This is a genomic window from Phenylobacterium zucineum HLK1 (assembly GCF_000017265.1).
Lineage (GTDB): Bacteria > Pseudomonadota > Alphaproteobacteria > Caulobacterales > Caulobacteraceae > Phenylobacterium > Phenylobacterium zucineum.
Map to the genome: position 1 here is coordinate 1334840 of NC_011144.1, position 56224 is coordinate 1391063.

Below are 56224 nucleotides of genomic sequence, written 5' to 3' on the forward strand. Positions count from 1 at the left end.
CGGACCGGGCGCTGGTGGTCGGGCTGTCGGCCATCGCCAACCACGACAACATCGGCGGGATCTTCCGCAACGCCGCGGCTTTCGGGGCGCACGCGGTGATCCTGGACGCCGCCTGTTGCGATCCGCTGTACCGCAAGGCGATCCGGGTCAGCGTGGGGGCGGCGTTGACCATGCCGTTCGCCCGCCTCGAAGCGGGGGAGGACCTCGTGGGCGCACTTGCGGGCGCCGGCCTGGAGGTGCTGGCGCTCAGTCCGGCCGGGGAGACGGACCTGGCCGACCTTGCGCCGCCTGCGCGCGTGGCGGCCCTGTTCGGGGCCGAAGGCCCCGGCCTGCCCGATGACGTGCTGGCGCGGACCCGGACCGTCCGCATTCCCATGGCCGGCGGCTTCGATTCGCTGAACGTCGCCACCACCAGCGGGATCGTCCTGCACCACCTGACCGCAAAGGGTGCGGCCTAAAGCCAAGTTTAACCTCGCGGTGCGATCCTAGACCGTCGCGGCGCATGTCTGCCGTGGGCGGGAGGAACATGAAGCGCAAGGCGCGGACCGTCGCGGGCAGACCGCCCGGCCTGGAGCAGTCCGGGCCGGTGTTCGATCGCGCGACCCGCCTCCTGCGCACGCTCTTCGGCGGCGACGTCGAGGCCCAGATCACCCTCGTCGAGGGCGAGGGGGAGGGCGTGTGGCACAGCCGCGGGGGCGGAACTCCCAGCGCCGCCCAGGCCGCCGGCGTGCGCGAATTGATGCGAACCGGCGCGCCCGTCTGGTCCGAGGACTGCCGCGAGGATCCGCGTTTCCTGGACGACGCCTCGGTGGTGGGGCCGCCCTACGTCCGCTTCTTCGCCGCCGCGCCGATCCGGCTCGAGGACGGCTCCACCCCCGGCGCGCTCTGGGTGGGCGGCCTGGAGCCGCGGCCGTACGACCGGGTGCTGGCGGCCCGCCTCCAGGACCTGGCCGACACCGTCGCCGACGAGTGGGCCCGGCTCCGGGAGACCGATGCCCGTCGCACCTACGAGAAGACGCTGAACGCCATCATTGAGGCGCTGCCGATCTCGTTGGTGCTGACCGACCGCGAGATGCGCGTGCTCTACGCCAGCCCGCCCTGGATCACCGGGCGGGGGCTGGCCGGCCGGCAGGTGACCGGCAAGACGCTCTACGAGCTGCGGCCGGACATGTTCGAGCAGTGGCGCGAGGGGCTGGAGGCGGCCGTCGCCGCCGGAACCGGCTACAAGCTCGACCGGCGCGCGCTGCCGGGGCCGGACGGCTCTGTCGAATGGGTGAAGTTCGAGGTCACGCCCTGGCGCGACACCGAAGGCCAGGTCGGCGGACTGATCCTGGCCTCGTACGACATCACCGAAATGGTCGAGGCGCTGGAGCGGACCGAACGCTCCGAGGAGCGGCTGCGGATCGCGATGCAGATCGCCGACCTGCACGTCTACGAACTGGACTATGTGCGGCGCGAGCTGACCAAGGTCGGCGCCGAGGACACGTTCTTCGACCGACCGCGAACGTACGCCGACCTCGCAGCCAACATCTGGAACGCGATCGATCCGCGGGATGTCGCGAAGGTCCAGGCTGCGTGGAAAGCGCATGTCCGGGACGGGGCGCCCTACTATCCCGAGTATCGGCTGCGGCGCGGCGACGGCAGGGAGGTCTGGGCGGCCGGCACGGCGCGCCTCACCACCGGCGAGGACGGCCGGCCCCTGCGCCTGGTGGGCGCCATGCAGAACGTCACGGTGCGAAAGGCCCAGGAGCGGGCGCTGGTCCGCGCCAAGGAGGAGGCCGAGGCCGCCAACCGCGCCAAGAGCGCCTTCCTGGCCACCATGAGCCACGAGATCCGCACGCCGCTGAACGGCGTGCTGGGCATGGCGCAGGCCATGGCCATGGACGAGCTGTCGCCCGCCCAGCGCGAGCGCCTCGACGTGATCCGCCAGTCGGGCGAGAGCCTGCTGGCCATCCTCAACGACGTGCTGGACCTGTCCAAGATCGAGGCCGGCAAGCTCGACCTGGAGGAAGCCGAGTTCGACGTCGAGGAGCTGGTTCGGACCGTCCACGCGACCTTCGCCGCCGTGGCGGAGGCGAAGGGGCTCGGCTTCGAGATCGCCGTCGCCCGCAACGCCCGCGGACTCTACCGGGGCGATCCGATCCGTGTGCGGCAGATCCTCTGGAACCTCGTCTCCAACGGCCTGAAGTTCACCGACCGCGGCGCGGTGGAGGTGCGGGTGCGGCGCGCGCAGGGCCTGCTGGCCTTCGAGGTGCGCGACACCGGCATCGGCATCGCGCCCGAACAGCTCGCCAACCTGTTCCGCAAGTTCGAGCAGGCCGACGCCTCGACCACGCGCCGGTTCGGCGGCACGGGCCTTGGCCTGGCCATCTGCCGCGAGCTGGCGGGCCTGATGGGGGGCGAGATCGCCGCCGAGAGCGCCCGCGGGCAGGGGGCGAGGTTCACCGTCAGCCTGCCGCTGGAGAAGGTCCGCCGCCGCGCCGTGAAGGCGAAGCGGGCGCCCGCCGAGCGCACCCCCGCCGAGCCGGACCGTCCCCTGCGCATCCTCGCCGCCGAGGACAACGCCATGAACCAGCTGGTGCTCAAGACCCTGCTGGCCCAGGTCGGCGTGGATCCGGTGATCGTGCCCGACGGGCGCGAGGCGGTGGCCGCCTGGGAGCAGGGCGACTGGGACGTGATCCTGATGGACGTGCAGATGCCGGTGATGGACGGCCCCACCGCCACGGCCATGATCCGCACGCGCGAGCTGTCGCTGGGGCGGCCCCGGACGCCGATCGTGGCGCTGACCGCCAACGCCATGGCCCACCAGGTGGCCGAGTACCTGGACGTCGGCATGGACGGCTACGTCGCCAAGCCGATCGAAGCCGCGCGCCTCTACGAGGCCCTGCAGGCGGCGCTGGAGCGGTCCGAGGCGGCGCGCTCGGCGGCCGCCTAGCGGCTCAGGCGGCCGCCATCTGGGGTTCGCCGAATTCGAAGGCCGAGATCACCACGTCCATGACGGTGTCGCGGAACACGGCGCGCGCAGGCTCGCCCTCCGCAGCGCCGGCGCAGACCATCAGCGGGATCAGGTGTTCCTCCTGCGGGTGCGCGAGGCGGCCGTTGGGCGCCTCGGCCCAGCGGGCCAGGCTGGCCGGATTCCCGGTCGCCTTCGCCAGCCAGGCGTCGAACTCGGCCGAGGCGGCGGTGTAGGCCGGCGAGAAGCCGCGCATGTTGTGCCAGCTCATCCCCGAGCCGAGGATCAGCACCCCCTCGTCGCGCAGGGGCGCCAGCGCCCGGCCGGCGGCCAGATGCTCCTCGGGATCCAGCCCTGCCTTCAGCGACAGCTGGACGACGGGGATATCGGCCTGCGGCGTCACGAGCTTGAGGGGCACGAACACGCCGTGATCCCAGCCGCGGGCCCGGTCTGCCGCCGAGGTGATGCCGGCTCCCGTCAGCAGCCCCCGCACCCGCTCGGCCAGCGCGGGCGAGCCGGGGGCGTCGAAGGTCAGCCGGTAGGTGTGCTCGGGAAAGCCGTAGTAGTCGAAGATCAGCCCGGGACGCTCGCCCGAGCCGACGGTGAAGACGGGCGCCTCCCAGTGCCCGGAGACGACCAGGATCGCCTTCGGTCGCTCGGGCAGGCCGGCGACCAGGCCGCGCAGGAAGGTCTCCGTGCGGGCCCAGGCGTCGGCGGGGCCGCGGGTCCACTCCATGAAGAAGCAGGGACCCGCGCCGTGCGGGATGAAGAGGGTGGGGAGGCGCATGGCGTGGCCCTAGGCGGCGGCCCGGGCGGCCGCCGGCTCGGCCAGGATCTTCTCGATCCAGGCGGCGAAGGCGGCGCCGAAGGTCTTGAGGAACTCGGCCGTGCCCTCGTTCACCAGCCGGCCGTTCTCGTCGAACAGCGAGAAGGCGTTGCCGATGTAGGCTTCGCTGCTGAGCAGCGGCACGTTCAGGAAGACCAGCGCCTGGCGCAGGTGGTGGTTGGCGCCGAAGCCGCCGATCGCGCCGGGGGAGACGCTGATCACGGCGCCGGGCTTGCCGTCCCAGGCGCTGGAGCCGTACGGGCGCGAGCCGACGTCGATGGCGTTCTTCAGGGCGCCCGGAACCGAGCGATTGTACTCGGGCGTGACGAACAGCACTGCGTCGTGGGCCCCGACCTCCTTGCGGAAGCGGGTCCAGGCGGCCGGCGGAGAGTCGGTCTCGATGTCCTGGTCGTAGTGCGGCAGGTCGCCGATCTCGATGAAGTCGAACGTCAGGCCCGGGGTCAGCTCGGCCAGCGCCTTGGCGACCTTGCGGCTGACGGAATCCTTGCGGAGCGAGCCGACGATCACGGCGACGGAGCGGGGTTGGGTCATGAATCTCTCCCGGTTGAATGGCGTCTCCGGAAGGTGGTGGTGGCCGGTCCTGTTGATAATCGCCCCGGTTTGGATGAGTGTTTTGCCAAAAGGGAAACAATCTCATGGACCGCCTGGACGAACTCGCCGCCTTCGTGGCCGTGGCCGACGCCCGCAGCTTCACCCAGGGCGCGCGCAAGCTGGGGGTCTCGAGCGCCCAGGTCTCCAAGCTCGTGGCCCGGCTGGAGAACCGGCTGGGCGCGCGGCTGCTGAACCGCACCACGCGGGACGTGTCGCTGACGGATACGGGCCAGGCCTATCTGGAGCGGGCCCGCGACCTGCTCGACGGCTTCGAGGCGCTGGAGACGTCGGTGAAGGACCAGAGCGGCCCCAGCGGGCGGCTGAAGGTCTCGGCGCCGGTCTCGTTCGGCCGCAACCAGCTGACTCCCGCGCTGCTGGACTTCGCCGCCGGCTGCAGCGCCGTCTCGCTGGACGTGGTGTTCAGCGACCGGATGGTGAACCTGGTGGAAGAGGGCTTCGACGTCGCCGTCCGGATCGGCCACCTGTCGGATTCCTCGCTGGTCGCGCGGCGGCTGGCGGCGGTGCGGCTGGTGACCTGCGCCTCGCCGGACTACCTGGCCCGCGCGGGGACGCCGACCACCCTGGCGGATCTCGCCAGGCACGAGGCGGTGCTCGACACCAACGCGCGGGATCCGACGGTCTGGCGTTTCGGCCCCCAGTCGGACACGCGGGACGTGCGGGTGCACGGACGCCTGTCGTTCAGCGGCGCGGAAGCCTGCGCCGCCGCGGGGGTGGCGGGGTTCGGCCTGATCCGCTCGCCGGCGTTCGCCGTCGCCGAGGACCTGCGCGCCGGCCGCCTCGTCCCGGTGCTGTGCAACTACGAGCCCGAGGTCATCCACGTGCACGCGGTCTATCCGCACGCGCGGCACCTGGCGGCCAAGGTGCGCGCGTTCGTGGACTTCCTGGCGGCGCGCTACGCGGGCGAACCGGAGTGGCACCAGGGCTGGGGCAGCGTGCACCCCACGCCCTGAACGGCCGGCTCAGGCGAAGGCGATCCAGCGGCCCGCTGCGGCGGTCATCACCCAGACCAGCAGGGCGGCGTAGGCCAGCCCCTTCGTCGCCGCCCCGGCCCCGCCGCTGCGGCCGGCGGTGACCACCTGGACGACCGCCGCGCCGAGGACCCAGGCGGCGAAGACCCAGGCGAAGGCCTTGTTGGCCGGGTCCAGCCGGGCGAAGTCGTCGGGCGGGATCACGAGGTGGGTCATCACCCACTGGACCGCGATCAGGGCGACGAGCCCCGTCAGGTAGAGGATCCGCGTCAGGCCGCGCGTGACGAACAGCACGACGAGCGCGGCGGCGGTGATCACGTGCCAGAGGCCGGGGTTGACCAGCTTGGAGACGCCGAACACCAGCAGGCCGAGGGCGAAGATCGCGAGCCCGGCCAGGGCCCAGAGGCGGCCGGCGCCGCCCAGCGCTCCGTCGCGGCGGGCCGCGGGCATCGCGACCCCGTAGGTGAGGACGATCGCCGCGGCCAGGCCCAGCATCTTCGCCGTGAAGGCCTCGGACGTGTAGAGCCGCTCGGCGTTGGAGGCGCCGATCAGCAGGCCCGTGACGATGACGCCCGCGACGCCCAGGTGCATCCAGGGGCGGACGTTGCGCTCGACCTCGGCCGGCGTCTCGTCGGTGAGCCCGTAGCCGATCAGCCGAAGGTTCAGGAGGATGCTGGCGCCGCCCAGCAGGGCGATGGAGAGGAGGTGCAGCACCTCCCACTGGGCGAAATAGGGCTTCACCCAGGCGCCGGGGAAGGTGTCGTCCAGCGTCGCCACCCAGGGGGCGATGGCCGGGAAGAAATCCTGCGGAGCCAGGCTCATTGCGGCATGTCCTCGAGGTCGATCGCGCCGCGGTCGGACGTGGCGCACTCCTGGGCGGCGTTGGCCCAGCGGGGCAGGGGCTTGCCGCACTCGTACCAGTCGTAGGCGATGAAGCGGCCGAAGGTGATGACGGCGACCCAGGCGAGGATCGAGACGGTCGCCGAGATCCGCGCCGGAGCCGGCGGCCTGGGCGCGGCGTCCCAGTCGTGCCGGTTCCGCTGCACGCGCCAGTGGAAGACGAGGATGTTGATCAGGGCGAGCGCCAGGAACACCAGCTTCAGGCGGAACCACAGATTGTGGTAGTAAACCAATGGCTTGGCGTAGAAGAGCGCCACGCCGGTCAGCACCATCAGCAGGAAGCCCGCCACCGTCAGCGGCAGCACTCGGTCGCTGATCACCGAGACCGGCGTCTTCTTGAACGCCACGCCCAGCAGCCGCAGGTCCACCAGGAAGATGGTGCCGGCGAACAGCATCAGCGCCAGGACGTGGGTGCCTTCCAGGAGGCCCCAGAAGTTGAGCGAGCCCGCGAGCGCCTCGCTCCAGGACAGGTCGTATTCGCCCGGGCCCTTGCCGAGCCGGGTCGCAAGCCAGACGAGGAAGTCCCGTAGCACCTTAGCCCCCCTAGAACATACCGGTCTTTCTAGAGGCCCGCGCGTCTCGTGTCGATTGCGGCGATGCTACGCCGGCGCAACATGGCCGACGGGCCGCCGGCTGGCGCCACGCTAAGCGCCGCCGCAGAGTCGCGGCAACCGCCGATTCAAAAGTGCGGAATGTTCAGGCCGCCGGGACGGCCGGCGCGATCTGGTCGCGCAGCATCTTGAGCGCGGTCTTCAGGGCCTGCAGGCGAACCTCGGCCCGGCCCACGTCGCCGAAGGCTTCTTTGCGGTGCGCGGTCGGGCTGCCGTGCCGCGCGCACGCGAAGTGCACGAGGCCGGCGGGCTGCCCTGGTCCGCCCTCGGCGAAGCCGGTGATCGAGACGGCGACGTCGGCCTTCGAGGCGGCGAGGGCGCCGTCGGCCATGGCCCTGGCCGCGCGCTCGGAGACCGCGCCGTCGTCCTCCAGCACCTTCAGCGGCACGCCCAGCATCTCGTGCTTGGCCTCGTGGGTGTAGACGACGAAGCCGCGCTCGAAGGCGTGGGAGAGGCCCGGCACGTCGGTCAGCAGCGAGGCCAGCAGCCCGCCGGTGCAGCTCTCGGCGGTGGCCAGCGTCAGCCGGCGATCGCACGCCTCGCGCAGGACGTCCTGGGCGAGGCGGTCGATCTCGGGAGGCAGGGCGGGTTCGAGCGCCTCGGCCATGTGCAGGTCGGCGTCCCGGTCAGTGCCTGGCGGCCGAACCGCCCATTTCGGCCATCAGCTCCTCCTTGCGGGCCTTGAGCTGTTCGCCGACGGCCTTCAGGTCCATGTCCGACTTGCGGCACTCGGGGAAGTACTCCTTCTCCTCCTCCTCGACGTGGTGCTCGATCATCTCCTTCAGCACCGTGACCTTGGCGTCGTACATCTCGTCGGAGGGCTTCATCTTCTTGAGCTGGGCCATCAGGTCCCTGGCCGAAGCGTGCTCGACGACGGCCTCATTGACCGTGTCCTGCTCGTCCACGTGCGGCCGCGACGCGGGATAGAAGATCTCCTCCTCGATCTGCATGTGGACGGCGAGCTCCATGTGGATCTGCTCGTAGATCGCCTGCTTCTTGGCGTCGTCCTCCTTGGCCTTCTCGTACTGGGCGAACAGCTTCTCGACGGCGCGGTGGTCCTGCATCAGCAGGCGGGTCGCCGGATCGCTCTTCGGCGCGGCGGTCTTCTTCGCCGTGCTCTTGCCAGCCGAGGCGGACTTCGACTTCGCGGCGGCGGATTTCGTCTTCTTGGCGGTGGACTGGCTCGCGGCGGCCATGACGGCTCTCCAGGCTGGGGGCAGGCGTTGTCGGTTGAACCCGCGCGAACGGCCCAGGTTCCTCGGAACGCGGCCTTGATTTTCCGTTCGCCGGCAGGTCGTTAGGGGCCATGAGCGGACCGGTGGTGACCATTGCGGGGGCGGGCGCCCTGGGTCTCGGCGCGGCCCTGGCCCTGGCGGACGCCGGATGCCGGGTGACCGTCTGCGATCCGGCGGCGCCGGCGGCCAACGCCTCGGGGGTGGCGGCGGGCATGATCGCCCCGGCCTTCGAGGCCGTGCTCGACCCGCAGGCGCGACCGCACTTCGAGCTCCTGCTGGCGGCGCGCGACCTGTGGCCGGCCCTGGCCGAGCGGGCCGGGGTGGAGCTGCGCCGCGACGGCGCCCTGGCCGCCGGGGACGAGGCCTGGCTCGAGGAGGTCGCGCGCGGCCTCGCGGCCCTGGGGTTCAGGGCGATGGAGCTGCCGGGCTCGGCGGCGCGGGCGATGGCGCCGGGCCTGTCGGAAGACCTGCCGCGCGCCCTGCTGACGCGCGAGGACTGGCGGATCGAGGCCGCCCAGGCCCTTGGCCGGTTGCGCGCCGCCGCCGAGGCCGCGGGCGTCGCCTTCCGCGCCGAAGCCGTCCGCGAACGCGGCGGCGCCGATGTGCTGATGGTGGCGACCGGGGCGGGCGAGGCGGATCTCGCGCCCGAGCTGTCCGTGCTCTCGCCGATCAAGGGGCACATCCTGCGCCTGGCGGCGCCCTGGGCGGCCGGCGCCGTGGTGCGTGGCCAGGGCGCCTATGCGGCGCCCGGCGCGGGGACGATGACCGTCGGGGCGACCATGGAGGCGGGCGTCGCCGACCCGGCGGTGGATCCGGCCAAGGGCGAGCCGCTTCGCGCCGTCGCGGCGCGGCTGTTCCCGGCGCTGGCCGAGGCGCCCTCCACGCTGGCGGCCGGAATCCGGGCGGCGACGCCCGACGGCCTGCCGATGGTGGGCTGGAGCGAGGCGCCCGGCGTGCTGCTGGCCGTGGGCGCGCGGCGCAACGGCTGGCTGCTCGCGCCGCTCGTGGCCCAGGTCGTCGCGGCCTGCGTGACGGGGCGCGATCCCGGCGCGTACGGTCCGCGCTTCGATCCGGCGCGCTTCAGGAAGCCGGGCCTTAGAGGGACGGCATGAACGGTTTCTGGCTCACGGACGAGCAGCAGGCGATCCGCGACGGGGTCCTGCGCCTGTGCGAACGCTTCGACGCCGAGTATTGGCGCCGCACAGACGAGACCGGCGAGTTCCCCGAGGCCTTCGTCGCGGCCATGGCCGAGGCAGGCTGGCTGGGCGCGGCCATGCCCGTCGAGCTGGGCGGCTCGGGCCTGGGCCTGACCGAGGCCGCCATCGCCATGCAGGCGGTGGCCGAGAGCGGAGCCGGCTTCTCCGGCGCCAGCGCGCTGCACCTGAACATCTTCGGCCCCATGCCGCTCGCGAAGTTCGGCACGGACGACCAGAAGCGCAAGCTGATCCCGCGCCTGATCGCGGGCCAGGACCGGATGTGCTTCGGCGTGACCGAACCCGACGCCGGGCTCGACACCACCCGCGTGGCGACCCGCGCAGTGCGGAGCAACGACGGCTACGTCATCTCGGGCCGGAAGATGTGGACGACCATGGCCCAGCGCGCGACCAAGATGCTGATCGTGGCGCGCACCACGCCGCGGGAAGAGGTGAAGAAGCCGCACGAGGGCCTCAGCCTGTTCTACGTCGACTTCGACCGCGAGCGGATCCACGCCCGGCCGATCCCGAAGATGGGCCGCAAGGCGATCGAGTCGAACGCCGTCTTCATCGACGACCTTCACGTGCCCGCGGAGGCCCTGGTGGGCGAGGAGGGGCAGGGCTTTCGCTACCTGCTGGAGGGGCTGAACCCGGAGCGGGTGCTGATCGCCGCCGAGGCTGTGGGGCTGGGCCGGGCGGCGCTGAGGAAGGCCGCGGCCTATGCGAAGGAACGGGTCGTGTTCGGCCGGCCGATCGGCCAGAACCAGGGGGTCGCCCATCCGCTGGCCAGGTCCTGGGCCGAGCTGGAGGCTGCCAACCTGATGGCCTTCAAGGCCGCCGCGCTCTACGACGCCGGCCGCGAGTGCGGGGCCGAGGCGAACGCGGCCAAGTACCTGGCGGGCGAAGCCGGCTTCAACGCCTGCGAGGCGGCGGTGCTGGCGCACGGCGGCATGGGCTACGCCAGGGAGTACGACGTCGAGCGCTACTTCCGCGAGGCGATGATCCCGCGCATCGCCCCCGTCAGCCGCGAGATGATCTTCAACTACATCGCCGAGCGCGTGCTGGGCCTGCCGAAGAGCTACTGAAGGCCTACCCCAGCCGGAAGCGGATCGGGATGCGCACCTCGCCGCCCTCGACCGGCCGGCCGTCCACGGTCTTGGGGACCATGCGGAAGTAGCGGGACAGCTTCACGGCGGCGGCGCCGAAGCCCTCGCCGGCTGGCGTCTCCGAGACGACGCGGCAGCCGGTCAGCGATCCCCTGGCGGTCACGCTGCAGCCGATGGTGGCCGAGCCCTCCACGTCGCGCCGCAGGGCGCGGTCGGGATAGTGGCGGGCCAGTTCCTCCGCGCCCGGCTGGGTCAGCCAGGTCGGATTGCGGATGACCGGGTCGGCGGGCGGAGGCGCCGGCGGCGGATCCACCTTCAGCTCGGCGACCGGGCCGATCGGCGGGGGGCGGATCTCGTCGGGCGGATCGACGGGCAGGGGGGCGATCGGGACGTCGACGGGGTTCGCCGGCTTGTGCGGCGTGATCGCCTTCGGCGGGTCCTCCTGCAGCTTGGGCGGGGGCTTCTTCGGCAGGATCTCGAGGCCGCCCTGGAGGACGGGCGGCTCGTAGAGCCTCACCTCGGGCGGGGCGAACTGGGCGATGGCGAGGTAGGCGGCGACGCCGGCGTGGGCCGCCAGAGAGGCGGCGACGACCACCGCCCTGGTCGGCGAGAGCCGCCGACCCTTCCAGGGCGCCGGGACGGGGACGGAGAGATGGATGGCCATGACGCGCCTCCTGGTCTACATGCGTAAGATATTACATGTGTGATCTTCCGGCTTACAGTTGTCAACCGGCGGCTGCGCGGAACATGGTTAGCGGCGCGTTAACCATGGCGGGCGCACTGCTGGACCCATGGCCGTCCAGGGGATTCGCGGGATCGTCGAGGCTGCGATCGATCGCGCCTCCAAGGCGACCGGCGTCGATTTCAGCTTCCTGATGAAGACCGCCCATCGGGAGAGCGGCTTCAACCCGACCGCGCGGGCGTCCACCTCGTCGGCGGCGGGACTGTTCCAGTTCGTGGAGCAGACGTGGCTGCAGACCCTGAAGACCCACGGCTCGAAGTACGGCTACGCCCGCTACGCCGAGCTGATCTCCCAGGGGGCGGACGGCCGCTACAGGGTGGAGGGCAAGGAGGCCCGCCGGGCGGTCATGGACCTGCGGCTCGACCCGCACGCGGCCTCGCTGATGGCGGGCGAGCTGGCCTCGGACCACGCCTCGTACCTGAAGGGCCGGACCGGCCGCACGCCGACGGCGGGCGAGCTCTACGCCGCCCATTTCCTCGGGCCGCAGGGTTCGGCCAAGCTGATCGAGGCTGTGCAGGCGCGGCCCGGCGCCTCGGCGGCGGCCCTGTTCCCCGACGCCGCCCGGGCCAACAAGTCGATCTTTTACCGCGAAGGCCGTCCTGCCACGGTTTCGGAGGTCTATGCGAACCTCACCCGCACCGCCGGCGACCACCAGGCGGTCGGCGGCGCCCGCAGCCCCGACGAGGACGGCGGCTTCATCCAGTACGCCTCGGCCCGCCGGCTCTCGCGGCAGCGTGACGAGGAGGCGCTGATCGCCCTGATCCTCAAGGGCTCGCAGCCCTCGGACCAGCTGGGCGTCGGCAGCCGGCTGACCGGCTCGCTGTTCACCTCCGAGATGCTGAAGATGCTGTCGGACAGCCGCGAGGGTTAGCGCCCGAGGCTAGCCGGCGCCGCGGGAGCGCCCATATCAGCGATACGCGGGGCCGGGCGGCTCCCTCCAGGGCCGCACGACAATGACCCCCTTCTACAACCTGCTCGGCAACAACCTCGTCGCGAACGTCGTGAACTTCACGGTGTGGTTCGCGCTGACGTTCTGGGTCTACCTCGAGACCCGCTCGGTGTTCGCCACCGGCATGATCGCGGGCATCTACCTGGTGCTCACGGCGGCCTCCGGCATCTGGTTCGGCAGCCTCGTCGACCATCACCGCAAGAAGCTGGTGATGCTGGGCTCCAGCGTCGTCTCGATGGTCCTCTACGGCCTGTCGCTGGCGCTGCACGAGGCGGCGCCCGAGGGCAGCCTGCGCGACGTCTCGGGCGCGAGCCTGTGGCTGTTCATCTGGCTGGTGATGCTGGGCGTGATCGCCGGCAACATCCGCAGCATCGCCCTGCCCACCCTGGTGACCGCGCTGATCCCGGAGGACCGGCGCGATCGGGCCAACGGCCTCGTCGGCATGGTCACCGGCGTGGGCTTCCTGACCACCTCCGTGATCAGCGGCTTCCTCGTGGCCTGGGGCGGGATGCGCTACACGCTCGTGCTGGCGCTCGTCTTCACGGCGGCGGTCTTCCTGCACCTGGTGTTCGTGCGGGTCGACGAGCCGGCGCCCGCGGCCGCCGCCGGCGAGGCGGCCGCGCCCCGCCGCATCGACCTGGCGGGCACGCTGCGCGTGATCGGGGCGGTGCCGGGCCTGTTCGCCCTGATCTTCTTCGCCACGTTCAACAACTTCTTGGGCGGCATCTTCATGGCGCTGATGGACGCCTACGGCCTGTCGCTGGTCTCGGTGCAGGCCTGGGGGCTTCTGTGGGGCGTGCTGTCGACGGCGTTCATCCTCGCCGGCGTGGTCATCGCCCGCACGGGCCTCGGCGCCAACCCGCTGCGCACCCTGCTGCTGGTCAACCTGATCATGTGGAGCGTGTGCTGCGTGTTCACCCTGCAGCCCTCGATCTGGCTCCTGGCGGCCGGCTGCTTCGTCTGGATGTTCCTGGGCCCCTACGCCGAGGCGGCCGAGCACACGACGCTGCAGAAGGTGGTGCCGTTCGAGCGGCAGGGGCGGGTGTTCGGCTTCGCCCAGTCGGTGGAGCAGGCGGCCTCGCCGCTGACCGCCTTCCTGATGGGGCCGCTGACCCAGTTCATCGTGATCCCGTTCATGACCACGGGCGCCGGGGCCGCGACGATCGGCGACTGGTTCGGCCGCGGCCCGGACCGGGGGATCGCCCTGGTGTTCACCCTGGCCGGCGTGGTGGGCGTGACCGCCACGGTCTTCGCCCTGAACTCCCGGTACTACCGCGAGCTCAGCGCCGCCTATCTGCGCGGCGCCGAGCTGGAGGCCCGGCCGGTCCCCAGCGAGGCGCGGTGACGGGCCCCTACGCCGCCGCGCCGGCCTGCAGCATGGCCTCGATCTGCGCCTCGCCGTAGCCCAGCTCGGCCAGGACCTCGCGGGTGTGCTGGCCCAGCGCCGGCGCGGGCGGGCGGCGTTCGGCGTCGGCCCCGGGGAAGCGGGCGGGCGCGGCCACCGAGCGGTAGGTACCGCCCTGGCCGTCCTCGATCTCCAGGAAGGCGCCCGCCGCCGCGGCCTGCGGATCGGCGGCGACCTCGGCCGGGGTCTGCACGGGCGCCCAGACGAGGTCGGCCGCATCCAGCCGCCGGGCGATCTCGTCGAAGGGCAGGGCGCCGAAGCCCTCGTCGAAGGCCTCGGTCAGGGCCTTGGCGTTCTCGCGGCGGGCCTTGCCGGTGGCGAAGCGTTCGTCGGCGATCAGGTCCGGGCGTCCGGCCGCCTCGCAGAACGCCTCCCAGCCGCCGCCGGGGCCGCGCGGGTTGTGCACGAACCACCGGCCGTCGGCGCTCTTGTAGAAGTTGGCCAGGGCGTTGATCGGGTTGTCCCGGGTCCGCGCCGACGCCAGCCGCCCGAACCTGAGCTGCACCGCCAGGTCCGAGCTCATCACGTAGATGCCGGTGGCCAGCAGCGAGGTCTGGACCAGCCGCCCCACCCCGGTGCGCTCGCGCTCGTAGAGGGCGGCCAGGATCGCCGAGACGGTCGCCAGCGAGGTCGTGTGGTCGCCCACCCCCGAGCGCAGCAGGAACGGGTCCATGCCCTTGGGCGCGGTCATGTTGGCGACGCCGGCCCGGGCCCAGAAGGCAGTGACGTCGAAGCCGGGCTTGTGCGCCTCGGGCCCTTCCAGGCCGTAGCCGGTGATGACCGCGTAGACGAGGCGCGGGTTGGCCGCCCGCAGGGTCTCGTCGTCCAGCCCGGCGCGGCGCAGGGAGGCCGGCCGCACGTTGGTGAGGAAGACGTCGGCCTGCTCGGCCAGCTTCGCCAGCGCCTCCCGCCCCTCCGGCTTCGAGATGTCGAGCACGACCCCGCGCTTGCCGCGGTTGTCGAGATCGAAGGTCGGGTTGGCCCCCAGGTCCGTCTTCAGGTCGGCGAAGATGTGGCGCATGGAATCGCCGCCGGGCCGCTCGACCTTGATCACGTCCGCCCCCCAGTCGCCCAGGATGCAGGCCGCTCCGGGCCCGGCGATATAGGCGGTGAAGTCGACGACCTTCAGGCCCTGCAGCAGCACGCGCGCCTCCCTCTGTTTGGAGGCATTTAAACGCGTGTTGGAGGCCTTGTCAGGCTACCGCGCGGTCATTGGCGGGCGAGGGGCGGGGCGAGAGCGCCTGGGCGATGGCTCTTGCGGCGGCCGGGACGGCCACGGGCTTGCGCAGCAGGGCGTCGGCGCCGGCGGCCTGGCAGGCGCGCGCCTCGTCTGGATCGCCGCCGATCGCCGCGACCACGGGCGTGCGGGCCGCGTCCCCCGCCAGGCTGCGCAGGGCCGCGATGGTCTCGTGGCCGCCCGAGCCGGCGCCGACGACGGCCAGGTCGAGGTCGCAGACCCGCGCCAGCTCGACGGCGCGGGCGCGGTCCGCCGCCTGGACCACCTGGTGGCCGAGCTGCTCCAGCGTCGCGCGCAGGGTGGCGCGGCCGAGCGCGTCGTCCTCGACCAGCAGCACGCGCAGCCGGCGCGTCTCGGGCTCGGCGGCCTGCGGAGCGTCCGCTGAGGCGGCGACGTCGGGATCGTAGGGTAGCTCCAGCGTGAAGCAGCTGCCGACGCCGACCGCGCTCTGCGCGCGGATCTCGCCGCCCATCAGGCGCGCCAGCTGGCAGGCGAGCGGCAGGCCGAGACCGGCGCCCGGGGCGCCGGCGCTGGTGCGCGCCACGCGCTGGAAAGGCTGCAGGGCGGTGGCGAGCTCCTCGTCGCTCAGGCCGGGCCCGGTGTCCGCGATCGCCACGGCGATGCGGCGCTCGCCGGCGCGCGACAGCCGGACCTCGACGCGGCCGCGGAGGGTGAATTTCACGGCGTTGGCGATCAGGGCCGAGAGGGCCTGGCGCGCGCGCAGCGGATCGGCGATCGCGGCGCCGGAATCGCCGGCGAGCTCGGCGTCCACGTGCAGGGCGATCTCCAGGCCCTTCGCCGCCGCGGCGGCGCGATGCGCCAGGAGGAGGTCGCGGGCGACCGCGACGAGGTCGACGGGGCGGGGCGCCACGTGGATCTCGCCGGCCTCGGCCGTCTCGGCGTCGACGGTGGTGTCGAGCACGCCCAGGAGGTCGTTCACGGCGTCGAGGGCGGCGGCGACCTGCTGGCGCGAGGGAGCCGCCCGCCCGCCCTGGCCCGCCGCCGAGGCCAGCAGGTGGGCGACGCCGGTCAGACCGTTGCGGATTTCGTCGGACAGCGTGGAGACGAGGTCCGACTTCGAGCGGGCCAGCCGCCGCGCGGCCTCGGCCTGTTCGGCGCGTTCGGCGATCAGCTGCTCGCGCTCGCCGGCGAGGGCGAACTGTCCGCGCAGGATCCGGTTCACCAAGAGCGCCAGGGCCAGCGCCAGGGCGGTGGCGGCCAGGCCCAGCTTGGCCAGCGGCTGGTCGGCGGCGCGGCTGAAGAGGGCGACTAGGGGGCCCGCCACGGCGGCCGGGGCCACGATCAGCAGGCTGGGCAGCCAGGGGGCGGCGAAGAAGACGCAGATCAGGGCCGCCCCCAGCGACAGCAGCAACAGGGTCTCGCGCGCCGGGCCCGCGCCGTCGGCGAACGCCGCGAGCTGGGCGATCGTCGCCGCCCAGAGCAGGCCGCCCAGCACATGCACCCGCCCGCGCGTCTTCAGGTCGCGGGCCGCGGGGGTCTTCAACCAGTTAACGATGGCGTAGAAGCCGCCCCAGCCGATGGCGAACAGGGCGAAGCTGGCGCTCATCCAGGCGCCGTTCACCGCATGGCTGCCCGCCCAGACGAACACCGGCAGGCTGACCGCGAACGCGGCGAGGGCGTAGGGCAGCAGGGCCGCCTGGGCCTTCAGGGCCTGTTCGTTGACGGTGACGCCGCCGGCGTCTGCGGGCTGGGAGATGTCGGCCACGGCGGGCCTCCTTCGCGAAGCTGGTCCGCGAGGGTAGGGGCCCCGGGTTGGCGGGCGGTTACGCGAGATCCTTAATCCACAGATTCGGCCGGCAAGGTCTCATTAAGCTTAACCGCCGATAAATCGACTCGTGGGACTCCGGTCCCGCAAGCGGGGGGATCTGGCGCGGCATGGCGACGACGCGTTCGGCGTTGACGGAGGGCGATATCCGAACGCTGCTCAAGGGCTCGACGCCCGACGAGCGCGCGGCCGCCGCCCGCAAGCTGTGCGCCGCCATCGACCGTGCGCCGCTCTCCGAAGCGGATCGCGACCTCGCCGCCGAGATCCTGCGCGTGATGGCCGCCGACGCCGCCGAGACGGTGCGCCGGGCGCTGGTGGAGACCCTCAAGGCCTCGCGCGTCGTGCCGCGCGACGTGGCGGTGAAGCTGGCCCGGGACGTCGAGAGCGTCTCGCTGCCGATGCTGGCCTTCTCGCCCGCGTTCACCGACGAGGACCTGGCCGAGATCGTCCGCCTGGGCGGGCCGGTGCGCCAGCTCGCCATCGCCAAGCGGCCGGTCCTGCCGCGCAGGGTGACGGACGCCCTGGCCGAGCACGGATCCGAGCGGGCCGTGTCCGCGGCCTGCGCCAACGACAACGCCGACTTCGCCGAGGCGGCGCTGCAGAAGATCATCGACCGGTTCGCCGAGTCCGAGCGGGTGCTGACGGCGGTGGCCTACCGCAGCGCGCTGCCGCTCAGCGTCACCGAACGGCTGGTGCGGATGGTGGGCGACCAGCTGCGCGACCACCTGATGAGCCGCCACGCCGTCTCGCCCGAGGCCGCACTGGAGATCGCCGTCGGCGCGGCCGAGCGGGCGACGATCGACCTCGTGGACCAGGCCGGCCGCGCGGCCGACATGAAGGCCTTCGTCGCCCACCTGCAGGCCGAGCGGCGGCTCACCGCCTCGCTGCTGCTGCGGGCCCTGGCTCACGGGCACATGACGTTCTTCGAGTGGGGCGTGGCCGAGCTGGCCGGCGTGCCGCACCACCGCACATGGCTGATGATCCACGACGCCGGGCCGCTGGGCCTGCGGGCGATCTACGAGCGGGCGGGCCTGCCGGCGCGCCTGTTCCCGGCCTTCCGCGCCGCGGTGGACGCCTTCCACGCCATGGAGTTCGACGGCGGCCCGCGCGACCGGGAACGGTTCCAGGAGCGGATGCTGCAGCGCTTCCTGACCCAGCCGCAGGCCGCCGCCCGCGAAGACGTGGACTACCTGCTGGAGCGGATGAGCCGCGCCGCCGGGCAGGTGCGTGACGTGGCGGAAACCGCCTGAGCCGCTTGCCGGGCGCCGCGGCCGGGCCCAAGCTTGGCGCATGAGCCAAGCCGAAACCGCCGCCGAGATCCGCCCGGCCGCCACCATCCTCCTGCTGCGCGACGAGCCCTCGTTCGAGGTCCTGATGGTCAAGCGGCACCATCAGATCGACTTCGCCTCGGGCGCCCTGGTCTTCCCGGGCGGCAAGACCCATGCGGGCGACCACGACCCGGCCTGGGCCGAACACGTGCGGGGCTGGGACGAGATCGAGCCCGAGCAGCGTCCGCTGCGCATCGCCGCGATCCGCGAGGCGTTCGAGGAGGCGGGCATCCTGGTGGGCGAGCGCCGCGACGGCGCCCCGCTGACCGAGGTCTGCGACCTGGAGGTGCGCGAGGCGGTGGACGCCGGCCGGCTGCCGTTCCTGGACGTGGTGCGCGACCTCGGGGCGCGGCTGAGCCTCGATGCGCTGACCGTCTTCGCCCGCTGGATCACCCCGCCGATCGTGCCGAAGCGGTTCGACACCTGGTTCTACGCGGCGCGGGCGCCCGAGGGCCAGCTCGCCGCCTGCGACGGACGGGAGACGGTGGACGCCGAATGGATCCCGCCCGGGGAGGCCCTGCGCCTGGCGCACGTGGGCGAGCGGACGGTGATCTTCCCGACGCGGATGAACCTGCAGCTCCTGGGCGAGGCGCGCAGCGCGGCCGACGCCGTGGCCAGAGCGGGCGGACGCGAACTCGTCACGGTGCTGCCGCGGGTGGAGAGCCGGCCGGAAGGGCGCGTGCTGGTGCTGCCGCCGAACGCCGGCTACGGCGAGGTGGCCGAGCCGCTCGAGCGGGTGATGTAGCCGGAGCCTAGGCGCCGAGTTGGGCCACGCGGGACTCCAGCTCCTTCACCAGGGCCTGGCCCACAGGGTGGTCCTCGCCCTTGATGCCGTCGCGGACGGCGGCCTTGATCGCGTCGATATGGGCGTCGATCAGCGGCATCGGCGCATCCACGCGCTTGGCCTTGTCGTCGATCAGCCGGCAGAGCAGGCCGGCGATGCGGGTGACCAGCGGGAACCCATAGGTCGCGCCGAGCCCCTTCAGGTCGTGGGCGCGCAGGTACAGGCGCTCCATGGTGTCGGGATCGACGCCATTGGCCCGGACGTCCTGGCGGGCGGCCTCCAGCTTGCCCACCTCGTCGTTCAGCCATTGCGAGAAGTTGCCGGACAGGCTCTGCAGCGCGGCCTCGGCCTTGGCGATGGCCGAGGCGTCGATCGCGCCGAGGCGGCCGCCGCCGACCTTCAGGCGCAGCGCGTTGGACGGCTGGATCAGGTGACCGGACTTCTGATCGCTCACGGGAGGCTCTCCTGGCGGACGCGCCTGCAACCTAAGGGTCAACCCGTTAATAACACCTGAGCCGCGGCAGACCGCCTGTTCAAACCGAGAACTGCTCGGCGAGGACCCGCTCTTCCAGGCTGCGGCCGGCGTCGAAGAGCATGGTGATGGACACGTCCCGATCCTCTCCGACGCGGACCTCGACGACGTGCCGCACCTCGAAATTGTCGGCCACGGCGCTCACGGGGCGCTTGTCGGCCTCAAGAACCTCGAACGTCACTTCCGCCGTGTGGGCGAGCAGGGCGCCGCGCCAGCGCCGGGGCCGGAAGGCGCTGATCGGCGTCAGCGCCAGGATCTTGGCGTCCAGCGGGATGATCGGTCCATGCGCGGAAAGGTTGTAGGCGGTGGAACCCGCGGGCGTGGCCACCAGCACCCCGTCGCACTGCAGCTCGCCCAGCCGCACCTTGCCGTCCACCGAGATGCGGAGCTTGGCCGTCTGGCGGGTCTGACGCAGCAGCGAGACCTCGTTGAAGGCGAGCGCACGATGGGTCTCGCCGTGGACGTCCACGGCGGTCATCCGCAGCGGATGGATGACCGCCTGCTCGGCGGCGTTGATCCGCTCGAGCAGGGCGTCCTCGCTGTACTCGTTCATCAGGAAGCCGACCGACCCGCGGTTCATGCCGTAGATCGGCTTGCCGGACCCCATGTGCCTGTGGACGGTCTCCAGCATGAAGCCGTCGCCCCCGAGGGCGACGATCACCTGGGCCTTCTCCTCCCCGGCGTCGCCGTAGCGCTGGGCGAGGCGCGCACGGGCCTCCTGGGCTTCCGGGCGGTCGCTGGCGGCGAAGGTCAGGCGCGTGACGAAGGGCTCGGGCTTGAACATCGGCCGGCAACACGCCGCAACCCGGCGCGTCTGTCCAGAGCCGGTTCGGGGAAAGGCGACGCGCGATCGCGTCTAGAGCGACTTGGCCGCCTGCCGGAACGCGGCGCCGGCCACGCTGGGCGTGACGGGCGCGAACGCGCCGGCCGCGCGGCGGGCGGCCTCCTGCCCGCCGCCGGGGCGGCCCTCGTTGAGGTCGCGCACGAGCTGCAGGATGGTGGGGAAGACGCTGCGGTCGATGCCGACGGCGGCGCAGGCCAGGCCCAGCAGCTCGGGCCGGTCGGAATCGATCGCGCGCCGGACGTGGTCGGCGTCGAAGCGGCCCAGCATGGCGAGCGCCGTCGTGAACAGCGTCAGCCGGCCCTCACGCAGGGCACGGACCAGGTAGCCGGGGCGGAGCTGTCCGGCGGCGTGCAGCTTGTCGATCAGCCGCCGCTCCATCTCCTCGCGCTCGCCGTCGCGGGCCAGCACGACCATGGCCTGCCCGTCGCGAGGCGTTCCCGCGTGCACCTCGGTGACGGCGGCGGCGATCGCCTTGTCGAGGGCGGGAGCGTCGAGGCGGAAGCGGTCGGTGAGCGACTTGCGCAGGGCCTGGCCGACCCAGACGTACAGCCGCTCGGCCAGGTCGCTGGTCAGGCGCGGGTGCCGCGAGAGCGGTGTACGCAGCGCCGCGATCTGGCGCGACATCTCGACCAGCTCGGCCATGTCCCGCGGCGACAGCTCGGCGGTCTCGTTGCCGGCGAGCGCGGTCAGCACCGCGGGCTCGGCCTGGTGGAGGATGGCCGAGACGACGTTCTGCGACAGCTTCGGCCGCCGGGCGATCTCGATCTGATGCTCGATGGTGGCTTCCACGAGGAGGCGGACGAGGTCCACGTCGCGGAGCAGGGGGCTTTGGGCGATCACCGGCCGGGCGATCTCGATGTCGTCCAGGGCCAGCACGTTGATGAGCGCGGGCGGCGCCCAGTCGGCGCCGGCGAGCTGCTCGGCCAGGCGCTTGCGGATGTCGCGTTCGGCCTCGACCACCAGGCTCATGAAGATGGAGCTGAGGAGGGCCTGGATCTGCGGGGCCTTCATCGCCTCGCCCGCGTGCGGCGTGTCGCATAGGTCCGCGATCGCCAGCAGCAGGCGTTCACGGTCCGCGGGCGCGCGGCTCTTGGCGAGATCGAGCAGGCTTTCGCTGCTCACGGCGAGGCTCAAGCCGGGTCCCCCATTTGCCCAAACCGAACGCGGCTGTAAGCCATCCTGTAGGGCGCGGATGAAAACATGCTTAAGGAGCCTGCCCGCGCGCAGAACGGGCTCCGGGAGGACGAAGACCCCATGGCCGCACCGCTGATCCTCGCCCTGGACCAAGGCACGACCAGCACGCGTGCGATCCTGTTCGAAGCGGATGGGGCGCCCCTGGCCGAGGCCGGGCGGCCGCTGCGGCAGCACTATCCCCGCGACGGCTGGGTCGAGCACGACGCCGAGGAGATCTTCGAGGCCTCGGTGGCCGTGCTGCGCGAGGCGGTCGAGCGGGCGGGACGCGACCTCGGCGAGGTCCGCGCCATCGGCATCACCAACCAGCGGGAGACGGCGGTCATCTGGGACCGCCGGACGGGCAAGCCGATCCACCGGGCGATCGTCTGGCAGGACCGCCGCACCGAGCCGCTCTGCCAGTCGCTGCGGGAGGCCGGCCGCGAGCCGCGGGTGACCGAGGTCACCGGCCTGCTGCTCGACCCCTACTTCTCGGGCACGAAGTTCGCCTGGCTGCTCGACAACGTGGCCGGGGCGCGGAGCGCGGCCGAGGCGGGGCATCTGCTCGCCGGCACCATCGACGCCTGGCTGGTCTGGAAGCTGACCGGCGGCAGGCTGCACGCCACCGACGCCACCAACGCCTCGCGCACCCTGCTCTACGATATCGGCCGGGGCGAATGGTCGGCCGAGATGGGCGAGATGCTGGGCGTGCCGATCGGCATGATGCCGGACGTCCTCGACTGCAACGGCGACTTCGGCGAGACCGAGCCGGGGCTGCTGGGCCGCCCGATCCCGATCCGCGGCGTGGCGGGCGACCAGCAGGCGGCGCTGATGGGCCAGGGCTGCATCCATCCCGGGGAGATGAAGGCCACGTACGGCACCGGCTGCTTCATGCTGGTGAACACCGGCGAGACGCGCGCGCCGTCCCGCTCGCGTCTGCTGACCACCGTGGCGGCCCGGGTGGACGGACGCACGACCTACGCCCTGGAGGGCGCGATCTTCATCGCCGGCGCGGCGATCCAGTGGCTGGGCGAGGGGCTGGGCGTGCAGGGCGGGCCGCAGGCCGCGGAGGCGCTGGCGGCCGGCGCGCGGCCGGATCACGGCGTGGTGCTGGTGCCGGCGTTCACGGGCCTGGGCGCGCCCTGGTGGGACGCCGGCGCCCGCGGGGCGATCTTCGGCCTGACCCGCGACGCCGGCCTCGCCGAGATCGCCCAGGCCGCTTTCGACGCGAGCGCGCTGCAGACCCGGGACCTGATCGAGGCGATGCGGGCCGACGCGCCGCGCGCCTTCGCCGGCGAGGTCGAGATGCGGATCGACGGGGGCATGTCGAAGAGCGCCTGGTTCAGCCAGCGGCTCGCCGACCTGACCGGCATCCAGGTCTGCCGCGCCACCTACCAGGAGACTACGGCTCTCGGGGCCGCGCTGTTCGCGGGCGTCGGCGCGGGCGTCTACCGCGACGTCGCCGAGGCGGCCGCCTCCCGCCCGCGGACCGAAGGCTACCGGCCGCAGCTGGCGGACGAGCCGCGCGAGCTGGCCTACGCCCGCTGGCTGGACGCCGTCGCGCGGGTGCGCTCGAGCTAGACGATCCGGACTTCCGGCGGGCCGTCCGCAATCCGGCCGACCACGCGCGCCGAGTCGAAGCCGCGCTCGCGGGCCAGCGAGAGCACCCGGTCGGCGGCCGCCGGGTCCACGGCGATAAGCAGGCCGCCGCTGGTCTGCGGGTCGGTCAGGAGGTCGCGGCGCCAGTCGGGAAGGCCCGGCGGCTCGCGGACCGCTTCGCCGTAGCTGGCCCAGTTGCGCCCCGACGCCCCGGTCCGCACGCCCGAAGTCACGAGCGCCTCGACGCCGTCCAGCAGGGCCGGCGCTCCGGCCTCGATCTCGGCGGAAAGCCCGGCGCCGCGGCACATCTCCAGGGCATGGCCCAGCAGGCCGAAGCCGGTCACATCGGTGACGGCGTGGACGCCCGCCACGTCCGGCAGCTCGGCGCCCAGGCTGTTGAGCCGGGTCGTGGAGGCGATCAGGGCCGCATAGCCGGCGGGATCCAGGCGCTCCTGCTTGAAGGCGGCGCTGAGCACGCCCACGCCCAGGGCCTTGGTCAGGATCAGGACGTCGCCGGCCCGCGCGCCGCGGTTGGTCAGCACCCTGTCGGGGTGGACGAGCCCCAGCGCCACCAGGCCGTAGATCGGCTCGACGCTGTCGATGGAATGGCCGCCGGCGACCGGCACGCCGGCTTCGGCGCAGACCGAGGCGCCCCCCGCGAGGATCGCGCCGATCACGTCGGGCTCCAGGCTGGCGATCGGCATGCCGACGATCGCCAGCGCCAGGATCGGCCGCCCGCCCATGGCGTAGACGTCGGACAGGGCGTTTGTCGCCGCGATCCGTCCGAAGTCGAAGGGATCGTCCACGACGGGCATGAAGAAGTCGGTGGTGGCCACCAGGGCCTGGGTCTCATTCAGGCGCCAGACGGCGGCGTCGTCCGAGGTCTCGGTTCCCACCATGAGGTCGGGGAAGGCGGCGGCGGCCGGCATCTTCGACATGATCTCGCGCAGGACCGCCGGCGCCAGCTTGCAGCCGCAGCCGCCGCCGTGGGCGAGGGAGGTGAGACGCACAGGTCCGGACATGGGCTCTCCGTCGTTCGAGAAGCGCGCTATAGCACCGGCATGGGCCCGAAGGTCACCGACGAGATTTCGCGCGAGGCGCTGGCGCGCTTCGACATGGTGATCGACGTGCGCAGTCCCTCCGAGTTCACCGAGGACCATGTGCCCGGGGCCGTGAACCTGCCGGTGCTCACCGACGCCGAGCGGGCGGAGGTCGGGACGATCTACGTCCAGGAGTCGCGTTTCAAGGCGCGCCGGATCGGGGCGGCCTATGTCGCCCGCAACGTCGCCCGGCACCTGGAGACGGCGCTGGCCGACAAGCCCGGCGGCTTCGCGCCGCTGGTCTACTGCTGGCGGGGCGGCATGCGCTCGAACGCCATGGCCCTGATCCTGGCCCAGGTGGGCTGGCGCACCAGCGTGCTCGCCGGCGGCTACCGGACCTACCGCCGCCATGTCGTCGAGCGGCTTTACGACGGAAGGCTCGGCCTCGACTTCGTGCTGCTGGACGGCCAGACCGGCTCGGCCAAGACCGAGATCCTCGGGCTGCTGGCCGCCCGCGACGTGCAGACGCTGGACCTGGAGGGCCTGGCCGAACATCGCGGCTCCCTGTTCGGCGCCCTGAAGGGGCGGCCGCAGCCCAGCCAGAAGCTGTTCGAGAGCCGGCTGCTGGCCGCGCTCGACGCGCTGGATCCCGCGCGCCCGGTCGTCGCCGAGGCCGAATCCAGCAAGATCGGCGAGCGCATCCTGCCGCCCGCGCTCTGGGCGCGGCTGGCGGCCGCGCCGCGGATCGAGCTTGCGGCCGAGCCGGCGGCCCGCGCCCGGTATCTGGTGGGCGCGTACAGCGACCTGATCGCCGACCGCGCCGCCCTCGACGAGGGGTTCCTGCGGCTGCCGGTCCATCCCAGCCGCGAGCGCCTGGAGAACTGGCGGGCGCTGGCGGACGCCGGGCGGTTCGCCGACTTGGCCGAGGCGGTCATGGCGCTGCACTACGACCCCGCCTACGAGCGCGCCCGCAAGAAGCACGGCCGGCCCCTCGTCGGGCGCATCGCCCTCGATCCCTGCCGTCCGGAAGAGCGGGAGACCGCGGCGGACGTCGTGGCCGATCTGGTGGCCCGGCTTGACGCTGCGCCGCGGCGGCGCGAGGCTTAACGGCGATAATCAAGGACAAGGGAGACGGCCCATGGCGGACGGATCGGTCGCGGGCGTGACCTCGCTGAAGGGCAAGGTGAGCGCCGAGGAATGGCAGGCGCGGGTGGACCTGGCGGCGCTGTACCGGCTGGTGGCGCTGCACGGGTGGGACGACCTCGTCTACACCCACATCTCGGCCCGCATCCCGGGGCCCGAGCACCACTTCCTGATCAATCCCTACGGCCTGCTGTTCGAGGAGATCACCGCCTCCTCGCTGGTGAAGATCGACCTGGACGGCAACATCCTCCAGGAGACGCCGCACTTCATCAATCCGGCGGGCTTCACGATCCACTCGGCGGTGCACCAGGCCCGCGAGGACGCCCGCTTCGTGATGCACCTGCACACCGACCAGGGCGTCGCCGTGGCGGCCCAGAAGGAGGGCCTGCTGCCGCTGTCGCAGCATGCGCTGATCGTGCTGCCAAGGCTCGCCTACCACGACTACGAGGGCATCGCCCTGAACCTGGACGAGCGCGAGCGGCTGGTGGCCGACATCGGCGACAAGCACCTGATGCTGCTGCGCAACCACGGCACCCTGTCGGTGGGCGAGACGGCGGGCGACTGCTGGGTGGGGATGTTCTTCCTCGAGCGGGCCTGCAAGCAGCAGGTGATGGCGCTGTCCGCCGGCCGCGAGAACGTGCTGATGGCCCCCGAAGCCGCACGCGCCGAGGTGCAGATGCAGACCTCGCGCGGCATCGGCGGGGGCCTGGCCTGGCCCGGCTGCCTGCGCCGCCTCGATCGCGAACTGCCCGGCTACGACGCCTGATCCGACTGCCGCGCGAGATCCGACGGGCGTCCCGGCCGGGACGCCCGTTCGCCTTTTCGCGTTACGTTTCAAGCGAGAAACGGTCAGCCATCCTACTGTCACTCGATCCCGTGTATGACGCGGGGTAAGAGCGCATCCTCCCCGGACGCTCGCCCGTATTCGGGCGATGGAGCACCTCAGTCTTGATCCGACGCCACTTCTTCCTTGTTGCGGCCCTCATCGTGCTGGCGGTCATGATCGTCGTCGGCGGCATGAAGGTCATCGGGCTGAAGGCCGGCGCGGGCGGAGGCGGCGGACCGGGCGGACCGCCCGGGGCGGCCATGAAGGGGCCCGGCGGCGGGGGCGGCGGATTCGGCGCCACGCAGGTGTCGGTCACGCCCGTGCAGCCGCGCGCCTTCACCGACACCATCGAGGTCCTGGGCGTCGCCAAGGGCCGCCAGTCGGTGACGCTGACCGCGGCCGCGACCCAGCTCGTCGAGCGGGTCCATTTCACCGACGGCCAGCAGGTGTCCCGCGGCGCGGTCCTGGTCGAGCTGCGCAACACCGAGCAGAGCGCCGGGATCGCCCAGGCCGAGGCCCGGCTGGTGCAGGCCCGGCGCGCCTATGACCGCTACCGCGCCCTGGGCGAGAAGGGCTTCGCCTCCAAGGCGGCGATCGACGAGTACGAAGCGGCCTGGCGCACGGCGCAGGCCGATCTCGCCGCCGCCCGCGCCCGCGAAGCCGACCGGGTCATCCGCGCGCCCTTCGCCGGGGTGGTGGGCCTGTCCGACGTGGCCCCTGGCGCGCTGGTGAATCCCGGGGCGCCGATCGTGACCCTGGACGACCTCTCGGCCGTGCGCGTCGACTTCCAGGTGCCCGAGCGCTACCTCGCCCAGCTGCGCGAGGGCCAGACGATCCTGGCCGCCGTGGACGCCTATCCCGGCGAGACCATCACCGGCCGCATCTCGCGGCTGGACACCCGTGTGGACGAGCGCACGCGGGCCATCACCGCCCGGGCCGAGTTCCCCAATCCCGGCCGCCGGCTGAAGCCCGGCATGCTGGTGCGGGTCGGCGTCTCGCGCGGGCAGCGCCAGAGCCTGAGCGTCCCGGAATCGGCCGTCTCGGTGCAGGGGGACGCGGCCTTCGTCTACGTCGTCCGGCAGGCCGGCGAGCGCACGCTGGCCGAGCAGCGGCCGGTGGTGACCGGCATCCGTCAGCAGGGCTTCGTCGAGGTCCTCGACGGTGTGCGGGCCGGCGAGCGGCTGGTCGCCGACGGCCTCAACAAGATCCAGCCGGGCCAGCCGATCCGCGTGGCCGGCCAGGCCGTCCAGCCCGGAGCGCGGCCTGCGCCGCGGCCCGCCGCATGATGCTGTCGGACATCTCGGTCCGCCGGCCCGTCTTCGCGGCGGTCGCGGCCATCATCCTGTGCGTCGTCGGCTTCGCCTCCTTCCAGGCGCTGACGGTGCGGGAGCTGCCCAGCGTGGACCCGCCGGTGGTGTCGGTCTCGACCGTCTATCGCGGCGCTTCGGCCGAGGTCATCGAGGAGCGGATCACCGAGGTGATCGAGCGGCAGGTCGCCGGTCTCGAAGGCATCGACCGCATCAACTCGGCCTCGCGGGACGGCTCCTCGCGGATCAACATCTCCTTCACCCTGGACCGCGACCTCGACGCCGCGGCCAACGACGTCCGCGACGCGGTCAGCCGGGTGATGGCGGCCCTGCCCGAACAGGCCGACCCGCCGCAGATCCAGAAGGCGAACGCCGACGCCTCGCCGATCATGTTCCTGAGCTTCAGCTCGGCGACCCTGAACCGGCTGCAGCTCACCGACTACGCCCAGCGCTATCTCGTCGAGCGGCTGTCCACCGTGCCGGGGGTCGCCAATGTCGGGGTGGGCGGCGCCCAGAACTACGCCATGCGCATCTGGCTCGACCCGGACGCTATGGCCGCCGCCGGCGTCACGGTGGAGGACGTCGAAAGCTCGCTGAACGCCCAGAACCTCGAGCTGCCCGCCGGCTCGCTCGAGGCGCCGGCCAAGGACTTCACCATCCGGGTGGCCCGCGGCTACGCCACGCCCGAGCAGTTCGCGCGGCTGCCGATCACCCGCGCGCGGACCACGGCCGCGTCCCAGACCTCCGCCGCGCTCGGCGGCGCGGCCGCGGGCGCCGGGGCGGCCCAGGGCGCGGTGCGCGACGTGACGACCGCGACCCAGGGCGAGACCTACATCACCCGGCTGGGCGACATCGCCCGGGTGGAGGAGGGGCCGGACGAGCACCGCCGCAGCTTCCGGTCCAACGGCAGCGAGATGGTCGGCATCGCCATCTTCCGCCAGAGCCTCGCCAACGACCTCGAGATCTCGGAAGGCGTCCGCAACGCCATCGAGCAGATCCGGCCCGGCCTGCCCGAGGGCAGCAAGCTGGAGGTCTCGGTCGACTACACCGAGTTCACCCGCCACGCGATCGACGAGGTGTGGTGGACCATGGCCATCGCGCTGGGCTGCGTGGCGCTGGTGAACTTCCTGTTCCTGGGCACCTGGCGCGCCGCCCTGATCCCCTCGATCGTGGCGCCGATCTGCATCCTGTCGACGTTCATCGTGCTCGCCCCGCTGGGCTTCTCGATCAACCTGCTGACGCTGCTGGCGCTCGTGCTCGCCATCGGGCTCGTCGTCGACGACGCCATCGTCGTGGTGGAGAACATCCAGCGGCGCATCGACGACGGCGAGCCGCCGGTCGTCGCCGCCCAGCGCGGGGCGCGCCAGGTGTTCTTCGCGGTCGTCGCCACGACGATCGTGCTGGTCTCGGTCTTCGCGCCCCTGATGTTCCTGCCGGGCTTCATCGGCCGGCTGTTCGTCGAACTCGCCGTCGCCGTCGCCGGCGCCGTGGCGTTCTCGGCCCTGCTGGCGCTGTCGCTGTCGCCCATGATGGCCTCGAAGCTGCTCCGCCCGGCGAAGGGCGAGGGCCGGCTGGCCCGCATCATCGACGGCGCCATGGACCGTCTGAAGACCTCGTACCACGCCTCGCTCGACCGCATGCTGGGCGACCGGCGGGTGTCGATCTCCGCCTCGGCCGTGGTGCTTCTGCTGGCCGCCGCGGCGGTGGGCGTCTTCAGCGTCCTGCCGCGCGAGCTGACTCCCGAGGAGGACCGCCGCCGCGCCCAGGTGATGCTGGTGGGCCCCGAAGGCGCCGGCTACGACTACACCCGCGCCGCGGCCCAGAAGGTCGAGCAGGTGCTCATGCGCTACCTCGACGAGGGCGTGCTCGACCGGTACGTGATGGTCAGCCCGCGCTTCGGCGGCGCCTCCAGCTTCAACACCGCCGGCGGCAACACCATGCTGTCGGAAGACGCCGGGATGACCACCCAGGAGTTCGCGGCCAGGCTGAACCGCGAACTCGCCGGCGTCACCGCGGTCCGCGCCATCGTCTCGCCCGAGGGCGGCCTGCAGCGCGGCGGTCCGGGCGGCGGCGGCGGGTCCAACGTCCAGCTGATCGCCACCGGCACCGACTATCCCGAGATCGAGCGTTGGATCCGCCCGATCCTGGCCGCCGCCGAGCAGAACCCGGGGCTCGGGCGTCCGCGCCTGGACTACGAGCCCACCAGCCCGCGCCTGGTGGTGGACATCGACCGCGACAAGGCCGCCGCGCTCGGCGTCTCGGCCCAGGCGGTCGGCCGGGCCCTGGAGACGAACTTCGGCTCGCGCCGGGTGACCACCTACATCCGCGACGGCCAGGAGTACGACGTCCTGCTGCAGACCGAGCGTTCGCGCCGGCAGAACGAGGCCGACCTGCGCAAGCTCTATGTGCGCAGCGCCTCGGGGGAGCAGGTGCCGCTCGCCTCGCTGGTCACCACCCGCGTGCGGGGCGACACGCCGGACCGCTCGCGGGTCGACCGCCTGCGCTCCATCACCCTGACGGCGCAGCTCAACCCCGGCTATTCCATGGGCGAGGCGATCGCCTTCTTCGAGTCCGAGGCCGCCAAGCAGCCCGCGGCGGGCGTGGGGATCAAGTGGGGCGGCGGCGCCCGCGACTACCTCGAATCCTCGGGCGCGGTGGGCTTCGCCTTCGCGATGGCGCTGCTGCTCGTCTTCCTGGTGCTGGCGGCGCAGTTCGAGAGCTGGATCCACCCCGCCGTGATCATGCTGACGGTGCCCGTCGCAGCGCTGGGCGGACTGTTCGGCCTGCTGCTCGCCGACTCCTCGGTCAACACCTACAGCCAGATCGGCCTGATCATCCTCGTGGGGATCGCGGCCAAGAACGGCATTCTGATCGTGGAGTTCGCCAACCAGCTGCGGGACGAGGGGCTGTCGATCCGCGAGGCGGTGATCGAGAGCGCATCGCTGCGCCTGCGGCCGATCATCATGACCTCGATCTCGGCGGCGGCGGGCGCGATCCCGCTGATCGTCTGGGGCGGGGCCGGCGGCGAGGCGCGGAAGACCATCGGCGTGACCATCTTCTTCGGCGCGATCTTCGCCACCATGGTCACGCTGTTCGTGGTGCCGGTGTTCTACAACATGCTGGCGAGGTTCACGAAGTCGCCGAACGCCACGGCCCGCCGCATCGAGGCCTTCGAGGAGGCCGAGCGCACGCGAGTGGCCAACGCGGCGGAATAGCCCCCGCCAAAAAGAAAGGCCTCCCGCCAAAAAGAACGGCCTCCCGGGTGAGGGGAGGCCGAGGAAGGGGGTCGCCAGGGGCCGGCAAGGGGGGGAGGACGGCCCCGGCAGGCCGCCACGCGGACGCGCCGGCCGAAAAGGTTGTCGACAGATGCAGTGATCGACCGACGGACAATGCGCCGCCCGTCTATGCGCGTCAAGGTTGTCTATTGCCGAATTCTGCTCGCGTCGCGTGAATTCCTACTGGGCCGTCCCACGAGTCTCGACCATCAGGAAGGCGATCAGGTCGGTCCGGTCCTTGGCGTCCTTCAGCCCCGCGAACGACATCTTGGTGCCGGGCAGGTAGGTCATCGGCTTGGCCAGCCACTCGTCGAGGTGCGGCCCGTCCCAGACGATGTCGGCGTTCTGCAGCGCGTCGGAGTACCGGAAGCCTTCGACCTGGGCCGCCTTGCGGCCGAACACGCCGTGCAGGTTCGGGCCGGTCATGTTGGCGCCGCCGGGCGTGATCGTGTGGCACGAGCGGCAGAGGGCGAACTTCGCCTTGCCGTTCGCCAGGTCCGCGGTGTTGTAGGGCGCAGGCAGGGTGGCGAGGACCTTCTGCGCCTGCTCGTCGGTGAGTTCGGGCGCGGCGGCCTGGCCGGACCCCGCCGGAGCCTCGCCCGGGGCCTGCTCCGTCGACGACTTGCCGCACGAGGCGAGGGCGGCCGCGACGACGGCGGTGGCGAGGATCGGTCCCAGACGGCGCATGGATATCTCCCTGAATGGCGGCGCAAGCTAGCGCGAAGCCGCGCCGATTCAAGCGAGCGTCAGCGCCGGCGCCGCCGCTCGCGGTTCACCGCCTCGTCCAGCGCCTGGAGGAAGCGCGACCGGTCGGCGGCGGCGAAGGCTCCGGGGCCGCCGGTGATCTCGCCGGTCGAGCGGATGTGCTCCATGATCGCCCGCTGGGCCAGGGCCGAGCCGATGGAATCGGCGGTGAACGCCCGGCCGTTCGGCGCGATCGCCGCGCCGCCGGCCTTCAGCACCCGGTCGGCCAGGGGGATGTCGTTGGTGACGACGATGTCGCCGGGCCGCACCTCTTGGGCGATCCAGTCGTCGGCCACGTCGGGACCCGCGTCCACGATCATCCGCTCGATCATCGGCGAGGCCGGGATGCGGATGAAGCTGTTGGAGACCACGAAGGTCTTCAGCCCGTAGCGGGCGGCGACCTTGTAGGTCTCGTCCTTCACCGGGCAGGCGTCGGCGTCGATGAAGATGCGCATGATCCACCGCCTAGCCCAAAGCCGCCGCCGGAACCACCGGGCGCGGGGAACCGTTGCCTTGGCGGTGTCCGCGCAGGGGGGCACGAGAGGGGAGGTCAGCCGTGTTCCGCAGAGCCGCGCCGGCCGGGACCGCCGGGCCCCGCGCCAAGATCCGCGAAGGCGGCCGCCCAGGGCGGTTGTGGCGCGGGGTGGCCGACGCTGCGGTCCTTCGCCTGCATGCCCTGGCCGTGCGGTTCGACTGGACGCCGCAGGCGTTCGGCGACGCCGGCCCGGTGGACGAGACCGACCCCTCGGCGCTGCGCGCCGAATGGCTGCGCCAGTACCGCACCTGGGCCGACGCCAGTCCCGAGCAACTGTTCGCGATCAAGGTCGGCGCGGTCCTGCTGGGCGGCGCCATCGCCGGCCTGCTGATCCTGATCGCCGCGATGTAGGGGCTTGCGCGACGCTGCGGCGCCCGGCCCAGACTGCGCTGGCAAGGCAGGAGGCGCCCCCGTGACCGTCATCGACCGCTGGCATTCCGTGGTGCGGACCCGCGACCGGGCCGCCCTGGCCGGGATGATCGCCGAGGGCGCGGTCTTCGAGAGCCCGGTGGTCCACACGCCGCAGCAGGGCAAGGCGATCACGGTGAAGTACCTCGAGAGCGCGCTCGAGGTGCTGAACAACGAGACCTTCCGCTATCTCGGCGAGTGGCGGGCCGAACGCTCGGCCGTGCTGGAGTTCGCCTGCGAGATCGAGGGGATCACGATCAACGGCGTCGACATGATCTGGTGGGACGAGGCCGGCCGCATCGTGCGCTTCAAGGTGATGATCCGGCCGCTGAAGGCGATCAACCTGCTGCACCGTCTGATGGGCGAGAAGCTGGCCGCGGCCCGCTGAGGCCGATGGTGCCGGATGCAGGGCTCGAACCCGCGACCTTCGGTTTACAAAACCGCTGCTCTACCAGCTGAGCTAATCCGGCATATTAAGCGATATCAAACATTTGGCTCTCAGGCGGTGGTGGGTGGGCCCTTGCGGGGCACGCATGGGGCACAACCAGCCGGAGGCGTCGCCTCCGATGGCACAACCGGCCTATCTCGGCAACCTGTCGAGCATAGGCAGCGGTCTGCGCAGCGACCCCTTCATCGGCGATCCGAAGGCCTGCCGCTTCGATCCCGGCGAGCTGACCTGTCGCGACGGCGATCGCGCCGATTGTCTGACGGAAGGGGAGGTGGCGACCGCCCGGGCGTTCTACTCGGGCCGACCGATCGGGCCAGGCGCCCCCTGTTCTACGGCTGGCTCCCGGGGAGCGAGGCGACCGGGTTCTTCGACTGGAAATTCCTGCAGTCGCGGCCCAACGGCCAGCCGGCCTTCGTGAGCCTCTTCAGGTGGGTCTTCGGCCGGGACTGGGACTGGTCAGGGTTTCAGGTGGAGCGCGACATGGCGACGGTCGACGCCGCCCTCGGCCCCATCGTGAACGACGCCACCCGCGGGTCCTTGCGCGCGTTTCGCGATCGAGGCGGCAAGCTGATCGTCTATCACGGCTGGGCCGACAGCCTCGTGCCGCCCGACCAAACGGTCGCCTTCTATGAGCGGCTCGTGCGCGACGCGGGCGGCCTGTGCGCGTATCCGGCGAAGGCCTGGTGGCGCGGCGCAGGCGACCCGAACGACGCGACGAACTTCGTCTGCTCGGTGTCCCGACCGGCGACGCCGTAGGTGAAGCCATAGGGGAAGAGGGGGAGGCGGGGCGGTCCTATGCCGCCACGGCGGAACGCGGCGGCGGCGCCCGGGGCCGGCCCTTACCGCGGGGCGGGGTCGAGCAACCGAGGTCCGGGGCCGTCACCGGCAAGCGCGTCCTGCGGGTTGCGCAGCGGACAGTGACTGGTGGAGAGGCAGCCGCAGCCGATGCAGCCGTCGAGCTGGTCCCGCAGGCCGATCAGGCGCTGGATGCGGTCGTCGAGGTCCCGCCGCCAGCGCGACGAGAGCCGCATCCAGTCTTCCCGTGTCGGCGCTCGGTCCTGGGGGAGTTCGGCGAAGGCCTGAGCGACCACGGACAGCGGCACGCCGGCGCGCTGCGCGACGCGGATCACCGCCACGCGCCGGAGCACCTCGCGCGAAAAGCGCCGCTGATTGCCTTCGCTTCGGCGGCTGCTGATGAGCCCCTTCGCCTCATAGAAATGGATCGTCGAGACGCGGACGCCGCTGCGCCGCGCCACCTCCCCGACGGTGAGTTCCGCTGCTGGGCGCATCGGTCGCAAGATCGTCCCTGGAGGTCTTGACCTCAACTAAGGTTGAGGAACTATGTCCCGGCTCCGTCCTTTGCAAGGAGGAGCAGACATGACGCAACCGCTGCGCCTGGCGATGATGCTGGGCAGCGTCCGGCCGAACCGCATCTGCGACACGGTCGGGCTGACGCGGCTCGCCTGGTGGATCCGGACGCCGCGATCCGCGCGCGCCGATGAAGCCTATGGAGCGGTCGCATGAGGCCTGGTGCGCAAGAGGGCGACGCGCGTGTGCTGGTCGTCGGCCAGGATCCCGAGGTGCTGGAGTTCGTCCTGCAGGAGCTTGCCGGGGCCGGCGTGCCGGCCCGGGGAACGACGCTCGCCGACGTGGACGGGGCGCACGGCGCCTTCGACCTCGTGGCCTTCGGCGCAGGGACGCCGCACCAGGACCGCAAGCGCCTGCAGGGCCGTTTCGCCGCCGCCAACCCCACGGCCCGCTTCCTGCGGACCTATGCGCCCTATGCCGCCGCCCAGGTTCTGGCGGCGGTCGGCGCCGCGGCGTCGGCCGAGACCCTGGACCTGAAGGCCTACTGCCGGCGCATCGGCTACGGTGGCCCCCTGGAGCCCACTCTGGAGACCTTGCACGCGCTGCAGGCGCACCACCTCGCTGCGATCCCGTTCGAGGCCATCGACGTGCTGCTTGGCCGCCACGTCGACATCTCGCCGGCGGCGGTCGACGCGAAGCTCATCGCGCGCGGGCGAGGCGGCTACTGCTACGAGCAGAACGGCCTCTTCAAGCGCGTCCTGACCGCGATCGGCTTCGAGGTGGACGCGCTCGTCGCCAGCGTGCGCTGGCAGGCGCCGGCGGGCGCGCCTCCCCCGCCTCGCACCCACATGGCGCTGCGGGTCACGGTCGACGGCGCGCCGTGGCTCGTGGATGTGGGCTTCGGCTCCGCCGTGCCGGCGGCGCCGCTGCGGCTCGACCGCAGAGATCCGCAGTCCGCCGGCGACGGCCGCTACCGGGTGACCCCGCTCGGGGCCGGCTTCCTTGTGCGAACGGAGGCGGATGGGCAGTGGCTGCCGCTCTACGACGTCTCGCCGGAGCCGTTGCTGGACAGCCACTACGAGCTGTTCAACTGGTTCACCTCGACCCACCCCTCGTCGCACTTCCGTCGCCAGTTGATCGTCACCAAGGCGACGCCGGAGGCGCGCTTCGCCCTGCTGGACTCGAAGCTCACCATCCGGGCGCGGACCGGTGAAGCTGAGCGCCGGCGCCTCGATGCGGACGGGATCGCGCACGTGCTGGAGTCGGTGTTCGGTCTCACGCCGGCGCCGGACTGGCGGCCGGTGTTGGCGGCCGCCGCCGAGCGTGGCGCCTCCTGACCAAGGGCGGCGCGAGCCGCCGTTCGCAGGTCGGCTGCTCCCGCCCCAGGTTGCGCCGCCGGCGCCCCGCCATCGCGATGGAGCGCGGTAATATAACGACGTTATACTGCATAAGCATCAGCGACTTGCTGTCTGCTACTGTGTCGCACCCGATCAGGCCTGTATCACTCTGGAGCTAAAACGACGCGGTTATCGGCGTTGCTTTGCATACATCTTCTGCAATAACGGAATCCGCGATCAGACGGGGCGGCGGCCCGCTCAAGCCGCGGCGCCACGCCGAAAGCAGATGGGGTGGATGGCTCCCGCTCACGGCATCTGAGTGCCAGACTTGTGGAAGTTGTCGAACAACCACGAGCGAAGGGAGCCACCCAGATGGAGATTACAACGATCGGCCTGGATCTCGCCAAGAGCGTTTTTCAGGTTCACGCGGTTGACGCCGAGGGGAAGGTCATCGTCCGCAAAGCTCTTCGACGAGCCCAGGTTCTGCCGTTCTTCAAGACCGCGCCGCCCTGCCTGGTGGGGATCGAGGCCTGCGGCACGTCGCACCATTGGGCGCGCGAGCTGAGGCGGCTCGGCCACGAGGTGCGGCTGATGCCGCCGGCTTACGTGAAACCCTACGTGAAGCGCGGCAAGACCGACGCCAACGACGCCGAGGCGATCTGCGAGGCGGTGACGCGGCCGACGATGCGGTTCGTGGCGATCAAGTCCGAGCAGCAGCAGGCGGCCCTGGCGCTGCACCGGACCCGAGATCTGCTGGTCAAGCAGCGCACCCAGCTGGTCAACATGATCCGCGGCCTCCTGGCTGAGTTTGGGATCGAGATGGCGCGCGGCCTGCATCATGCCCTCGACCTAGCCGCACGGGTTGCTCAAGGCGCTGCGCCGGACGTGCCCGAGCTGGCGGCGCGAGTCATCACCGGCCTGGCGGGCCAGATCGGCGATCTGCAGGTCCGTCTCACGGCGCTGGAGAAGGAGCTGCTGACCTGGCATCGGACAAACGAGCTGTCTCAGCGCCTCAGCACCATCCCTGGCGTCGGCCTGATCTCGGCCACGGCGCTTGCCGCCTCAGTCACCGACGCCAGCCGCTTCCGCTCCGGGCGGCAGTTTGCGGCCTCGCTTGGCCTAACACCGCTGCAGAACTCCAGCGGCGGCAAGGAGCGGATGGGGAGGATCTCACGGATGGGCGATCGATATCTGAGACGCCTGCTGGTCGTCGGCATGACCTCGCTCGTGCGCCGTGCACGAACAAGACCGGACTCGGTCGACCCGCGCATCGCTGCGATGCTGGCGCGCAAACCCGCTCGCGTGGTGACGGTGGCCGCGGCCAATCGCACCGCCCGTGTCGCCTGGTCGATCATGGCCCGCGGCGGCGTCTACCGCGCGCCTCAGGGCGTGACCGCCTGACAGATTAGCTGATCGTCGACGACCAGCTTCCGGAGGTTGCGAGCGCGATGTGAAGTGATGGCGAACCGGTCAGACCGGGAGCTGGGACACCCCGCGTAGTGTCCAAGGCGTCGAAGCCTGCAAAGCAGAGTGGGACCCAGCTTGCGGACACCATCAGGGCCAGCAGTCCTTGAAACGACTGCATCAACAGGCCGGACACAAGACTGCACCCGACCCAGCCGCCAAAACATCAAATCGAGCCTTGCAACGCGGGAGCCATCCACACAGGACGCTGCGGGGGACGGGCGAGCCAAGGAACAATGGGGGGTCCGGCGCGCCTCAGCGCCGTCTGGCGGAGCATCCGCGCGGACCCGGAGCGGACTGCCAGTCAGTCCGGATGGGGGCGTCATGGCGGATACGGTTCTCGACTTCAACACAGCCAGCGAGACGGACCTCGGCTCCATCGTCAGGGACGGTCAAGGGGGATCGGCCGACATCGCCGACCGCGTCATCGAGCTGTTCGTCAGCGACACATCGGCCGCGTCGCCCGTGACGAACCTGGGCTATTACAGCGGCCTGGGCGATGGCAGCCAGGACGGGCTGGTCTCCGCCAGCGGCGGCGACCTGAGCTTCGTCATTAGATCCCAGGACGATTCGGAATTCGCGTTCAAAGGCCTGTACCTCTACGCCTATCTCGGCGGCACCTTCCAGGCCAAGATCGAGGGGTTCAGGGATGGCCAGTCGACCGGCTTTATCACGGCCAATTTCTCAGACGCCGGGCCGGTCTACGGGGTGACGCTCACCAGCGCCGAGCTCACCCCCGGCACGTTCCAGAACGTCGACGAAGTCCGCATCACCGATATGGCCGGCGGAGAGCTCTGGCTCGCCTACGACCAGTTCGTCATCGGTGACGCGGTGGACCCCAACACCGTCCCGACCGCGACGAACCTGACGCAGACGGTCGCCTACACCGAGGACCCGGGCGGGGCGGTCGCGCTGCCGGATATCGTGGTCACCGACCCGGACGCCGGCGAGACGATCACCGCGACCCTGACCCTCAGCAGCGCGGCGGCGGGCAGCCTGTCGACGGGGACCTTCGGTTCGGCCACCTCGACGTACACCGCCGGGACCGGAGTGTGGACGGTCACCGGCTCGGTGGCCGACGTCAACGCGGCCCTGGCGGCGGTCAGCTTCACGCCGGCGACCAGCTGGGACAAGGACGTCACCCTCACGACGCATATCGAGGACGCGGCGGGCGCAGGTCCGGCGGACGGGGCGATCACCCTCGACGTGACGCCGGTGAACGACGCCCCCACGGCCACCAACCTGACCCAGTCCAAGGCCGTCACCGAGGCCGGATCGGCGACCGCGCTGGACGACATCGTGGTGACCGACGTCGACACGGGCGAGGCGATCACGGCGACCCTGACGCTCAGCAGCGCGGGGGCGGGCGCCCTGTCGACCGGAACCTTCGGCGCGGCGACGTCGACCTACAACGCCGGGACCGGCGTGTGGACCGTCACCGGCTCCGCGGCCGACGTGAACGCCGCCCTGGCCGCCGTGGCCCTGACGCCGTCGGCGAACAACGATCAGGACTTCACCATCGCGACCCGCATCCGGGATGCGGCCGGGACGGGCCCCGCCGACGGGACGATCAGCGTCGCGGTCACCGCGGTCAACGACGCCCCGACCGCCACCAACCTGACCCAGACGGTCGCCTACACCGAGGATCCGGGCGGTGCGGTCGCGCTGCCGGATATCGTGGTCAGCGACGCCGACACGGGCGAGGCGATCACCGCGACCCTCACGCTCAGCAGCACTGCGGCGGGCAGCCTGTCCACGGGGACCTACGGCTCGGCCACCTCGACCTATGACGCGGGGACGGGGGTGTGGACGGTCACCGGCTCGGTGGCGGACGTCAACGCGGCCCTGGCGGCGGTCAGCTTCACGCCGGCCTCGAACTGGGACCAGGACGTCACCATGGCGACCCATGTCGAGGACGCCGCGGGCGCGGGCCCGGCGGACGGGACGATCACCCTCGACGTCACGCCGGTGAACGACGCCCCCACGGCCACCAACCTGACCCAGTCCAAGGCCGCCGTCGAAGGCGGCTCGGCGGTGGCGCTCGACGACATCGTGGTGTCGGACATCGACACGGGCGAGCAGATCACGGCGACCCTGACGCTCAGCAGCGCGGGGGCGGGCGCCCTGTCGACCGGGACCTTCGGCTCGGCGACCTCCACCTACAACGCGGGCACGGGGGTGTGGACCGTCACCGGCTCGGTGGCCGACGTGAACGCCGCCCTGGCCGCCGTGGCCCTGACGCCCTCGGCCGACAACGACCAGGACTTCACCATCGCGACCCGCATCTACGACTCGGCGTGGAGCGGGCCAGCCGACGGGACGATCAGCGTCGCGGTCACCGCGGTCAACGACGCTCCGACGGTCAGCGCCGCGCCGAGCCTGACCCTGACCGAGGACCAGCCGCGCGCCCTGACCGCCGCGGATTTCAATTTCGCCGACGTGGACGGCGATGCGCTGGCCTCGGTGACCGTCGTCGCCCTTCCGGGCGCGGGAACCCTGACCCTGGACGGCGCCGCCGTCTCCGCCGGCCAGACCATCGACCGCGCCGACCTCGACGCCGGCAAGCTGGTCTTCACCCCGACCGCGGACGGGGCGGGCGCGGGTTACGCCAGCTTCACGTTCACCGTCTCGGACGGGACGGCCTCGTCCGCCCAGGCCACGGCCGCATTCAACGTCACGGCCGTCAACGACGCGCCGACCACGGACGCCGCCAAAGGCTATGTGAACGCCGGCGCCGCCACCGAGACGGGCGGGCTGGTAGTCATCGACGCAGCCAAGCTCAACGAGGGCGACGTCGACGACGCCGGGTCCGGCGTGAGCTACACCGTGACCGCGGCGACCGCCGCCGGGACGCTGTTCCTTGACACCAACGGGAACGGCGTGGTGGACGGCGGCGAGGCCCTGGCGGCGGCCGACACCTTCACCCAGGCCGACATCGACGCCGGGCGCCTCAAGTACCTGCATGGCGGCGGGGCCGGGGCCGCCGACAGCTTCACCTTCAGCGTCGCGGACGGCGGCGAGGACGGGGCGGCGGCGCTGACCGGGCTGACGTTCGGCGTCAGCGTGGCGGAACGGCCGGTCGTGACCATCGGCGCGGGCTCCCCCGCCTACGCCGAGGACGGGGCGGCGGTGGCGATCGCGCCGAACCTGACCCTCGTCGACGGCGACAGCGCGGACATGAGCGGCGCCACGGTGACCATCACCGACCTCGTGGCCGGCGATGTCCTCGGATTCACAAATCAGAACGGCATCACCGGCAGCTTCGACGCCGGGGCAGGGGTGCTGACGCTGAGTGGGACGGCGACCCGCGCGCAGTATGAGGCGGCCCTGCGCTCGGTGACCTTCGGCAGCTCCAGCGAGAACCCCGCCACCGGGGCCGGGGCCGGCGACCGGGTCATCAGCTTCCAGGTGAGAGACGGCGGGCTCGCCAGCGTGGCCGAGAACGTCACCGTGGCGGTGAGCAACGCCAACGACGCGCCGACCGCCACCAACCTGACTCAGACGGTCGCCTACACGGAGGATCCCGGTTCGCCGGTGGCCCTGGGCGATATCGTGGTCAGCGACGCGGACACGGGCGAGACGATCACAGCCACCCTGACCCTGTCGGAGCCGCTGGCCGGGAGCCTGTCGACGGGGACCTTCGGCTCGGCCACCTCGACCTACACCGCCGGGACGGGCGTCTGGACGGTCACGGGCTCGGTGATCGACGTGAACGCCGCCCTCGCCGCCGTGAGCTTCACGCCCGACGGCAACTGGGACCAGGACGTGACCGTCGCGACCCGCATCCGGGACGCGGCGGACGCGGGTCCGGCCGACGGGACGATCACCCTGGACGTGACGCCGGTGAACGATCCGCCGACGGGCGCGGTGACCATCAGCGGGACGGCGACCCAGGGCCAGACCCTGACGGCGGCCCACACCCTGGCCGACGACGACGAGCTGGGGCCCGTCAGCTACCAGTGGCGGGCCGATGGGACGCCGATCGCCGGTGCGACCGGCTCCACCTACACCCTGGCCCAGGCCGAGGTGGGCAAGGCGATCACCGTCGTGGCCAGCTACACCGACGGGGCGGGCAACGCCGAGAGCGTCGCCTCGGCGGCGACGGCGACGGTCGCCAACGTCAACGACGCGCCGACGGGGTCGGTGACCATTTCCGGGAGCGCCCAGGTGGGCGCGACCCTGACGGCCGGCAACACCCTGGCCGACCTCGATGGCCTGGGGACCATCACCTACCAGTGGCGCGCCGACGGCGCCGACCTGACCGGCGAGACGGGCGCCACCCTTGCGGTGACGAGCAGCCTGCTCGGCAAGACGATCACGGTGGTGGCGCGCTACACCGACGGCCTCGGCGCCGCCGAGACGGTCGCGTCCGCGGCGACGTCCGCGGTCAGCGATCCGCCGCCGCCGCCGCCTCCGCCGCCCCCGACCTCGAACGAGACCATCGACGGCGTGCCGGTGCAGACCGGAACCGTGACCAACCCGGACGGCTCCACGTCCCAGGTCATCACCATCCCGATCGTGACCTCGACCCGGCCCGAGCAGGTGGGCGATACGACGGTGGCCGACATCCCCCTGGTGACGGGCGGATCCGGGCCGCCGCCGCTGCTCGCCCAAGTCCCCGTCGGCCTCGGGCTGCAGGCGACCGGCCCCGGCGCCCCACAGCCGGCAGGCAATTCGCTCGCCGATCTCATCCGAGCCATCCAGACCCATACGGCCCCCGGCTCGACGGACCAGATCCAGCTCACCGGGGGTGGTTCGGGCTTCCTGCAGGGCCTCTCGCCCGACGCGCCGCTCATCGTCCAGACCCTGACGCCGACCGCGCCGACCGGCGTGGCGCCGCCGACCGCGCCCCTGGTGATCAGCGGCGCTCCGATCGCGCCCGGCACGCCGAACACGGCCCTGGTGATCGACACGCGCAGCCTGCCCTCGGGCGTGACCCTCCAGCTCGACAACGTCGGCTTCGCCGCGGTTGTCGGGGCGGCCCGGGTGATCGGCGGCGAAGGCTCGCAGAGGGTCTGGGGCGACGGGGCGAACCAGTCCCTGTTCCTCGGAGCCGACGACGATGAGCTGCACGGCGGCGGCGGCGCCGACACGGTCGCCTCGGCCGGGGGCGACGACCGCCTGTTCGGCGACGACGGCGACGATGCGGTGTCCGGCGGCGAAGGCGCCGACCAGGTCTGGGGCGGCGCGGGCGAGGACCATGTCCACGGCAACGTCGGCGACGACTTCGTCCACGGCGGCGAGGGGCGCGACACCCTGCACGGCGGTCAGGGCCATGACGTGGTCCGGGGCGGCCAGGGCGACGACATCGCCCTCGGCGACCTCGGCTACGACACCCTCTTCGGCGACCTCGGAGCGGACGTGCTGCAGGGCGGGGCGGGCGACGACGTGGTCTGGGGCGGCGGCGGCTTGGTCCCCGGCGCGGACGCCGGCGACTGGATCGACGGCGGCGAGGGCAGCGACTTCGTCCACGGCAACCAGGGCGACGACACGGTGCTGGGCGGGCTCGGCGCCGACGTCGTCCACGGCGGCCAGGGCGCCGACCGGCTGGAGGGCGAGGACGGTGCGGATACGCTGTCCGGCGACCAGGGAGACGACGTCCTGATCGGCGGCGCCGGCGCCGACCGCTTCCTGGTGTTCGCCGGCGGCGGCGTCGACCGCATCCTGGACTTCGACGTTCAGGAGGGCGACCGCCTGCACCTGGACGCCGGTCTCAGCTACACGCTTCGCCAGGACGGCGCCGACACCATCGTCGACCTCGGCGGCGGCCAGCGCGTCGTGCTTGCGGACGTGCGCTCGGAGACCCTCGGCGACGGCTGGATCGTCGGCGGCTGACGAGGGCCGCCGGCCCCTGTCCGCGCAGGTTCCGGCGCTGCAGGGACAGCCGGCTCGCCCAAAGGCGCTAGTTCGGCGTTCTCCCCCGGAGCGGGTCCGCCCCGGCGTGGCCCCAAGGGCTCCGGCGGGCGACGCGCTTGCCTGAAGGCCGGCGAGGGGCGCCTCCCGAGGCTCCCGGATCGACGGCCCAGATCGCACGACGGCGATCTTGTCGCCGACGAACCTCCGGAGCGCCGTCCGCCTCATGCCGTCCGCCTTCTTCACGATCGGTCACTCGACGCGGCCGCTGCCGGACTTCGTCGACCTTCTGAGGGAGAACGGTGTCGACCTGGTCGCCGACGTGCGATCGATGCCGCGGTCGCGCACCAACCCGCAGTTCAACGAGGCGGACCTGCCCGCGGCGCTGGCGCCATGGCAGATCGGCTACGCGCACCTGGCCGAGCTCGGCGGCCTGCGGGCCAGGCAGCGGAGCATTGATCCGTCGTCCAACGGCTACTGGCGGGTGCGCAGCTTCCAGAACTACGCCGACTACGCCCTGACGCCCCCGTTCGCGGCCGGCCTGGGCCGCCTTCGTGACCTCGGCGCGCACCGCCGCTGCGCGATCATGTGCGCGGAAGCGGTCTGGTGGCGCTGCCATCGACGGATCATCGCCGACTACCTGCTCGCGGCCGGCGAAGAGGTCCGGCACATCCTGGGGCCCGCGCACGTCGAGCTCGCCCATCTCACGCCGGGCGCGGTCGTCCACGGCGACGGCCGCGTGACCTATCCGGCCGCCGATCCGTCGACGGGTTAGGCCGGCCCCGTCGACGACGCCCGCGTGCAGCCGAGGGCGCCCTCCGGGCCGGGCCGATCCGCGGCGGGTTTGTCCGGGCGCAAAGTACGCGCCCGGCCGAGCGGGCAGGCTCTTCAACGAAGGAGACGAGCATGACCCTCGAAACCACCCTCGTGCGCGACATCGCCGTCACCCGCCCCGGGGCGACGGCCGTGCTCCGCCGGCACAGGATCGACTTCTGCTGCAACGGCGGCCTGTCGCTGGCCGAGGCGGCCGCCCGCCGGGACGTCGACCTGGGCGCGGTCGCGCGCGAGCTGGAGGCGCTCACGCCCGAGCCGCGGACGACGCCCGAGCAGCCGGAGGCGCTGATCGAGCATATCCTCAAGCGCTTCCACGAGGTCCATCGCCGCGAATTCCCCGAAGCCATCCGCATGGCCCGGCGGGTCGAGGCCGTGCACCGGGCCAACACGGACTGCCCGCACGGCCTGGCGGATCATCTGGCGCAGATGTCCGAGGACCTGGAGAGCCACCAGCAGAAGGAGGAGCGGATGCTCTTCCCGATGATGCTGGCGGGCGGACGCGGCATGACGGGCCTGCCGATCCGGCGGATGCTGGTCGAGCACGAGGAGGTCGGCGCGCAGCTGGAGCGGCTTGCGGAGCTGACCGGCGAGTTCGAGCCGCCACAGGGCGCCTGCACGACCTGGCGCGCGCTCTATCAGGCCTGCCGCAAGCTCGACGAGGATTTGCGGGAACACATGCACCTGGAGAACAACGTGCTGTTTCCGCAGTTCGCCCGAGCGCTCTGATCCGGAGCGGCGTTCTGACTCGCGCCAGACACGCCCCCGGGTGCGGCCGCCCTGCGGCCCCCCATGGGTCCTCCCGCCCGGCGGGCCCTCGGCCCGGTGCGGGACGCCCCGACAGGGAAGGTCCGCGTCCGCCGGCGGCTTTCGTGGGGGGTGGCGACGACGCCGCGTTCCTCGAAGACATTCGGGCTTTCCTGGCGCGTGAGCTGACCCCTGATCTCCGGGAAGCGTCGCGGCGGACCGTGGGCGTCTACACGGACGTGGCGAGCGGCTTGGTCTGGCATCGCCGCCTGCACGCCCGAGGCTGGATCGCGCCGGCGTGGCCGGCGCAATGGGGCGGCGCGGGCTGGAGCGCGCGCCAGCGCTACCTATGGGACCGCGAGTGCGCGCTGAACGACGCCCCGGTGCTCTTCGCGGCCGGAGTCCGCAGCCTGGGGCCGTTGCTGATCGAGGCCGGAACGGCCGCACAGCGGGCGGAGCACCTGCCGCGGATCCTCAGCGGCGAAGCCCTGTGGTGCCAGGGGTTCTCCGAGACGGGCGCCGGGTCGGACCTGGCCGGCGTCGCCACGCGCGCGGCGCAGGACGGAGACGACTATCTGGTGACGGGGGCGAAGGTCTGGACGACCGGCGCGCACCTCTCGAACTGGATGTTCGCCCTGGTGCGCACCGCGGACGGCGACCGCAAGCAGGCCGGCCTGACGTTCCTGCTGATCGACATGGCGAGCGCCGGGATTTCGGTCTCGCCGATCCGAGACATCTCGGGCGAGCACGAGCTGAACCAGGTCTTCTTCGACGCCGTGCGGGTTCCCGTCGCCAACCGCGTGGGCGCCGAGAACGATGGCTGGGTCGTCGCCAAGCGGCTGATGCAGCTCGCCAGGTCGAACAACACGCCGGCGGCGCTGGTCCGCCGCTCCCTGAACCGCGTCCGCCGCGTCGTGACTGAAGACGCGGCGGCGGACCCCGCCCTGCGGCGTCGCCTCGCCGAGCTGGAGATCGAGCTGGAGGCCTTCACGGCGCTGGAGCTGGCGGCGCTCCCGGAGGGACGACCCGAGGCGTCGGCCGTCAGCGCCCCCTCGATGGTCAAGCTGGTCGGCACTGAGCTGCATCAGAAGGTGCACGCGCTCGGCGTCGATGTCGCCTGCGCCGCCGGGGCCCCGCACCTGGCCGCCGGGGAGTTCGGCGATCCTGAACTCGACGCGGCGCAGCTCTTCATGGCCAAGCACCTGGCGGGGCGCGCGTCGACGATCTACTCCGGGAGCAGCGAGACCCAGAGGAATGTGATCTTCCGAGGCCGGCTCGGCTCGCGGCCGTGACCGTGGACGCTCGCCGCCGCCTTACGGCCGGCGTCGGCGCAGCCCGGCTGATCGAGGCCCGGCGTCGAGCCGCGACATGACGGCCGCGCCGGCGCGCCCCAAGACGGCGGCCGGGGAGGCCGTGGAGATCTTCGGCCAAGTCGCGGCGAGCGCCATCGGCGCTCCGCCCCGCCGGATGCGCCCAGCGCACGAGCGCCACGAGCTGCCGACGTCTCAGGTCATGGCCGCGGAAGAGGCCATATTCGATGCAAAAACGGGTGATAATGCGTCAGATGTGGTAAGTAATAGAATCTTGAGAACTGTAATTCAAGGATGTGTCCCAAGAGGCCCGGGCATGATGCCTGCGTATTGTTGGTATCGTTAGTAAGTTGTACGGCTTGGTTCTGCGGGCCACGATCCCGCCCTTTCTGGTCGCATCCGCCGCGGCCAGCTTTGCTTCACCGGCAAGGGCCGAAGCGCAGACCGGTGGAAGCCCCACCATCACCCTCGGTGCAGCCACCCAGCAGGTCGGGAAAGGCGCCGGCCAGACCCGCGGCGAGCCCACGGTCTTCGCGGCGTTGCGCACGGGCAGGGGCCCCCTTTACGCGAGCGCCTCGGCGAACACGGTCAGGCTCGGTCCCGGTGGCGAGGGCGAAGCAAACCTGACCGTGGGCGCCAGGTCGAAGGCGGCCGGCTTCGAAGGCCATGCCGGCGTCCACCTCATGCAGCGGCTCGGTGCGGAGGAAGGCTTCGACGGCCGATGGGTCGAGTACGAAGTGGGCGTCTCGCGCGCCCTCGGCCGCGCGAGCGCCGCGCTCATCGTCAACTATTCGCCGGACGCCGACGGCCCCGCTCGGGAGGCCTGGTGGAACCAGGCTCTGGTCGCCTGGGGCCTCACGGACGCGAGCCGGATCTCGGCAGCCGTGGGTCGCCGGACGGCCGACGGTGGGGGCGACTACAACGCCTGGAATATCGGGTTCACGCACCGAACCCCGGCGGGCGCGGCCTTCGACGTTCGCTTCCTCGACACCGACAAGCACGAGTTCGGCGGCGAGTTCGGTCGACGCCTCGTCGGCACGCTCTCCCACACCTTCTGATTCCCACACCTTATGGCGGTCCGGACGTCGACCGGACCGAGATGCACCTCGTGTGCGACCGCCGCCAGAAAGAGGCCCCACAATGCGTCTTGCCAACCTATCCGTATCGCGAAAGCTGGTCCTGGCTTTCGGGATCATGGTCGCCATCAGCATCGCGTCTTCCGCCCTCAGCATCGTCAGGATGCGCGAGGCGGCGGAGGCGACGCGGTGGAACAACCACACCCATGAGGTGCTGGCCGCCGCCAACGCGGTGGGCGCGGCCATGGTCGACCAGGAGACGGGCGTCCGGGGCTTCCTGATCGCGGGCGACGATCGCTTCCTCGAGCCCTACGAGGCGGGCGGCAAGGCTTACGGCGAGGCGTTCGAGCGCCTGAAGACCCTGACCTCTGACAACGCGGAACAGCAGGTCCGCATTGAGGCCCTGGGCGTTGCGGCGGCTGGCTGGCGCGACCAGGTCGCGGCCGTCGAGATCCGCAAGATGAAGGATCCCGCGATGGTCGAGGAAGCTCGCCAGATGGAGGCGTCGCAGGCGGGGAAGACGTTCATGGACGAGATCCGCGGGCGGCTGGGCGAAATCCGCTCGGCGGAAGAGGTCCTGCTTGAGAAGCGCTCCACGGAGCAGCGCCAGGACGAGGCCGAAGCCCAACTCACACTGATCCTCGGCGGCGTGGCCGGCGTGGTCTGCGCGATCATCCTGGGCGTCATGCTGAGCCGGGCGATCGCCGCGCCGCTCGTGGCCCTGCAGGGCGTGATGCGCAAGCTGGCGTCCGGCGACAACACCGTCGAGGTCGACGGCGTCGATCGCAAGGACGAGGTGGGGGCCATGGCCGCGGCCGTGCAGGTGTTCAAGGAGGCGGCCATCGAGAAGCTGCGGCTGGAGGGCATGACGGCCGAGCAGGCGAAGGCCGCCGAAGAGGACCGCCGCCGGCAGGAGACGGCCAAGGCCGAGGCCGCCCGCCAGCTGGCTCTGGTCGTCGAGAACATCGCCGCCGGCCTGGAAAAGCTGTCCGGCGGGGAGCTCACCTACCGCATCGTCCAGCCGTTCTCGGGCGAGTACGAGAAGCTCCGCACCGACTTCAACGCCGCCATGGGCCAGCTGCAGGAAACGATGCAGGTGGTCGCGGGCAATGTTCGCGCCATGACGGCGGGCGCCGGCGAGATCAGCCAGGCCGCCGACGATCTTTCCAAGCGGACCGAACAGCAGGCCGCGAGCCTGGAGGAGACCGCCGCGGCGCTCGACCAGATCACCGCCACCGTCCGGAAGACCGCTGAGGGGGCGATCGACGCCAGCACGGTGGTGAACACCGCCAAGGAAGACGCCGAACACTCCGGCGACGTCGTCCGCAACGCCGTCTCCGCAATGAGCGAGATCGAACGGTCCGCCCAGCAGATCAGCCAGATCATCGGAGTGATCGACGAGATCGCCTTCCAGACCAACCTGCTGGCCCTGAATGCGGGCGTGGAAGCGGCGCGGGCCGGCGACGCCGGCAAGGGCTTCGCGGTGGTCGCTTCGGAAGTCCGCGCGCTCGCCCAGCGCTCGGCCGAGGCGGCCAAGGAGATCAAGACGCTGATCGGCGCGTCCACCCAGCAGGTGGCGCAGGGCGTCTCGCTGGTGGGTGAGACCGGGGAGGCCCTGGAGCGCATCGTTGGCCAGGTTTCCCGGATCACCAGCATCGTGACCGAGATCGCCGCCTCCGCCCAGGAGCAGGCCACAGGGCTGCATCAGGTGAACACAGCGGTGAACCAGATGGACCAGGTGACCCAGCAGAACGCCGCCATGGTGGAGGAGTCGACGGCCGCCAGTCACAACCTGGCGCAGGAAGCGCAGGAGCTTTCGACCCTCATCGGACGCTTCAAGGTCGGGCAGACGGCGGCGGCGCCGCTCAAGGCGCGGACCCCTGCGGCCCCCCGCGGAAGGCGCCCGGCGCTGAAGGCGGTCTCGAGCCACGTCGGCGGCGGAGGGGCCCTGCGCAAGCCGGAGGTCGAAGTCGTGGCCGACGCCGATCGCTGGGAGGAGTTCTGATGACGCGCCAGGCCCCACCCGTACGCGACCTGCCGGCCGAGCTGATCTCGATCCGTGTCGGCGACCAGCTGTTCGCCCTCGACATCATGGTGGTTCGCGAGATCCGCGGCTGGTCGGCGTCGACGCCTCTGCCGCAGGCGCCAGCCTACGTGCTGGGGATGATCAACCTGCGCGGCACGGTCCTCCCGGTGCTCGACCTGGCCTCGCGCCTCGGCCTGCCTCCGAGTCGTCCCGACAGCTCGTCGGTGGTGGTCGTGGCCGAATTCGGGGCGCGGCCCGTGGGCCTGTTGGTCAGCGCCGTGTGCGACATCATCACCGTCGCGCCGGAGCAGGTGCAGACCGCGCCCGACCTGGGCGATCTCGGGGAGAGCGCCGTCGTGCAGGGGGTGATCACCCTCGAAAACGAGATCGTAACCCTGCTGGATCTGAATGCGGCCTGGCCGGAGGCGCTATTGGCGGCGTGAGGTGCGGTCGGTCAGGTCGCGCCTGGCCTTCCGCGCGCGCGAGCAGACACGAGGCGATCGTCGTCAAGACGTCGTCTCCCGCCGCAGAGCGAGTCAGCTGAGACACATCCTCAGGGTCGGTTCACGGCAGGTCGGCGGGTGGAGGTGGAGGCAGCGGCGGCTCGCGATCGCCCGCAGAGGTCAGAACAGATGCTGGCTGAGGCGCGCAGGCTTCTCGTCGGAAGGGTCGGCTGACGAGCGCGCTTCTCGACGTCGCGCCGGAGACCGCCCCGGCGCAATCAGCTCGGTAGCAACAGACTTGAACGTCTCTGAAACGAGCGAATTCGAAGGTGCAGATACAAAACCGCTGCTCTGCCAGCTGAGCTGATCCGGCCCGGTGGGCCCGCCGCCTATGGGGGGAAGCCGCCCGCTTCCGCAAGGGCGCGGTTGGACGGCGGGCGCGCCTGTGCTTGCCTGGCCGGATAACCAGACAGGGAGGGTCCGATGCGGTTCGAAGAGTACCGGGCGCACGATGCGGTGGGGCTGGCCGAGCTTGTGGCCCGCGGCGAGGTCTCGGCCGGCGAGCTGCTGGACGCGGCGGTCACGCGGATGGCGGAGGTCAACCCGCGGATCAACGCCGTCACCCTGGACCTGTCCGACGTGGCGCGGACGGCGGCGCCCGGATCGGGGCCGCTCGCGGGCGTCCCGTTTCTGCTGAAGGACCTGGGGGCGACGCTGGCCGGGACGGTCACCAGCGGCGGCTCGAAGCTGTTCGCGGACGCCGCGGCGGAGGCCGACAGCGCTACGACCCGGCTCTACAAGGCCGCGGGGCTCAACATCTTCGGCAAGACCAACACGCCCGAGTTCGGCCTGTGGCCGGTCACCGAATCCGAGCACCTGGGCGTCTGCCGCAATCCCTGGGATCTCGCCCGCACGCCGGGCGGCTCGTCGGGCGGGGCGGCGGCGGCGGTCGCGGCCGGGATCGTGCCGGCGGCCCACGCCAGCGACGGCGGCGGCTCGATCCGCACGCCGGCCGCCTGCTGCGGCCTGTTCGGGATGAAGCCGTCGCGGGGGCGGGTCAGCTTCGCGCCGCAGGGCGAGGGCTGGGCCGGCGCCTCGGTGCAGCACGCGGTGACGCGGTCGGTCCGGGACAGCGCCGCCCTGCTGGACGCCGTCTGCGCGCCGCAGCCGGGCGATCCCTATTTCCTGCCGCCGCCCGAGCGGCCGTTCCTGGAGGCGGCGGGCCGCGATCCCGGCCGGCTGCGGATCGGCTTCACCACCGCGGCGCTGCAGTCGCAGGCGCTGGACCCCGAATGCGCCGAGGCCGTGCGCGACGCCGCGAAGCTCTGCGAGGACCTCGGCCATGCCGTGGAAGAGGTGAAGGTCCCCGGCGACTTCCCCGCCATGCAGGCGGCCGCCGGCCTGGTGATCGCCGCCAGCGTCGCGGCAAACCTCGACGCCGAGGCCGAACGCCGCGGCCGGCCCGTCGGGAAGGGCGAGGTCGAGGGGCTGACGATGGCCACCTACCGGCGGGGGCAGGGGGTGACCGGCTCGGCCTACGTCCAGGCGCTGGCGACGCTGCACGCCTTCGGCCGCGACGTGGCGGCGCTGTTCGAGACCTACGATGTGCTGCTGCTCTCGACCCTGGGGCGTCCGGCGATTCCGATCGGCTGGATCTTCGAGGACCGGGACCAGATCGCCGATCGCCTGTTCAGCTTCATGCCGAACACCCAACCCTTCAACAATTCGGGGCAGCCGGCGATGACCGTGCCGCTGGCCTGGAGCGGGGAGGGCTTGCCGATCGGCCTGCAGTTCGTCGGCCGCACGGGCGAGGAGGCGATGCTGTTCAGCCTGGCGGGCCAGCTGGAGCGGGCCCGGCCCTGGTTCGACAGGGTCGCGCCGCTCTAGGCCCTTCGCGCGCGGCGCTGCTGGATCAGCCAGGCGCCGATCACGCCCGTGGCCACCGCCCCGATCAGCAGGGTCGAGACGGCGTTGATCTCGGGGTTCACGCCCAGCCGAACCTGGCTGTAGATCCGCATCGGCAGCGTGGTCGCCCCGGGGCCCGAGGTGAAGCTCGCGATCACCAGGTCGTCCAGCGACAGCGTGAAGGCCAGCATCCAGGCGGCGGCCACGGCCGGGGCGATGTTGGGCAGGGTCACGGTGAGGAACGCCTGCCAGGGCGTGCGGCCAAGGTCGCGGGCGGCCTCCTCCAGCCGCGGATCGAAGCTGGCCAGCCGGGCCTGCACCACGACCGTGGCGTAGCAAAGCGTCAGGGTCGCGTGGCTGAGCGTCACCGTCCAGAAGCCGCGGGGGACGCCGGCGGCCACGAACAGCAGCAGGAGCGACAGGCCCAGGATCACCTCGGGCATGACGAGGGCGCCGTAGATCATGCCCGCCAGCCCCGTGCGGCCGCGGAACCGCCCGGCGCGGGCGAGGGCCACCGCCGCGAGGGCGCCGAGCCCGGTCGCCATCGTTGCGGAGAGGGCGCCGACCCGCAGCGTCGTCCAGATCGCCTCCAGCATCTGCCGGTCGTGGAACAGGGCCCGGTACCAGCGCAGGGAAAAGCCGCTCCAGACGGTGACCAGCCGCCCGTCGTTGAAGGAGTAGAGCACCAGGATGGCGATGGGCGCGTAGAGGAACAGCAGGCCGAGCCCGATGGCCGCGACGCCGAAGGCCGAGGGTCCGCGCCTCATCCCAGCACCCGGCGGGGCTGGCGCTCGAACAGCAGGATGGGGACGAGCAGGGTGGCGAGCAGCGCAATCGCCACCGCCGAGGCCGCCGGCCAGTCGCGGTTGGCGAAGAACTCGGTCCAGATCACCCGGCCCAGCATCAGGGTCTCGGAGCCGCCCAGCAGGTCGGGGACCACGAACTCGCCCGCCATGGGGATGAAGCAGAGCAGGGCGCCGGCGGCCACCCCGGGCAGCGACAGCGGGAAGGTGACGGTCCAGAACGCCCGCAGCGGGCCGGCCCCCAGATCCCGCGCCGCCTCCACCAGCCGCTCGTCCCGGCGTTCCAGCACCGCGTAGAGCGGCAGCACCATGAACGGCAGGTAGGCGTAGACGAGCCCGAGGATCACCGCGGCTTCGGTGTTCAGCAGGTCGACCGGCGGCAGGCCGGCGGCGCCGAGGACGGCGTTGAGCAGGCCGGCGGGCTTGAGGATGGCGATCCAGGCGTAGATGCGGATCAGGAAGCTGGTCCAGAACGGCAGGATCACGGCCAGGACGAGGGCGCTGCGCAGGCGCGGCCGGCAGCGGACGATCCCCCAGGCCATCGGGTAGCCGACCAGCAGCAGGAGGACGGTGGCCGTGGCGCTGATCCGCAGACTGGAGGCGTAGGCGTCCAGGTAGAGCCGGTCGGCGGCGAGGCGGGCGTAGGTCTCGAGGTCCAGCCCCGCCAGGAACGCCCGCAGCCCGGCGACACCGGCGCTCCAGTCGATCCGCGGCGCGTAGGGCGGCATCGCGAGCGCCGTGTCGGACAGCGAGAGCCTGGCGACCAGCAGGACGGGAAAGCCGAAGAAGACCAGCAGCCACGCATAGGGCAGCAGGGCCGCCAGGCCCGACCGGTCGCGCCTCATGCGGGCAGGTCCCAGGCCGCCTCGGCAGGCCACGACAGCCAGACCGGCGCGCCGGACGGCGCGGGCGGCTCCCCCGCGGTGTTGGCCCGGCTGGCGAGGATGCGCCCCTCGGCGGTGTCGACCACGTAACGGGTGCGGTCCCCCAGGAACGCCGCCTCGCGCACCGTCCCGGCCAGGCTCCCGGGGGCTGGCGCGCCGTGGACCTCCACCCGCTCGGGCCGCACCGCCAGCCAGCCGCCGCCGTCGCGTGGCAAGAGGTTCACCTCGCCGACGAACTCGGCCACGGCCCGGCTCGCCGGCCGCTCGTAGACCTGGCGCGGGGCGCCGACCTGGACGATGCGGCCCGCCTGCATCACCGCCAGCCGGTCGGCCATGGCCATCGCCTCGTCCTGGTCGTGGGTGACCACGACGAAGGTCAGGCCGAGCCGGCGCTGCAGGGCCGTAAGTTCGCCCTGGGTCTCGCCCCGCAGCTTGCGGTCCAGCGCCGCCAGCGGCTCGTCCAGCAGCAGGATCCTGGGACGCGGCGCGAGGGCGCGGGCGAGGGCCACGCGCTGCTGCTGGCCGCCGGACAGCTGGTGCGGCTTGCGGCCGGCGAGCCCCTCGAGCTTCACCAGCGCCAGCATCTCCTCGACGCGGGCCGCGGCCTCGCGCCGGGGCAGGCCCTTCAGGCCATAGGCGACGTTCCCCGCGACCGTCAGGTGCGGGAAGAGGGCGTAGCTCTGGAACATCATGCAGACCGGCCGCCGGTGGGGCGGGAGGCCGGCGACGTCCGCCCCGTCCAGCAGGATGCGGCCGGCGTCGGGCGTCTCGAACCCGGCCAGCAGGCGCATCAGGGTGGTCTTGCCGCAGCCCGAGGGGCCGAGGAGGGCGAAGAACTCGCCTTCGCGGATGGCGAGGTCGACCCCGTCCACGGCGGCGTGGCCCGCGAAGCGCCGGCTCACGCCCTCGAAGCGGACGATGTCGGCGGCGGTGCTCACCGGCCGGTCAGGACCCGCGTCCACTGGCGGTTCACCTCGCGCAGCAGGGCCTGATCCTTGGTGGTGGTGACGAAGAGCCGGTCCATCAGCTCGGGGCCCGGATAGACGTTGGGATCGTTCCGCACCGCCGGGTCCACCAGCGCCGTCGCCGCGGCGTTGGCGTTGGCGTACTGGGTGTAGTCGGAAGCCCGCGCGATCACCTCGGGGCGGAGCATGTAGGCGATGAAGCGGTGCGCCGCATCGGGGTTCGGCGCGTCCTTCGGGATGGCGAAGACGTCGAACCAGACCTGGCTGCCCTCCTTCGGGACCACATAGCCCAGGGCGACGCCGGTCTTCGCCTCCTGGGCGCGCGCCTTGGCCTGCAGCACGTCGCCCGAATAGCCGACCGCCACGCAGGCGTCGCCGTTCGCCAGGGCCTCAATGTATTCGGACGAGTGGAACTTGCGCACGTAGGGCCGGGCCTTCAGCAGCAGGTCGGTGGCGGCCGCGTAGTCGGCCGGCGCGGTCGAATTCGGGTCCTTGCCCAGGTAGTTGAGCGCGACGGCGTACATGTCCTCGGAGGCGTCGAGGAAGTAGACGCCGCAGTCCTGCAGCCGGGCGAGGTTGGCCGGCTCGAGCACCACCGCCCAGCTGTCGATGGCGACGCCCGGCAGGCGCCTGGCCACCTCGGCGGCGTTGTAGCCGATGCCGATCGTGCCCTGCATGTAGGGCACGGCGTACTTCGCGCCCGGATCGAACGCGGCCAGCCGCTCCATCAGCGGCGGCGAGAGGTTCGACAGCCCCGGCAGCTTGGCCTTGTCCAGCGGCTGGACCGCGCCGGCGGCGATGTAGCGGGGCAGGTTGTGGTTGGACGGGACCACCAGGTCGTAGCCGGTGTTTCCCTGCAGCACCTTGGTCTCGAGCACCTCGTTGGAATCGAAGGTGTCGTAGACGACGCGGACGCCGGTCTCCTCGGTGAAGGCGTCGAGCAGGGCGGGGTCGATGTAGTCCGACCAGTTGTAGATCCGCAGCTCCTCGGCGGGCTTTCCGCCGCAGGCCGCCAGCATCAGGGCCAGAGCCAGCCCGACCGCCTTCGCCCAGTGCGCCCAGTGCGCCATGCCATCCCCCAAAGCTTGCGGCGCAGGTTATAGGGGCTCGTTCCGACCCGTTAAGCCCGAAAAGCCGAGCGCCCCGCCGATGCCCGCCCTCTGGACCGCGACCCTGCCGGTGCTGCTGCTGGTCGCCTCGAACGTGTTCATGACCTTCGCCTGGTACGGCCACCTGAAGGTCGAGCACCGGCCGCTGTGGATCATCGTCCTGGTGAGCTGGGGGATCGCGTTCTTCGAATACTGGCTGGCGGTGCCGGCGAACCGGATCGGCCGGCTCGTCTACGAGCCGGCCGAGCTGAAGGCCATGCAGGAGGTGATCACCCTGGCGGTGTTCGCCGTCTTCTCGGTGGCCTACCTGGGCGAGAAGCTCACCCTGAACCACGGCGTCGGCTTCGCGCTGATCGCGCTGGGCGCCTGGTTCGTGTTCAAGGGGCCGCTCCAGCCGCCCCTCTAACCGCCGGGCGCCGCGCCGGCGGGCGGGACCATGACCGTCAGCTCGTTGGTCTTGGTCATGAACTTCACGCCCTTGACCCGGCCGTCGGTGTACTTGCCCCAGTAGCCGCTGACCTCGATCGGCGTCTCGACCTGAGCGCCGGGCGCCGTGGGCTTCGTGGCGATCACGTCCACCTCGTAGACCCCGTCGGGCGGCGAGGCGGCGTAGATCCGCGGCAGGAACGCGGGATCGCCCCAGCCGGCGCTGGACGTCTTGCCCGTCGCTTTCAGGTTCAACCCGCCGGCGTGGCTGACCTCGACGGATCCGGAATCGACCGAGAGGATCTGCTCCTGGCCCGCGTACATCGCGGCGGGCCGCGCGAGCGATTTCTTCTTCTCGGGGGGCGGGGTGGCCTCGGCCTGGCTGACCTGGCCCTGGCAGGCCGTGAGGGACAGGCAGGCCAGGGCGCCTGCGACAAGCATCATCCTACGCATGGCGATCGCGTTTCTCCCGTGTTCCGGGCGGCGATTCTTTTGTGATGCCGTCTGGCGACTCGCGGGCCGCCGCCCTCGCCCTGCGGGCAGTTTGCGCCGATAACCGCGTTTGGCGAGCTTTTTCGGCCGCGTGCTTTGGCGAAAGCCCCGCTCGGCCTATAAGCGCCGGTCTCCGATCCAGGCCCCAAGATACATGTCGCGCATCCTCATCACCTCGGCCCTGCCCTACATCAACGGGATCAAGCACCTGGGAACGCTCGCGGGCTCCATGCTGCCGGCGGACGTCTATGCGCGCTTCCAGCGGGCGAGGGGGCGCGAGACCCTCTACATCTGCGCCACCGACGAGCACGGCACGCCGACCGAGCTGGCGGCCGCCGAGGCGGGCCTCGACCCGGCGACCTTCTGCGCCCAGCAGCACGAGGTGCAGCACCGGCTGGGCCGCGCCTTCGGCCTCTCCTGGGACCACTTCGGCCGCTCGTCCTCGCCGCAGAACCACCGCCTGACCCAGCGTTTCGCCCAGACCCTGTGGGAGGCGGGCTTCATCGAGGAGCGGGTCACCCAGCAGGTCTATTCCAACGCCGACAGGCGCTTCCTGCCCGACCGCTACGTGATCGGGACCTGCCCGCACTGCGGCTACGAGGCCGCCCGCGGCGACCAGTGCGAGAACTGCACGCGGGTGCTGGATCCGGCCGACCTGCTGCATCCGCGCTCGGCGGTCTCGGGCTCGACCGACATCGAGATCCGCGGCTCCAAGCAC

Annotated in this window: 51 protein-coding genes and 1 tRNA gene (2 of these 52 cut by a window edge); 30 read left to right on the top strand and 22 right to left on the bottom strand. The window is 71.9% G+C overall.

Features of this window, described 5'->3' with window-relative positions; all coding sequences use genetic code 11:
• Together PHZ_RS06425 and PHZ_RS21550 are read left to right on the top strand one after the other, a co-directional pair.
• Positions 1–458, top strand: partial view of a TrmH family RNA methyltransferase gene (locus tag PHZ_RS06425; protein WP_012521722.1) — the 3' portion only. Its footprint begins 250 nt before the window's first position; the window shows 458 of its 708 coding nt (coding positions 251–708); the start codon falls outside the window, past its left edge; its stop codon occupies positions 456–458.
• A 68-nt stretch (positions 459–526) separates the two neighbouring features.
• Positions 527–2935, top strand: coding sequence for an ATP-binding protein (locus tag PHZ_RS21550; RefSeq protein ID WP_012521723.1), 2409 nt, complete (start codon positions 527–529; stop codon positions 2933–2935).
• A gap of 4 nt (positions 2936–2939) precedes the next feature.
• Here PHZ_RS21550 and PHZ_RS06435 read toward each other — a convergent pair whose 3' ends face one another.
• Entirely contained in the window at positions 2940–3740 is an 801-nt protein-coding gene (locus PHZ_RS06435) for a DODA-type extradiol aromatic ring-opening family dioxygenase (RefSeq protein ID WP_012521724.1), read from the bottom strand.
• Between the two features lie 9 nt (positions 3741–3749).
• Positions 3750–4331 (bottom strand): NADPH-dependent FMN reductase, encoded by a 582-nt coding sequence (locus tag PHZ_RS06440; protein ID WP_012521725.1) that lies wholly within the window; start codon positions 4329–4331, stop codon positions 3750–3752.
• 104 nt (positions 4332–4435) lie between these two features.
• Here PHZ_RS06440 and PHZ_RS06445 point away from each other — a divergent pair, with 104 nt between their 5' ends.
• Entirely contained in the window at positions 4436–5362 is a 927-nt protein-coding gene (locus PHZ_RS06445; protein WP_012521726.1) for a LysR family transcriptional regulator, read from the top strand.
• A 9-nt stretch (positions 5363–5371) separates the two neighbouring features.
• Here the strand turns inward: PHZ_RS06445 and PHZ_RS06450 are convergent, their stop codons facing one another.
• The 4 genes from PHZ_RS06450 to PHZ_RS06465 form a co-directional block, all read right to left on the bottom strand.
• Positions 5372–6202, bottom strand: a complete 831-nt coding sequence (locus tag PHZ_RS06450) for a DUF6644 family protein (RefSeq protein WP_041373290.1) — start codon at positions 6200–6202, stop codon at positions 5372–5374.
• The gene (locus PHZ_RS21555) at positions 6199–6813 is read right to left on the bottom strand and encodes a DUF6644 family protein (RefSeq protein ID WP_012521727.1); all 615 of its coding nucleotides are present in this window, start codon (positions 6811–6813) and stop codon (positions 6199–6201) included. Before PHZ_RS21555 ends, PHZ_RS06450 begins: the two co-directional genes overlap by 4 nt.
• Positions 6814–6976: 163 nt before the next feature.
• Positions 6977–7498, bottom strand: a complete 522-nt coding sequence (locus PHZ_RS06460) for a CinA family protein (RefSeq protein ID WP_012521728.1) — start codon at positions 7496–7498, stop codon at positions 6977–6979.
• A gap of 19 nt (positions 7499–7517) precedes the next feature.
• Complete coding sequence (locus PHZ_RS06465; RefSeq protein ID WP_012521729.1) at positions 7518–8087, bottom strand: hemerythrin domain-containing protein; 570 nt, start codon at positions 8085–8087, stop codon at positions 7518–7520.
• 110 nt (positions 8088–8197) lie between these two features.
• Here PHZ_RS06465 and PHZ_RS06470 point away from each other — a divergent pair, with 110 nt between their 5' ends.
• Entirely contained in the window at positions 8198–9238 is a 1041-nt protein-coding gene (locus PHZ_RS06470; RefSeq protein WP_012521730.1) for an NAD(P)/FAD-dependent oxidoreductase, read from the top strand.
• Positions 9235–10404, top strand: coding sequence for an acyl-CoA dehydrogenase family protein (locus tag PHZ_RS06475; protein WP_012521731.1), 1170 nt, complete (start codon positions 9235–9237; stop codon positions 10402–10404). Before PHZ_RS06470 ends, PHZ_RS06475 begins: the two co-directional genes overlap by 4 nt.
• A 4-nt stretch (positions 10405–10408) precedes the next feature.
• On the opposite strand, the gene PHZ_RS06480 is transcribed toward PHZ_RS06475, so the two are convergent.
• Positions 10409–11089 carry an energy transducer TonB gene (locus tag PHZ_RS06480; protein WP_012521732.1) on the bottom strand — a complete coding sequence of 227 codons (681 nt, stop codon included), beginning with the start codon at positions 11087–11089 and terminating at the stop codon, positions 10409–10411.
• 127 nt (positions 11090–11216) lie between these two features.
• Here PHZ_RS06480 and PHZ_RS06485 point away from each other — a divergent pair, with 127 nt between their 5' ends.
• Positions 11217–12038 (top strand): transglycosylase SLT domain-containing protein, encoded by an 822-nt coding sequence (locus PHZ_RS06485; RefSeq protein ID WP_012521733.1) that lies wholly within the window; start codon positions 11217–11219, stop codon positions 12036–12038.
• An 82-nt stretch (positions 12039–12120) separates the two neighbouring features.
• The gene (locus PHZ_RS06490; RefSeq protein ID WP_012521734.1) at positions 12121–13461 is read left to right on the top strand and encodes an MFS transporter; all 1341 of its coding nucleotides are present in this window, start codon (positions 12121–12123) and stop codon (positions 13459–13461) included.
• 7 nt (positions 13462–13468) lie between these two features.
• Here the strand turns inward: PHZ_RS06490 and PHZ_RS06495 are convergent, their stop codons facing one another.
• Both PHZ_RS06495 and PHZ_RS06500 read right to left on the bottom strand, forming a co-directional pair.
• Positions 13469–14665: a CaiB/BaiF CoA transferase family protein gene (locus tag PHZ_RS06495; protein ID WP_012521735.1), complete on the bottom strand. Its 1197-nt coding sequence runs from the start codon at positions 14663–14665 to the stop codon at positions 13469–13471.
• Between the two features lie 49 nt (positions 14666–14714).
• A complete protein-coding gene (locus PHZ_RS06500) occupies positions 14715–16484 on the bottom strand; it encodes a hybrid sensor histidine kinase/response regulator (protein ID WP_012521736.1) in 1770 nt (589 codons plus the stop codon).
• Between the two features lie 170 nt (positions 16485–16654).
• Here PHZ_RS06500 and PHZ_RS06505 point away from each other — a divergent pair, with 170 nt between their 5' ends.
• On the top strand, positions 16655–17794 hold the full coding sequence (locus PHZ_RS06505; RefSeq protein ID WP_012521737.1) for a DUF2336 domain-containing protein: 1140 nt from the start codon (positions 16655–16657) through the stop codon (positions 17792–17794).
• A 40-nt stretch (positions 17795–17834) separates the two neighbouring features.
• Positions 17835–18617, top strand: coding sequence for an NUDIX hydrolase (locus PHZ_RS06510; RefSeq protein WP_012521738.1), 783 nt, complete (start codon positions 17835–17837; stop codon positions 18615–18617).
• A 7-nt stretch (positions 18618–18624) separates the two neighbouring features.
• Here the strand turns inward: PHZ_RS06510 and PHZ_RS06515 are convergent, their stop codons facing one another.
• The 3 genes from PHZ_RS06515 to PHZ_RS06525 form a co-directional block, all read right to left on the bottom strand.
• Positions 18625–19110 carry an Hpt domain-containing protein gene (locus PHZ_RS06515; protein WP_041373291.1) on the bottom strand — a complete coding sequence of 162 codons (486 nt, stop codon included), beginning with the start codon at positions 19108–19110 and terminating at the stop codon, positions 18625–18627.
• A 79-nt stretch (positions 19111–19189) separates the two neighbouring features.
• Entirely contained in the window at positions 19190–19972 is a 783-nt protein-coding gene (locus PHZ_RS06520; RefSeq protein ID WP_012521740.1) for an NAD kinase, read from the bottom strand.
• Positions 19973–20044: 72 nt separating this feature from the next.
• Positions 20045–21166, bottom strand: coding sequence for a DUF2336 domain-containing protein (locus tag PHZ_RS06525; RefSeq protein WP_012521741.1), 1122 nt, complete (start codon positions 21164–21166; stop codon positions 20045–20047).
• 120 nt (positions 21167–21286) lie between these two features.
• Here PHZ_RS06525 and glpK point away from each other — a divergent pair, with 120 nt between their 5' ends.
• Positions 21287–22783 (top strand): glycerol kinase GlpK, encoded by a 1497-nt coding sequence (gene glpK, locus PHZ_RS06530; protein WP_012521742.1) that lies wholly within the window; start codon positions 21287–21289, stop codon positions 22781–22783.
• On the opposite strand, the gene selD is transcribed toward glpK, so the two are convergent.
• Positions 22780–23823 carry a selenide, water dikinase SelD gene (gene selD / locus PHZ_RS06535; RefSeq protein ID WP_012521743.1) on the bottom strand — a complete coding sequence of 348 codons (1044 nt, stop codon included), beginning with the start codon at positions 23821–23823 and terminating at the stop codon, positions 22780–22782. The genes glpK and selD overlap by 4 nt on opposite strands.
• A 39-nt stretch (positions 23824–23862) precedes the next feature.
• Here selD and mnmH point away from each other — a divergent pair, with 39 nt between their 5' ends.
• From mnmH to PHZ_RS06555, 4 genes are all read left to right on the top strand, one after another.
• Positions 23863–24948 (top strand): tRNA 2-selenouridine(34) synthase MnmH, encoded by a 1086-nt coding sequence (gene mnmH / locus PHZ_RS06540; protein ID WP_012521744.1) that lies wholly within the window; start codon positions 23863–23865, stop codon positions 24946–24948.
• 31 nt (positions 24949–24979) lie between these two features.
• Entirely contained in the window at positions 24980–25750 is a 771-nt protein-coding gene (locus tag PHZ_RS06545; RefSeq protein WP_041373292.1) for a class II aldolase/adducin family protein, read from the top strand.
• A gap of 182 nt (positions 25751–25932) precedes the next feature.
• Complete coding sequence (locus PHZ_RS06550; protein ID WP_041373293.1) at positions 25933–27096, top strand: efflux RND transporter periplasmic adaptor subunit; 1164 nt, start codon at positions 25933–25935, stop codon at positions 27094–27096.
• Complete coding sequence (locus PHZ_RS06555) at positions 27096–30332, top strand: efflux RND transporter permease subunit (protein WP_041373973.1); 3237 nt, start codon at positions 27096–27098, stop codon at positions 30330–30332. The genes PHZ_RS06550 and PHZ_RS06555 overlap by 1 nt, the downstream gene beginning before the upstream one ends.
• A 240-nt stretch (positions 30333–30572) precedes the next feature.
• Here PHZ_RS06555 and PHZ_RS06560 read toward each other — a convergent pair whose 3' ends face one another.
• Together PHZ_RS06560 and PHZ_RS06565 are read right to left on the bottom strand one after the other, a co-directional pair.
• A complete protein-coding gene (locus PHZ_RS06560) occupies positions 30573–31079 on the bottom strand; it encodes a c-type cytochrome (RefSeq protein WP_012521748.1) in 507 nt (168 codons plus the stop codon).
• A gap of 59 nt (positions 31080–31138) precedes the next feature.
• On the bottom strand, positions 31139–31591 hold the full coding sequence (locus tag PHZ_RS06565; RefSeq protein WP_012521749.1) for a YaiI/YqxD family protein: 453 nt from the start codon (positions 31589–31591) through the stop codon (positions 31139–31141).
• A 101-nt stretch (positions 31592–31692) separates the two neighbouring features.
• On the opposite strand from PHZ_RS06565, the gene PHZ_RS06570 reads away from it, so the two are divergent.
• Positions 31693–32022, top strand: a complete 330-nt coding sequence (locus PHZ_RS06570; RefSeq protein ID WP_041373294.1) for a hypothetical protein — start codon at positions 31693–31695, stop codon at positions 32020–32022.
• 61 nt (positions 32023–32083) lie between these two features.
• The gene (locus tag PHZ_RS06575; RefSeq protein ID WP_012521750.1) at positions 32084–32467 is read left to right on the top strand and encodes a nuclear transport factor 2 family protein; all 384 of its coding nucleotides are present in this window, start codon (positions 32084–32086) and stop codon (positions 32465–32467) included.
• A gap of 6 nt (positions 32468–32473) precedes the next feature.
• On the opposite strand, the gene PHZ_RS06580 is transcribed toward PHZ_RS06575, so the two are convergent.
• A tRNA-Thr gene (locus PHZ_RS06580) sits at positions 32474–32549 on the bottom strand.
• 458 nt (positions 32550–33007) lie between these two features.
• Here PHZ_RS06580 and PHZ_RS23450 point away from each other — a divergent pair.
• On the top strand, positions 33008–33283 hold the full coding sequence (locus PHZ_RS23450; protein ID WP_041373295.1) for a tannase/feruloyl esterase family alpha/beta hydrolase: 276 nt from the start codon (positions 33008–33010) through the stop codon (positions 33281–33283).
• A gap of 83 nt (positions 33284–33366) precedes the next feature.
• Here the strand turns inward: PHZ_RS23450 and soxR are convergent, their stop codons facing one another.
• Positions 33367–33816 (bottom strand): redox-sensitive transcriptional activator SoxR, encoded by a 450-nt coding sequence (gene soxR, locus PHZ_RS06590; protein WP_041373296.1) that lies wholly within the window; start codon positions 33814–33816, stop codon positions 33367–33369.
• An 88-nt stretch (positions 33817–33904) separates the two neighbouring features.
• Between soxR and PHZ_RS23030 the strand changes: the two genes are divergently transcribed.
• The 11 genes from PHZ_RS23030 to PHZ_RS06640 all read left to right on the top strand — a co-directional run bounded on the left by PHZ_RS23030 (position 33905) and on the right by PHZ_RS06640 (position 50809).
• Positions 33905–34051 carry a hypothetical protein gene (locus PHZ_RS23030; RefSeq protein ID WP_187149103.1) on the top strand — a complete coding sequence of 49 codons (147 nt, stop codon included), beginning with the start codon at positions 33905–33907 and terminating at the stop codon, positions 34049–34051.
• Positions 34048–35172, top strand: a complete 1125-nt coding sequence (locus PHZ_RS06595) for an arylamine N-acetyltransferase family protein (protein WP_083770844.1) — start codon at positions 34048–34050, stop codon at positions 35170–35172. The genes PHZ_RS23030 and PHZ_RS06595 overlap by 4 nt, the downstream gene beginning before the upstream one ends.
• A gap of 372 nt (positions 35173–35544) precedes the next feature.
• Entirely contained in the window at positions 35545–36573 is a 1029-nt protein-coding gene (locus PHZ_RS06600; RefSeq protein WP_012520421.1) for an IS110 family RNA-guided transposase, read from the top strand.
• Between the two features lie 387 nt (positions 36574–36960).
• Positions 36961–42471 (top strand): beta strand repeat-containing protein, encoded by a 5511-nt coding sequence (locus PHZ_RS06605; protein WP_012521753.1) that lies wholly within the window; start codon positions 36961–36963, stop codon positions 42469–42471.
• A gap of 244 nt (positions 42472–42715) precedes the next feature.
• Positions 42716–43264, top strand: a complete 549-nt coding sequence (locus tag PHZ_RS06610; RefSeq protein ID WP_012521754.1) for a DUF488 domain-containing protein — start codon at positions 42716–42718, stop codon at positions 43262–43264.
• A gap of 131 nt (positions 43265–43395) precedes the next feature.
• Positions 43396–44049, top strand: a complete 654-nt coding sequence (ric, locus tag PHZ_RS06615; RefSeq protein ID WP_012521755.1) for an iron-sulfur cluster repair di-iron protein — start codon at positions 43396–43398, stop codon at positions 44047–44049.
• Between the two features lie 143 nt (positions 44050–44192).
• Entirely contained in the window at positions 44193–45359 is a 1167-nt protein-coding gene (locus PHZ_RS06620; RefSeq protein ID WP_012521756.1) for an acyl-CoA dehydrogenase family protein, read from the top strand.
• Between the two features lie 368 nt (positions 45360–45727).
• Positions 45728–46435: a hypothetical protein gene (locus tag PHZ_RS22615; RefSeq protein ID WP_148216811.1), complete on the top strand. Its 708-nt coding sequence runs from the start codon at positions 45728–45730 to the stop codon at positions 46433–46435.
• 136 nt (positions 46436–46571) lie between these two features.
• Entirely contained in the window at positions 46572–48458 is a 1887-nt protein-coding gene (locus tag PHZ_RS06630) for a methyl-accepting chemotaxis protein (RefSeq protein ID WP_236611877.1), read from the top strand.
• Positions 48458–48922, top strand: coding sequence for a chemotaxis protein CheW (locus PHZ_RS06635; protein ID WP_012521758.1), 465 nt, complete (start codon positions 48458–48460; stop codon positions 48920–48922). Before PHZ_RS06630 ends, PHZ_RS06635 begins: the two co-directional genes overlap by 1 nt.
• 483 nt (positions 48923–49405) lie before the next feature.
• Positions 49406–50809: an amidase gene (locus PHZ_RS06640; RefSeq protein WP_012521759.1), complete on the top strand. Its 1404-nt coding sequence runs from the start codon at positions 49406–49408 to the stop codon at positions 50807–50809.
• Here PHZ_RS06640 and PHZ_RS06645 read toward each other — a convergent pair.
• The 4 genes from PHZ_RS06645 to PHZ_RS06660 are packed head-to-tail and all read right to left on the bottom strand — an operon-like array spanning position 50806 to position 54549.
• The gene (locus PHZ_RS06645; protein WP_012521760.1) at positions 50806–51594 is read right to left on the bottom strand and encodes an ABC transporter permease; all 789 of its coding nucleotides are present in this window, start codon (positions 51592–51594) and stop codon (positions 50806–50808) included. The genes PHZ_RS06640 and PHZ_RS06645 overlap by 4 nt on opposite strands.
• Complete coding sequence (locus PHZ_RS06650; RefSeq protein WP_012521761.1) at positions 51591–52475, bottom strand: ABC transporter permease; 885 nt, start codon at positions 52473–52475, stop codon at positions 51591–51593. Before PHZ_RS06650 ends, PHZ_RS06645 begins: the two co-directional genes overlap by 4 nt.
• Entirely contained in the window at positions 52472–53476 is a 1005-nt protein-coding gene (locus PHZ_RS06655) for an ABC transporter ATP-binding protein (protein WP_012521762.1), read from the bottom strand. The genes PHZ_RS06650 and PHZ_RS06655 overlap by 4 nt, the downstream gene beginning before the upstream one ends.
• A complete protein-coding gene (locus tag PHZ_RS06660; protein WP_012521763.1) occupies positions 53449–54549 on the bottom strand; it encodes a polyamine ABC transporter substrate-binding protein in 1101 nt (366 codons plus the stop codon). The genes PHZ_RS06655 and PHZ_RS06660 overlap by 28 nt, the downstream gene beginning before the upstream one ends.
• Before the next feature lie 79 nt (positions 54550–54628).
• On the opposite strand from PHZ_RS06660, the gene PHZ_RS06665 reads away from it, so the two are divergent.
• Positions 54629–54994: a DMT family protein gene (locus PHZ_RS06665; RefSeq protein WP_012521764.1), complete on the top strand. Its 366-nt coding sequence runs from the start codon at positions 54629–54631 to the stop codon at positions 54992–54994.
• On the opposite strand, the gene PHZ_RS06670 is transcribed toward PHZ_RS06665, so the two are convergent.
• On the bottom strand, positions 54991–55467 hold the full coding sequence (locus tag PHZ_RS06670; protein WP_012521765.1) for a hypothetical protein: 477 nt from the start codon (positions 55465–55467) through the stop codon (positions 54991–54993). The two genes, PHZ_RS06665 and PHZ_RS06670, sit on opposite strands and share 4 nt — an antisense overlap.
• A gap of 193 nt (positions 55468–55660) precedes the next feature.
• On the opposite strand from PHZ_RS06670, the gene metG reads away from it, so the two are divergent.
• Positions 55661–56224 carry the beginning of a methionine--tRNA ligase gene (gene metG, locus PHZ_RS06675; RefSeq protein ID WP_012521766.1) on the top strand. The gene runs 1257 nt beyond the window's last position, so only the first 564 of its 1821 coding nucleotides appear in the window; it begins with the start codon at positions 55661–55663; its stop codon lies off the right edge, out of view.

What these genes read in the sequence shown, in the direction of transcription:
- PHZ_RS21550 (WP_012521723.1), top strand. Translation starts at nt 527, where the DNA reads ATGAAGCGCAAGGCGCGGACCGTCGCGGGCAGACCGCCCGGCCTGGAG.
- PHZ_RS06435 (WP_012521724.1), bottom strand. Translation starts at nt 3,740, where the DNA reads ATGCGCCTCCCCACCCTCTTCATCCCGCACGGCGCGGGTCCCTGCTTC.
- PHZ_RS06440 (WP_012521725.1), bottom strand. Translation starts at nt 4,331, where the DNA reads ATGACCCAACCCCGCTCCGTCGCCGTGATCGTCGGCTCGCTCCGCAAG.
- PHZ_RS06445 (WP_012521726.1), top strand. Translation starts at nt 4,436, where the DNA reads ATGGACCGCCTGGACGAACTCGCCGCCTTCGTGGCCGTGGCCGACGCC.
- PHZ_RS06450 (WP_041373290.1), bottom strand. Translation starts at nt 6,202, where the DNA reads ATGAGCCTGGCTCCGCAGGATTTCTTCCCGGCCATCGCCCCCTGGGTG.
- PHZ_RS06460 (WP_012521728.1), bottom strand. Translation starts at nt 7,498, where the DNA reads ATGGCCGAGGCGCTCGAACCCGCCCTGCCTCCCGAGATCGACCGCCTC.
- PHZ_RS06465 (WP_012521729.1), bottom strand. Translation starts at nt 8,087, where the DNA reads ATGGCCGCCGCGAGCCAGTCCACCGCCAAGAAGACGAAATCCGCCGCC.
- PHZ_RS06470 (WP_012521730.1), top strand. Translation starts at nt 8,198, where the DNA reads ATGAGCGGACCGGTGGTGACCATTGCGGGGGCGGGCGCCCTGGGTCTC.
- PHZ_RS06475 (WP_012521731.1), top strand. Translation starts at nt 9,235, where the DNA reads ATGAACGGTTTCTGGCTCACGGACGAGCAGCAGGCGATCCGCGACGGG.
- PHZ_RS06480 (WP_012521732.1), bottom strand. Translation starts at nt 11,089, where the DNA reads ATGGCCATCCATCTCTCCGTCCCCGTCCCGGCGCCCTGGAAGGGTCGG.
- PHZ_RS06485 (WP_012521733.1), top strand. Translation starts at nt 11,217, where the DNA reads ATGGCCGTCCAGGGGATTCGCGGGATCGTCGAGGCTGCGATCGATCGC.
- PHZ_RS06490 (WP_012521734.1), top strand. Translation starts at nt 12,121, where the DNA reads ATGACCCCCTTCTACAACCTGCTCGGCAACAACCTCGTCGCGAACGTC.
- PHZ_RS06505 (WP_012521737.1), top strand. Translation starts at nt 16,655, where the DNA reads ATGGCGACGACGCGTTCGGCGTTGACGGAGGGCGATATCCGAACGCTG.
- PHZ_RS06510 (WP_012521738.1), top strand. Translation starts at nt 17,835, where the DNA reads ATGAGCCAAGCCGAAACCGCCGCCGAGATCCGCCCGGCCGCCACCATC.
- PHZ_RS06520 (WP_012521740.1), bottom strand. Translation starts at nt 19,972, where the DNA reads ATGTTCAAGCCCGAGCCCTTCGTCACGCGCCTGACCTTCGCCGCCAGC.
- glpK (WP_012521742.1), top strand. Translation starts at nt 21,287, where the DNA reads ATGGCCGCACCGCTGATCCTCGCCCTGGACCAAGGCACGACCAGCACG.
- selD (WP_012521743.1), bottom strand. Translation starts at nt 23,823, where the DNA reads ATGTCCGGACCTGTGCGTCTCACCTCCCTCGCCCACGGCGGCGGCTGC.
- mnmH (WP_012521744.1), top strand. Translation starts at nt 23,863, where the DNA reads ATGGGCCCGAAGGTCACCGACGAGATTTCGCGCGAGGCGCTGGCGCGC.
- PHZ_RS06545 (WP_041373292.1), top strand. Translation starts at nt 24,980, where the DNA reads ATGGCGGACGGATCGGTCGCGGGCGTGACCTCGCTGAAGGGCAAGGTG.
- PHZ_RS06555 (WP_041373973.1), top strand. Translation starts at nt 27,096, where the DNA reads ATGCTGTCGGACATCTCGGTCCGCCGGCCCGTCTTCGCGGCGGTCGCG.
- PHZ_RS06560 (WP_012521748.1), bottom strand. Translation starts at nt 31,079, where the DNA reads ATGCGCCGTCTGGGACCGATCCTCGCCACCGCCGTCGTCGCGGCCGCC.
- PHZ_RS06565 (WP_012521749.1), bottom strand. Translation starts at nt 31,591, where the DNA reads ATGCGCATCTTCATCGACGCCGACGCCTGCCCGGTGAAGGACGAGACC.
- PHZ_RS23450 (WP_041373295.1), top strand. Translation starts at nt 33,008, where the DNA reads ATGGCGACGGTCGACGCCGCCCTCGGCCCCATCGTGAACGACGCCACC.
- soxR (WP_041373296.1), bottom strand. Translation starts at nt 33,816, where the DNA reads ATGCGCCCAGCAGCGGAACTCACCGTCGGGGAGGTGGCGCGGCGCAGC.
- PHZ_RS23030 (WP_187149103.1), top strand. Translation starts at nt 33,905, where the DNA reads ATGACGCAACCGCTGCGCCTGGCGATGATGCTGGGCAGCGTCCGGCCG.
- PHZ_RS06595 (WP_083770844.1), top strand. Translation starts at nt 34,048, where the DNA reads ATGAGGCCTGGTGCGCAAGAGGGCGACGCGCGTGTGCTGGTCGTCGGC.
- PHZ_RS06600 (WP_012520421.1), top strand. Translation starts at nt 35,545, where the DNA reads ATGGAGATTACAACGATCGGCCTGGATCTCGCCAAGAGCGTTTTTCAG.
- PHZ_RS06605 (WP_012521753.1), top strand. Translation starts at nt 36,961, where the DNA reads ATGGCGGATACGGTTCTCGACTTCAACACAGCCAGCGAGACGGACCTC.
- PHZ_RS06610 (WP_012521754.1), top strand. Translation starts at nt 42,716, where the DNA reads ATGCCGTCCGCCTTCTTCACGATCGGTCACTCGACGCGGCCGCTGCCG.
- ric (WP_012521755.1), top strand. Translation starts at nt 43,396, where the DNA reads ATGACCCTCGAAACCACCCTCGTGCGCGACATCGCCGTCACCCGCCCC.
- PHZ_RS06630 (WP_236611877.1), top strand. Translation starts at nt 46,572, where the DNA reads ATGGTCGCCATCAGCATCGCGTCTTCCGCCCTCAGCATCGTCAGGATG.
- PHZ_RS06635 (WP_012521758.1), top strand. Translation starts at nt 48,458, where the DNA reads ATGACGCGCCAGGCCCCACCCGTACGCGACCTGCCGGCCGAGCTGATC.
- PHZ_RS06640 (WP_012521759.1), top strand. Translation starts at nt 49,406, where the DNA reads ATGCGGTTCGAAGAGTACCGGGCGCACGATGCGGTGGGGCTGGCCGAG.
- PHZ_RS06645 (WP_012521760.1), bottom strand. Translation starts at nt 51,594, where the DNA reads ATGAGGCGCGGACCCTCGGCCTTCGGCGTCGCGGCCATCGGGCTCGGC.
- PHZ_RS06650 (WP_012521761.1), bottom strand. Translation starts at nt 52,475, where the DNA reads ATGAGGCGCGACCGGTCGGGCCTGGCGGCCCTGCTGCCCTATGCGTGG.
- PHZ_RS06660 (WP_012521763.1), bottom strand. Translation starts at nt 54,549, where the DNA reads ATGGCGCACTGGGCGCACTGGGCGAAGGCGGTCGGGCTGGCTCTGGCC.
- PHZ_RS06665 (WP_012521764.1), top strand. Translation starts at nt 54,629, where the DNA reads ATGCCCGCCCTCTGGACCGCGACCCTGCCGGTGCTGCTGCTGGTCGCC.
- PHZ_RS06670 (WP_012521765.1), bottom strand. Translation starts at nt 55,467, where the DNA reads ATGCGTAGGATGATGCTTGTCGCAGGCGCCCTGGCCTGCCTGTCCCTC.